The sequence below is a fragment of the Balneola sp. genome, assembly GCA_003712055.1.
Taxonomy (GTDB): Bacteria; Bacteroidota; Rhodothermia; order Balneolales; family Balneolaceae; genus RHLJ01.
This window is the reverse complement of the sequence record RHLJ01000003.1, coordinates 288,358-346,028: the sequence shown is the minus strand read 5'-3', so window position 1 is coordinate 346,028 and position 57,671 is coordinate 288,358. Positions and strand designations below refer to the sequence as shown.

The 57,671-nt window shown below is 40.4% G+C and carries 54 protein-coding genes (2 of these 54 only partly in view); 24 read left to right on the top strand and 30 right to left on the bottom strand.

The window, feature by feature from the left end; genetic code table 11:
* The 3 genes in view from ED557_08885 to ED557_08875 are tightly spaced (at most 40 nt apart) and all read left to right on the top strand, a layout consistent with a single transcriptional unit that may run on beyond the window.
* Nucleotides 1–372: the 3' portion of a 3-dehydroquinate dehydratase gene (locus ED557_08885; protein ID RNC83876.1), read on the top strand. 63 nt of this gene lie to the left of the window's left edge; only the last 372 of its 435 coding nucleotides appear in the window; its start codon lies beyond the left edge, outside the window; it ends in the stop codon at nucleotides 370–372.
* The gene (locus ED557_08880; GenBank protein ID RNC83875.1) at nucleotides 369–1,841 is read left to right on the top strand and encodes a hypothetical protein; all 1,473 of its coding nucleotides are present in this window, start codon (nucleotides 369–371) and stop codon (nucleotides 1,839–1,841) included. Before ED557_08885 ends, ED557_08880 begins: the two co-directional genes overlap by 4 nt.
* A gap of 40 nt (nucleotides 1,842–1,881) precedes the next feature.
* Nucleotides 1,882–2,688 carry an NYN domain-containing protein gene (locus ED557_08875; protein RNC83874.1) on the top strand — a complete coding sequence of 269 codons (807 nt, stop codon included), beginning with the start codon at nucleotides 1,882–1,884 and terminating at the stop codon, nucleotides 2,686–2,688.
* Here ED557_08875 and ED557_08870 read toward each other — a convergent pair.
* The 4 genes from ED557_08870 to ED557_08855 form a co-directional block, all read right to left on the bottom strand.
* Nucleotides 2,677–3,660 carry a gfo/Idh/MocA family oxidoreductase gene (locus ED557_08870; protein ID RNC83873.1) on the bottom strand — a complete coding sequence of 328 codons (984 nt, stop codon included), beginning with the start codon at nucleotides 3,658–3,660 and terminating at the stop codon, nucleotides 2,677–2,679. The genes ED557_08875 and ED557_08870 overlap by 12 nt on opposite strands.
* 86 nt (nucleotides 3,661–3,746) lie before the next feature.
* The gene (gene mdh, locus ED557_08865; protein RNC83872.1) at nucleotides 3,747–4,703 is read right to left on the bottom strand and encodes a malate dehydrogenase; all 957 of its coding nucleotides are present in this window, start codon (nucleotides 4,701–4,703) and stop codon (nucleotides 3,747–3,749) included.
* Between the two features lie 142 nt (nucleotides 4,704–4,845).
* Complete coding sequence (locus ED557_08860) at nucleotides 4,846–5,718, bottom strand: hypothetical protein (protein RNC83871.1); 873 nt, start codon at nucleotides 5,716–5,718, stop codon at nucleotides 4,846–4,848.
* 20 nt (nucleotides 5,719–5,738) lie between these two features.
* Entirely contained in the window at nucleotides 5,739–6,932 is a 1,194-nt protein-coding gene (locus tag ED557_08855) for a D-alanine--D-alanine ligase (protein ID RNC83870.1), read from the bottom strand.
* A 97-nt stretch (nucleotides 6,933–7,029) separates the two neighbouring features.
* Between ED557_08855 and ED557_08850 the strand changes: the two genes are divergently transcribed.
* The 14 genes from ED557_08850 to recQ all read left to right on the top strand — a co-directional run bounded on the left by ED557_08850 (nucleotide 7,030) and on the right by recQ (nucleotide 27,024).
* Entirely contained in the window at nucleotides 7,030–9,300 is a 2,271-nt protein-coding gene (locus ED557_08850) for a TonB-dependent receptor (GenBank protein RNC83869.1), read from the top strand.
* The gene (locus tag ED557_08845; protein ID RNC83868.1) at nucleotides 9,297–10,103 is read left to right on the top strand and encodes a hypothetical protein; all 807 of its coding nucleotides are present in this window, start codon (nucleotides 9,297–9,299) and stop codon (nucleotides 10,101–10,103) included. Before ED557_08850 ends, ED557_08845 begins: the two co-directional genes overlap by 4 nt.
* Entirely contained in the window at nucleotides 10,104–12,371 is a 2,268-nt protein-coding gene (locus ED557_08840) for a hypothetical protein (protein ID RNC83867.1), read from the top strand.
* A gap of 29 nt (nucleotides 12,372–12,400) precedes the next feature.
* Nucleotides 12,401–13,246, top strand: a complete 846-nt coding sequence (locus tag ED557_08835; protein RNC83866.1) for a hypothetical protein — start codon at nucleotides 12,401–12,403, stop codon at nucleotides 13,244–13,246.
* A 46-nt stretch (nucleotides 13,247–13,292) separates the two neighbouring features.
* Entirely contained in the window at nucleotides 13,293–14,180 is an 888-nt protein-coding gene (locus ED557_08830; protein RNC83865.1) for a hypothetical protein, read from the top strand.
* Nucleotides 14,181–14,197: 17 nt separating this feature from the next.
* Entirely contained in the window at nucleotides 14,198–15,094 is an 897-nt protein-coding gene (locus ED557_08825) for a hypothetical protein (GenBank protein RNC83864.1), read from the top strand.
* A 228-nt stretch (nucleotides 15,095–15,322) separates the two neighbouring features.
* Nucleotides 15,323–17,743: a penicillin acylase family protein gene (locus ED557_08820; protein ID RNC83863.1), complete on the top strand. Its 2,421-nt coding sequence runs from the start codon at nucleotides 15,323–15,325 to the stop codon at nucleotides 17,741–17,743.
* Nucleotides 17,744–17,810: 67 nt separating this feature from the next.
* Nucleotides 17,811–18,149: a hypothetical protein gene (locus ED557_08815; protein RNC83862.1), complete on the top strand. Its 339-nt coding sequence runs from the start codon at nucleotides 17,811–17,813 to the stop codon at nucleotides 18,147–18,149.
* The gene (locus tag ED557_08810) at nucleotides 18,146–18,829 is read left to right on the top strand and encodes a hypothetical protein (protein ID RNC83861.1); all 684 of its coding nucleotides are present in this window, start codon (nucleotides 18,146–18,148) and stop codon (nucleotides 18,827–18,829) included. The genes ED557_08815 and ED557_08810 overlap by 4 nt, the downstream gene beginning before the upstream one ends.
* 16 nt (nucleotides 18,830–18,845) lie before the next feature.
* Complete coding sequence (locus ED557_08805) at nucleotides 18,846–19,514, top strand: hypothetical protein (protein RNC83860.1); 669 nt, start codon at nucleotides 18,846–18,848, stop codon at nucleotides 19,512–19,514.
* 426 nt (nucleotides 19,515–19,940) lie between these two features.
* Nucleotides 19,941–21,062, top strand: a complete 1,122-nt coding sequence (locus ED557_08800) for a carbamoyl-phosphate synthase small subunit (protein ID RNC83859.1) — start codon at nucleotides 19,941–19,943, stop codon at nucleotides 21,060–21,062.
* A gap of 64 nt (nucleotides 21,063–21,126) precedes the next feature.
* Nucleotides 21,127–23,955 (top strand): carbamoyl-phosphate synthase large subunit, encoded by a 2,829-nt coding sequence (locus tag ED557_08795; protein RNC83858.1) that lies wholly within the window; start codon nucleotides 21,127–21,129, stop codon nucleotides 23,953–23,955.
* 448 nt (nucleotides 23,956–24,403) lie between these two features.
* Nucleotides 24,404–24,805 (top strand): GxxExxY protein, encoded by a 402-nt coding sequence (locus ED557_08790; protein RNC83857.1) that lies wholly within the window; start codon nucleotides 24,404–24,406, stop codon nucleotides 24,803–24,805.
* Nucleotides 24,806–24,849: 44 nt separating this feature from the next.
* Nucleotides 24,850–27,024 carry a DNA helicase RecQ gene (gene recQ, locus ED557_08785; GenBank protein RNC84046.1) on the top strand — a complete coding sequence of 725 codons (2,175 nt, stop codon included), beginning with the start codon at nucleotides 24,850–24,852 and terminating at the stop codon, nucleotides 27,022–27,024.
* Here recQ and ED557_08780 read toward each other — a convergent pair.
* The 5 genes from ED557_08780 to ED557_08760 all read right to left on the bottom strand — a co-directional run bounded on the left by ED557_08780 (nucleotide 27,016) and on the right by ED557_08760 (nucleotide 31,773).
* Entirely contained in the window at nucleotides 27,016–27,627 is a 612-nt protein-coding gene (locus ED557_08780) for a hypothetical protein (GenBank protein RNC83856.1), read from the bottom strand. The two genes, recQ and ED557_08780, sit on opposite strands and share 9 nt — an antisense overlap.
* Before the next feature lie 41 nt (nucleotides 27,628–27,668).
* Entirely contained in the window at nucleotides 27,669–28,319 is a 651-nt protein-coding gene (locus tag ED557_08775) for a hypothetical protein (protein RNC83855.1), read from the bottom strand.
* Nucleotides 28,320–28,506: 187 nt separating this feature from the next.
* A complete protein-coding gene (locus tag ED557_08770; GenBank protein ID RNC83854.1) occupies nucleotides 28,507–29,907 on the bottom strand; it encodes a hypothetical protein in 1,401 nt (466 codons plus the stop codon).
* 3 nt (nucleotides 29,908–29,910) lie between these two features.
* A complete protein-coding gene (locus tag ED557_08765; protein RNC83853.1) occupies nucleotides 29,911–30,408 on the bottom strand; it encodes a response regulator in 498 nt (165 codons plus the stop codon).
* A 9-nt stretch (nucleotides 30,409–30,417) separates the two neighbouring features.
* Nucleotides 30,418–31,773, bottom strand: coding sequence for a DASS family sodium-coupled anion symporter (locus tag ED557_08760; protein ID RNC84045.1), 1,356 nt, complete (start codon nucleotides 31,771–31,773; stop codon nucleotides 30,418–30,420).
* 120 nt (nucleotides 31,774–31,893) lie between these two features.
* Here ED557_08760 and ED557_08755 point away from each other — a divergent pair, with 120 nt between their 5' ends.
* Nucleotides 31,894–32,814 carry a DUF58 domain-containing protein gene (locus ED557_08755; GenBank protein RNC83852.1) on the top strand — a complete coding sequence of 307 codons (921 nt, stop codon included), beginning with the start codon at nucleotides 31,894–31,896 and terminating at the stop codon, nucleotides 32,812–32,814.
* A gap of 157 nt (nucleotides 32,815–32,971) precedes the next feature.
* Here the strand turns inward: ED557_08755 and ED557_08750 are convergent, their stop codons facing one another.
* Nucleotides 32,972–33,769: an SDR family oxidoreductase gene (locus ED557_08750; GenBank protein ID RNC83851.1), complete on the bottom strand. Its 798-nt coding sequence runs from the start codon at nucleotides 33,767–33,769 to the stop codon at nucleotides 32,972–32,974.
* A gap of 50 nt (nucleotides 33,770–33,819) precedes the next feature.
* On the opposite strand from ED557_08750, the gene ED557_08745 reads away from it, so the two are divergent.
* A complete protein-coding gene (locus ED557_08745; protein ID RNC83850.1) occupies nucleotides 33,820–34,521 on the top strand; it encodes a DNA-binding response regulator in 702 nt (233 codons plus the stop codon).
* The gene (locus tag ED557_08740; protein RNC83849.1) at nucleotides 34,518–35,927 is read left to right on the top strand and encodes a sensor histidine kinase; all 1,410 of its coding nucleotides are present in this window, start codon (nucleotides 34,518–34,520) and stop codon (nucleotides 35,925–35,927) included. The genes ED557_08745 and ED557_08740 overlap by 4 nt, the downstream gene beginning before the upstream one ends.
* Here the strand turns inward: ED557_08740 and ED557_08735 are convergent.
* Nucleotides 35,903–36,541, bottom strand: a complete 639-nt coding sequence (locus ED557_08735) for a porin (GenBank protein RNC83848.1) — start codon at nucleotides 36,539–36,541, stop codon at nucleotides 35,903–35,905. The genes ED557_08740 and ED557_08735 overlap by 25 nt on opposite strands.
* A gap of 177 nt (nucleotides 36,542–36,718) precedes the next feature.
* Between ED557_08735 and ED557_08730 the strand changes: the two genes are divergently transcribed.
* On the top strand, nucleotides 36,719–37,039 hold the full coding sequence (locus ED557_08730; protein RNC83847.1) for a prolipoprotein diacylglyceryl transferase: 321 nt from the start codon (nucleotides 36,719–36,721) through the stop codon (nucleotides 37,037–37,039).
* Here the strand turns inward: ED557_08730 and ED557_08725 are convergent.
* From ED557_08725 to ED557_08665, 13 genes are all read right to left on the bottom strand, one after another.
* Nucleotides 37,029–37,385, bottom strand: coding sequence for an MmcQ/YjbR family DNA-binding protein (locus tag ED557_08725; GenBank protein ID RNC83846.1), 357 nt, complete (start codon nucleotides 37,383–37,385; stop codon nucleotides 37,029–37,031). The two genes, ED557_08730 and ED557_08725, sit on opposite strands and share 11 nt — an antisense overlap.
* Complete coding sequence (locus ED557_08720; protein RNC83845.1) at nucleotides 37,382–37,882, bottom strand: hypothetical protein; 501 nt, start codon at nucleotides 37,880–37,882, stop codon at nucleotides 37,382–37,384. The genes ED557_08725 and ED557_08720 overlap by 4 nt, the downstream gene beginning before the upstream one ends.
* Nucleotides 37,883–38,134: 252 nt before the next feature.
* Nucleotides 38,135–38,932, bottom strand: a complete 798-nt coding sequence (locus tag ED557_08715) for a heme ABC transporter ATP-binding protein (protein ID RNC83844.1) — start codon at nucleotides 38,930–38,932, stop codon at nucleotides 38,135–38,137.
* Nucleotides 38,929–40,008, bottom strand: coding sequence for an iron ABC transporter permease (locus ED557_08710; protein ID RNC83843.1), 1,080 nt, complete (start codon nucleotides 40,006–40,008; stop codon nucleotides 38,929–38,931). Before ED557_08710 ends, ED557_08715 begins: the two co-directional genes overlap by 4 nt.
* Nucleotides 40,009–40,010: 2 nt before the next feature.
* Nucleotides 40,011–40,901 (bottom strand): hemin ABC transporter substrate-binding protein, encoded by an 891-nt coding sequence (locus tag ED557_08705; GenBank protein ID RNC83842.1) that lies wholly within the window; start codon nucleotides 40,899–40,901, stop codon nucleotides 40,011–40,013.
* Nucleotides 40,898–41,947, bottom strand: a complete 1,050-nt coding sequence (locus ED557_08700) for a hemin-degrading factor (GenBank protein ID RNC83841.1) — start codon at nucleotides 41,945–41,947, stop codon at nucleotides 40,898–40,900. The genes ED557_08705 and ED557_08700 overlap by 4 nt, the downstream gene beginning before the upstream one ends.
* 112 nt (nucleotides 41,948–42,059) lie before the next feature.
* Nucleotides 42,060–43,133, bottom strand: a complete 1,074-nt coding sequence (locus tag ED557_08695; protein RNC83840.1) for a hypothetical protein — start codon at nucleotides 43,131–43,133, stop codon at nucleotides 42,060–42,062.
* Nucleotides 43,134–43,154: 21 nt separating this feature from the next.
* Nucleotides 43,155–45,443 (bottom strand): TonB-dependent receptor, encoded by a 2,289-nt coding sequence (locus tag ED557_08690; protein ID RNC83839.1) that lies wholly within the window; start codon nucleotides 45,441–45,443, stop codon nucleotides 43,155–43,157.
* A gap of 56 nt (nucleotides 45,444–45,499) precedes the next feature.
* Nucleotides 45,500–45,820: a hypothetical protein gene (locus tag ED557_08685; protein RNC83838.1), complete on the bottom strand. Its 321-nt coding sequence runs from the start codon at nucleotides 45,818–45,820 to the stop codon at nucleotides 45,500–45,502.
* A gap of 68 nt (nucleotides 45,821–45,888) precedes the next feature.
* Entirely contained in the window at nucleotides 45,889–46,173 is a 285-nt protein-coding gene (locus ED557_08680; protein RNC83837.1) for a DUF427 domain-containing protein, read from the bottom strand.
* On the bottom strand, nucleotides 46,167–46,547 hold the full coding sequence (locus ED557_08675) for a DUF423 domain-containing protein (GenBank protein RNC83836.1): 381 nt from the start codon (nucleotides 46,545–46,547) through the stop codon (nucleotides 46,167–46,169). Before ED557_08675 ends, ED557_08680 begins: the two co-directional genes overlap by 7 nt.
* A complete protein-coding gene (locus ED557_08670) occupies nucleotides 46,547–47,197 on the bottom strand; it encodes a hypothetical protein (GenBank protein ID RNC83835.1) in 651 nt (216 codons plus the stop codon). The genes ED557_08675 and ED557_08670 overlap by 1 nt, the downstream gene beginning before the upstream one ends.
* A 6-nt stretch (nucleotides 47,198–47,203) precedes the next feature.
* Entirely contained in the window at nucleotides 47,204–47,995 is a 792-nt protein-coding gene (locus ED557_08665; protein ID RNC83834.1) for a hypothetical protein, read from the bottom strand.
* Nucleotides 47,996–48,249: 254 nt separating this feature from the next.
* On the opposite strand from ED557_08665, the gene ED557_08660 reads away from it, so the two are divergent.
* On the top strand, nucleotides 48,250–48,732 hold the full coding sequence (locus tag ED557_08660; protein RNC83833.1) for a hypothetical protein: 483 nt from the start codon (nucleotides 48,250–48,252) through the stop codon (nucleotides 48,730–48,732).
* Nucleotides 48,733–48,903: 171 nt separating this feature from the next.
* Here ED557_08660 and ED557_08655 read toward each other — a convergent pair whose 3' ends face one another.
* The 6 genes from ED557_08655 to ED557_08630 form a co-directional block, all read right to left on the bottom strand.
* Nucleotides 48,904–49,353: a copper chaperone PCu(A)C gene (locus tag ED557_08655; protein ID RNC83832.1), complete on the bottom strand. Its 450-nt coding sequence runs from the start codon at nucleotides 49,351–49,353 to the stop codon at nucleotides 48,904–48,906.
* Nucleotides 49,350–49,928, bottom strand: a complete 579-nt coding sequence (locus ED557_08650; GenBank protein RNC83831.1) for an SCO family protein — start codon at nucleotides 49,926–49,928, stop codon at nucleotides 49,350–49,352. The genes ED557_08655 and ED557_08650 overlap by 4 nt, the downstream gene beginning before the upstream one ends.
* 94 nt (nucleotides 49,929–50,022) lie before the next feature.
* The gene (locus ED557_08645) at nucleotides 50,023–51,048 is read right to left on the bottom strand and encodes a transporter (GenBank protein ID RNC83830.1); all 1,026 of its coding nucleotides are present in this window, start codon (nucleotides 51,046–51,048) and stop codon (nucleotides 50,023–50,025) included.
* 154 nt (nucleotides 51,049–51,202) lie between these two features.
* A complete protein-coding gene (locus ED557_08640) occupies nucleotides 51,203–51,382 on the bottom strand; it encodes a hypothetical protein (GenBank protein RNC83829.1) in 180 nt (59 codons plus the stop codon).
* A 274-nt stretch (nucleotides 51,383–51,656) separates the two neighbouring features.
* Entirely contained in the window at nucleotides 51,657–52,577 is a 921-nt protein-coding gene (locus tag ED557_08635; protein ID RNC83828.1) for a cation transporter, read from the bottom strand.
* 72 nt (nucleotides 52,578–52,649) lie between these two features.
* Nucleotides 52,650–53,909 carry a hypothetical protein gene (locus ED557_08630; protein RNC84044.1) on the bottom strand — a complete coding sequence of 420 codons (1,260 nt, stop codon included), beginning with the start codon at nucleotides 53,907–53,909 and terminating at the stop codon, nucleotides 52,650–52,652.
* A 148-nt stretch (nucleotides 53,910–54,057) separates the two neighbouring features.
* On the opposite strand from ED557_08630, the gene ED557_08625 reads away from it, so the two are divergent.
* Together ED557_08625 and ED557_08620 are read left to right on the top strand one after the other, a co-directional pair.
* Complete coding sequence (locus tag ED557_08625; GenBank protein ID RNC83827.1) at nucleotides 54,058–56,028, top strand: hypothetical protein; 1,971 nt, start codon at nucleotides 54,058–54,060, stop codon at nucleotides 56,026–56,028.
* Nucleotides 56,029–56,060: 32 nt separating this feature from the next.
* Nucleotides 56,061–57,671 carry the 5' end (the start) of a hypothetical protein gene (locus tag ED557_08620; GenBank protein ID RNC83826.1) on the top strand. The gene runs 2,892 nt beyond the window's last position, so only the first 1,611 of its 4,503 coding nucleotides appear in the window; its start codon is at nucleotides 56,061–56,063; its stop codon lies beyond the right edge, outside the window.

The window sequence follows — 57,671 nt, the reverse complement described above, 5'->3', positions numbered from 1 at the left end:
TATGGTTCAGGGACCCTTGAGGAGTTGAATAGGTTTTTGGAAGATGAGTTTCCTGAACATGACTTCTCCTTTTACCAAAGCAATGTTGAAGGAGAGCTCATAAACAGGCTTCAGGAAGCTATGATTGACGGGACAAGAGGGGTCGTTACAAACCTTGGTGCATATACCCATACTTCAGTAGCGCTACGTGATGCCCTGGAACCAATTACTTTTCCAAAAGTTGAAGTGCATATTTCAAACATTCATGCCAGGGAGGAATTTCGGGAGAAATCCTTAACCGGAGAAGTTATGGATGGAATAATCACAGGCTTTGGAAAACAGAGTTATGTACTTGGTATAAAAGCAATTGAACTTCTATCAACCCAGGATTGAGCAAACTTAAAGAACTTTTTTCTGATACCCTTATCTATGGTATAAGCAGTGTTTTTGCGCGTTTCATCAACTATCTGCTAGTTCCATTTTATACCGGGGTCTTTGCTCCGGAGACTTATGGAGTGGTAGGCTTGGTATATGCAGCCATCGCTTTTTTGAATGTGATTTTTACGATGGGCATGGAGTCTTCTTATCTCAGGTATGCAAAAGACCGTGATAAAGCCAGAGGCTTTTTTCGAACCCTTCAGATATTTTTAGTAGGAGTATCTCTTATAATCGGTTTGCTGGTTTGGGCTTTACAACCAGTTTTCTCTCCGTTCCTTGGCTTGGTAAGTGGTGATTCGATCTACCTTATGATGTTAGGGATACTAATTTTTGATACGCTGGCTATTATCCCATTTGCTGAGTTAAGGCTTTCCCAAAAAGCGCCCCTTTTTGCTGTGTTAAAAACAGGGAATGTAATTATCAATCTAGGATTGAATTTTTACTTAATCCTGGTGCTTGATTATGGAATAGAAGCCGTATTCATTAGCAACCTCATTGCCTCTGCTGTAACTGCTATTGTGATCTGGATTGTGACCATCAAGATGTGGAAGGCAAGCTTCAATAAAGAGCTTCTTACCAAAGCCTTATCCTTTGGACTACCCTTTATTCCTGCCGGGATCGGACATGTAATCAATGAAATGTTGGATCGGTTTTTTCTGAAAGGAATGTCTCAGGATTCCATTATCGAAATATATGGTATGGACTATAGTCCTGAGCATATTGTGGGGGTTTATAATGCATGTTATAAGCTTTCTGTATTTATGCTGTTGTTAGTTCAGATGTATCGAATGGCGTGGCAACCATTCTTTATGAGGCAGTCTGATGATCAAAAAGCTCCGGAGTTATTTGCCCAGGCGTTTAAGTATTTCAATGTATTTGCTGCGGTTCTTTTTTTAGGAGTTTCGTTATTTGTAAATGAGATAGTTGCAATCAAAGTACCAATCCTGGATACCCTTTTGATTGGCCAGGAGTATTGGATGGGGCTTTCGATTGTGCCGTTTCTATTAATAGCCTATTGGTTCCAGGGATGGTATGTAAATTTTTCAGCGGGGATTTTTATAGCTGAGAACACGAAGCAGCTGGCAAAAATTACGTTGATTGGAGCTGGAACTACCGTTGTTGTAAATCTTGTTTTAATCCCGAAGTTTGGAATGATGGGGTCAGCTATAGCCACTCTTACAAGCTATGCGTTGATGGCTCTTCTTATCTATTGGTACTCAACTAAATCATTTAAGGTACCCTACAATTTATGGCAGGGTTTTAGTGTGATAGGCTTAGCGGCCATAGCTCTATATATAAAGCCTTTTTTAACTGAACGATTTTTTTCAGACCTTTCTGTTTCAATACTATTATTTATTACCACATCGATAGCGATCAGCGTAGTAAGCTTTGGAAATCGGTTGCTTCCCCAAAAAAGCAGCTGATTTCGGCTAGTATTAATTAAGCTTATAAATTTTAAGAACGATGAACGGACAGAAAATTGGGATTTATGTAGATGCAGTTAATGTAACTATGAATGGGGGATATGGCCTCAGGTATGATACGCTCCGAAAATTTGCATGCAGGGATGGTGGGGTAGCTTCTCGGTTAAATGTGTATTTGTGCTATGATGAAGAACGGTTAAAGACAGATGCAGAATATAAAGCCAGAAATAAGCGGTTTTGTGAAATGCTTAGAGACTTTGAATATAAAGTCATAGAAAAGCCCGTACAGGTTTACACCAATCATGAAACAGGAGAAAAGGTTTCCAAATCAAACATTGATATGGAAATGGCTGTCGATATGATTGTTCAATCAGAGCACCTCGACAAAATAGTATTACTTACAAGTAATGGAAGCTATGTAAGCGTGGTAAATGCCATCCAGGACAAGGGATGTAAAGTAGAGCATATTGGTTTCGATAATGTATCGGCTGGATTAAAGAAGGCCGTAGATTGCTCTGTATCGGGATATTTGATACCAAAAATGCTACCGCTGGATTCTCCATATCAATGGGGAGAAACAGGGTCAAGGGTGAGGGGAGTGTGTTACGATTTTTCTCATCAAGATGGGTACGGGTTTATGAGGTTTCTTACAAAAATGAGTGACAAACTTTGGGTGACAGATTCAAGGGATTGCGATTCTCCTTATAAGACACTCTTTGCCCATATCTCACAATTTGCAGGAGACCTAGATTCCAGTCAGATACCAAGCAGAGATTTAATTTTCGAGTTTGATGTAGTTGAGAATGACAAAGGGCTGGTAGCTGAGAATATCGAATTAGTGAGCTGACTTTAATACCTGATCAATCACCCAATTTGCTTTACTAGCTGATTGTCCGGTACTTGGCGATTTCCCCTTTCCCATAAGTTCATCTACAATAGTTGTGATGAGGGGTTGCTGAACATGCTCGGGATATGGGAGGTTAAACTCCGTTCGCTTGTTACTGGTTTCCAGTACAATTGGAATTTTACCGTTAAAGCAGGCAAAAGTTAGCTTTCCCTGGTCGCCATAAATGACCACTTCATCCTTATAATGCTCCCAAATTGAAGTGAATGTCCATGAACCTGAACCTACTAAGCCTGACTCGAATTGAAAGCTCGCCGAGATTGAATCCTGTCCCTCATTATTTATATGATGAGTACTAAATGAGCCATTTGCTTCACGTATATCTCCAAGCAAAAAATGGAACAGGTCGAATTGGTGGGATGCCAAATCATGGAAATACCCTCCACCTGAAATTTCCGGGTTTATTCGCCAATTAGTTTCAGGGTCAGTATCCGATTGCTTAGCTGATTTGATAAGCGTAAGAGTTATTAAAGTAGGCGTTCCAATGGCTCTGGAGTCCAATAACTTTTTTACCTTTAAAAAATAGGGTAGGCGCCTCCGGTAATATGCAACAAATAAAGGCACCCCGGCATCTTTACAAACACGGATCATTTCCTCGCATTCTGCAAAAGTTCGGCCCATAGGTTTTTCTACATATACAGGCTTACCGGCTTTTGCTGCCTTTCGGACGTACTCAAGGTGTGAAGAAGGGGGCGTTGCTATATAGATGGCATTCACTTTTGCATTATGAATTAGTTCATCTGCATCGGAATACCAGATGGGAACATGATGCTTTTTAGCATAGTCCGAAGCTTTATCAGCATTCCTTCGCATTACTGCAACCAGATTGGAGTGTTCTACCTTAGAAAAAGCAGGCCCGCTCTTTACTTCACAAACCTTCCCGCAACCAATTATTCCCCAATTAATTTTATCCATATTGGAAAGTAGTTAAAAAAAATCCCCTGCATCAAAATAATGCAGGGGATCATATGCAAGTAGTGAGAACCTTGGTCCTCGTTTGTTTACTTATTCATTAATGCTTTGAATGCATCCAAAGTTCCGCGAACGGCTTTGGCTGATTCATGTAAAAGATCGGTTTCTGAATCGGTTAATTCAACCTCAATTACTTCTTTAATTCCACCTTTTCCTAGTTTAACCGGAACACCGATGTACAAGTCTTCAACTCCGTATTGTCCATCAATGTGTGCACATACTGGGAAAATTCGATTCTGATCAAGGAGAATTGCCTCTACCATCTGGGCAGCAGCAGCACCAGGAGCATACCATGCTGATGTTCCCATCAATCCAACAATTTCTCCTCCACCCTTCTTAGCGCGCTCTACAATTTCATTTAAGCGATCTTCAGAAATGAAGTGTGTGATAGGCATACCTGAAAGCGTAGTAAATCGAGGAAGAGGAACCATAGTATCACCATGACCACCCATTAACAGAGCTTGGATATCTTTTGGAGATACATTCAATTCATCAGCAATAAAGGCACGATAGCGAGCAGTATCCAGGATTCCTGCCATACCCATTACTTTTTCGTAAGGGAGTCCGGACGCATCTTTTGCTACCTGTACCATTACATCCAATGGATTTGAAACAACAATAATGATAGTATCAGGTGAGTGTTTTACAAGCTGCTCGGTAACACTTCGAACGATATTAGCATTGATTTCAAGTAAGTCGTCGCGGCTCATACCAGGACGTCTTGGAACACCGGCGGTAATCACACAAACATCCGATCCAGCAGTGTCCTCATAATTGGTAGTTCCTTTAATACGGGTATCAAAAAGGTGGATTGGAGAAGCTTCCCATTGGTCAAGGGCCCGCCCTTTAGAAGGGTAAAAAGTTTTGTCGCCATCTTTACGCTCAAGATCAACAGCTATTACTTCTTTTGCGAAATCTCTTTGGGCTACGCTAAGTGCTACGGTAGACCCAACATTACCTCCGGCTCCAACTACAGTTACTTTCATGGATTTAGTTTTTTTGTGGATTGTTAGTTTCGATTAATAATGCCCTAAAATTATGAATTTTATGTGATGATGTATATTCATTAAGCCGTTCTCGGCTCTCTTTTTTGATTAATTAACAAAGACTGATTTAAGCGTGTTCTGCTTAGTTTTTTGATCTTCGCGAATCTTGCCCCCACATAAGTTTTTTGCGAAGTGTTTCAAAGTAATTTTGACCGGGCAGCTGGATGAGATTAAAGGACAGCTTCGATTTAATGATCTCTACCTCTAGTGGCAATGACTGGTCCTCACAAATTATTCCATCGTAAGAAAAGAGAATATCACTTTGGTCGGGGTCTACAATTATTTTCAGTGGTCGGTCGGAACGCAGTACAAGGGGGCGTGAAGTAAGAGTGTGTGGATTAATTGGAGTAACTAAAACCACTCCCGATCCTGGGGCTACTATCGGCCCCCCGGAGGACAAATTGTAGGCCGTAGATCCTGTGGATGAAGAGACAATAAGCCCATCTGCCCAGTAGGTGTTAATAAAACTTCCGTCATATTCAGCGCTAATATTAACCATAGAAGAGTTTTTTCTGCTGAACAAAAACTCATTTAGCGCAAAATATTCATTTCCCTGATTATCGGTAGCCTTAAGATAGTGCCTCTTATCGAGAGTATAGTTTCCTACCTTGATATGATTAAGTGCTTCTTCGAGTTCTTCAGCTTGCACATTAGTCATAAAACCCAGCCTACCACTATTAACACCAAGGATTGGCTTGCCTGAAGCTTTTGAGATTCTTGCAGTATAAAGGATGGTCCCATCCCCTCCCATAACCAAAACCACATCGCATTGGTCGATAGATTCATTATCCGAATCAGTGATGGAGAGTGTTTCGGAAGCTTCAACACCGAGTAACTGGCAAACTTCACGGCAGAGAAAAAGATGGGAGTCAGATTCTTTCGACCATTCTATGGTAGAATGAATGACATCCTTAACTTCGTATTTTCCGGGATTAGCAACTACTGCGAGTTTCATAATGGTGAAAAGTAATGAACTTAGCCTTTAGTTCCTTTTAGGCCTTTGATCCCTGTCGCAGCCTTTTCGCTAAGCAGATTAGTTTCATAGCTTCTAATCCTTCCATTTTTAGCCTGGTGCTTTTTGAGGGCAATCTGAATCAGTTCTTCTACTAGCTGAGTAAACGAAAGATCAGATTTTTCCCATAAGTAGAAAGAAAAGGAACCCGGAATTGTATTTATCTCATTGAAATAAACTTCTTCCGTTTCAGCATTCACGAGGAAATCCAATCGGGCTACGCCTCCGGCATCAAAAGTTTTGAAAATCTTTACAGACAGACTTCTAATGGTATTCGTTAATTCTGAAGAGATGTCGGCCGGAATTATCCGATCAGCTGAGGCCATTCCTTTTTCAGCACTCCCTCCGCTCTGATATTTATCTTCGAATGAAAGAGTTTCAGTAATACCCAACGGACGTTCGCACACGCTGGCTCTACAATTCTCTGCAGAACCCAATACCGAACAATTGATTTCCATTAAAGGATGGATGGCTTCTTCAACTAATAAGTGGGAGTCGTAACGAAAAGCTGTTTCGATCGCTTCGACTGCCTCATTTTCATCATCCACTTTTTTAACCCCAATACTACTTCCAAGGGTAGCAGGTTTTACAACGAGTGGATATCCAAGAAGCCCTGCTTCTTTCAAGATAGTCGCCTGATCCGATTCCCAGTCACTCTCAAAAAAATCAAGACTATTTGTAACCGGGATCCCATTTGCCTCACATAATTGTTTAGCCTTGGGCTTATCCATTCCAACTGAAGAGCCAAGTACACCACTACCGGTGTAAGGGATGTTAAACGTCTCACAAATTCCCTGGAAAGCACCATTTTCACCTTCACTTCCATGAAAAGCACATACTACAGCATAAACAGCCCATTCTTTTGATTTCGAAAAAAGCCCGGCTTTGCTTTGTTCTTTTAGCAGAGTTCTCCCAATTTCATCTTTAACAAAAGCACATGAAATGGCATCTTGTTCCAACTGCTTCAGATCTTTAAATGAAGATAAATCCAAAAGCGAATCTCCGGTAAACCAGCGCCCTGATTTAGTGATATATAGAGGGATAAGGGTATATGAGCTATCCTGTAAAGAAGCGATGACCTGGTGCGCTGTTAGCACCGATACCTCATGTTCAGGGGAGGCTCCACCAAAGGCAACAACAAGATTTTTCTGGGACATTAAAGTAGTTAGCTGATTTTAAATTTCTTAAAGATTAGATTAAACCAAATTCCTCAACAATTTTTCACTGTTTTACAGGTTCTGCTATTGGTCGTCTATGTTTAATCAAAAAGGTATACAAATTTTAAAGCTTTTAGTGCTTTTTTTTGTTCCTGTGATATTGGAGCACGACCTTTTTGCGCAAACTAATTCCACTCTTCGTGTTGTAGTAACTGATGAAGGCGGGGATCCATTAACCGGAGCCAATGTATTACTCTACCTTGAAGGAGAAACAGAACTAGAAGAGTATTGCGTCACATCGGTAAATGGCTTCTGTGAATTCAACCGTCTACGCCCCCGTACCTATAAAATGCGTATTTCCTTTCTGGGTTTCAAAACCTTCGAAAAACTGTTAATACTTCGTGAAGATGACATTCGAGTGGAACGCATTGAGCTACTAGTCGATGTTGAGCAGCTTGGTGAAATTGTAGTAGAAGAAGAAAGAGGCTTTACTACAGGCGGGTTAGGTATAACTCGGGTGGAAGCGGAAGACCTTGGTCGTGTACCATCGGTAAGTCTTGATGGTGATTTAATGGCTTATATCCGTACGGTACCGGGTGTAGTAAGTATAGGTGATTCCGGAGGGGATTTATACATTCGGGGCGGGACTCCGGCCCAAAATATAGTGTTGGTTGATGACCTGCCCATTATCAAGCCTTTTCATATTTCAAATTTATTTTCGGCGTTTCCGGAACCCGTAGTTAATAATATTGATGTATTAGCTGGAGGATTTGACGCTCGTTATATGAGCTCAACATCTGCTGTGATTGATGTAAATTTAAAAAGTGGAGACATGAGCAGGTATTCGGGAAGCGGTAGTTTAAGCCCCTACATTTCTTCTATTTTTTTAGAAGGTCCGGTAGAAGAAAAGAAATCTTCCTTTTTAGTAAGCGGAAGGGCTTCGACGGTTAAGTCTTTTTCCGGGTATTTAGGTACAGAAGCAAGAGATATCGAATTCTATGATCTGGTGGGCAGGTACTCCATAAATGGAGATGATTTTATGTGCAATGCTACTGCTTTAATAACTGATGACCAGGGAAGGATTAGCGAGGTAAGTGAAGCGTATTTAAGTTGGACAAATACAGGGATAGGGATGAGATGTTTTGGTTTCGGAGGTGCTTTTGCCCTTCCTTTTGAAGCATCGATAGGCCATACTACTTTTGAAAACAGGGAGGTTAGTAGCGAAGGAACTAATAACCGGTCGAGTGTAAAGCAGACTTTTATGCGTCTTGATTTCCAGGATAACTGGTTAGGTCATAAGTTTGATTTTGGATTGCAAATACTGGTACACACCGTCGAGACGAAGATAGATCAGCGTTTTGCAGTACTGGATATTGTTGGTAGGGAACGACGTTATCCAATGTATCAGCTATATATCAAAAGTGATTTTAATGTATCAGAGAGGGTTAAGGTAATAACCAGCTTAGGATCACAGGCAAATGTACATTTTTCACCCACAGTTGAGCCACGAGTCAGGATTATAACCAAACCCTTTGCTTCACAGAATTCAGAATTAAGCTTTGCTTTTGGTAGGTATTTTCAGGCTATTGATGGTTTTAGCGACCAAAGAGACGCAGGCACTTCGTTCACAATATACAGGGCAAGCGACTCAGTAGGCAGACTGTTTGAATCTATACATCGGATAGCTGGATTGAAGCATAAATTTGGATCACGCTTCACTGTAAATGTGGAGGGCTATTATATGAACCATACAGGTGTTCCTGTGGCAAGGTGGACTCCCGTAGCTCAGGTATTTGTAGAGCCAGTGCGTGCTAACTCGAAAAGCTATGGGTTTAACACCAGTTTAGAATACCAGTTAAAGCCTCTTTTTATATCTGTGAACTATGGCTATTCTGATGTTACCTATGAATCCAGAAGTGAATCTCTTGGTGCTTGGATTGATCAGGAAGTATTCACGTATTCTCCTCCGCATGATCAGACTCACCAGCTCAACACCCTGTTTAGCGCAGAAATTGAAAAATTTAAATTTAACCTCATTTGGGAGCTTGGTACCGGAAAACCTTATACCCAGGTTTTCGGCTTTGATTTAGATGTGAACGTACCCAATGTATCCCCTACCGAAAACCCAGGAGTAGCACGAACTCTTTACAGCGAACCCTTTGGATCAAGACTGCCCTATTATCATCGTTTGGATGTGTCGATACAGCGAAGTTTTGACATTTCGGAAGGCATTACTTTTGAAACGGAACTGGGATGCCTGAATGCCTATGACCGTAACAATGTTTTTTATGTGGATTTAAATACTCTTGAGCGTGTCGATCAGACAGCTATATTGCCATATTTAGCAGCTAAAATCTCTTTTAAATGAAAAAGAAGTTTTTAAATATCGCTTTACTAAGCATTACCTGTTTCATCGTATCGGGTGTTATTAGCTGCGATAATACAGTGGATGCTCTCGACAAAAGAGGAGCAGCATTTTCTGTATTTGGAGTAATAAATATGAGCGATCCGGCGCCTCACTTTTTCAGAGTAGACGATCTTACCAAAACACTATTCGAAGAGGATACACCTGAAATAGATGCCCGTGTGTATCTAAAAAATATAACCGACGATTGGGAAAGGGAGCTTTCAGATAGTGTAGTTATATATGACGGGGTATACACCCATAACTTCTTTAGCTACGATATTGAATACGGCAAACAATATGAAATGAACGTGGAGCGAATCTCTACAGGCGAAAGGATTACGGGAACCTGGAATACACCAAGCAGAGCTAATATGGAAATTATTCTTCCCGAACCTGAGCGCAGAACGTGCTACTCAACCATTGATGTTTCTTTTTACCCGATTTTAACGGCTAATGAAATCGATCTTCGAATTACACTTCCGGAGGGGAAAATAGGATATTACACTTCTGATGAATACACTCTGAGTGGAGATACATTAACACACTCCATCCAATTGATAAATGTGTTAAGATTTGGATATCGACTTTTTTCAGATCCATGTATGGAGTTTGAAATGAGCGCCAGCACTATGGAGTTCGATGTATTTCACTATGGTTCGAACTTTTTTATCGATAAAAATGATTGGCAACAAGAAGGGTATATTTCCATAGGAGAATTTGGGGCGTTTTATACCGACCAGCAGGTAATCCAATATTTCGAATAAATGAATATTAAAAGGAAAGTTCAGATCGCAACTTTTTTCGCTCTTTTATTTGTATGGTGTTCTCCGGGTCAGAATGTATTTGCTCAGTCTGGTTCTGCAATAAGAATTGTGATTACCGATGAAGGTGGAGATCCGCTAACTGGCGCCAATGTATTACTCTATGTTAATGGAGAAACCGAATTAGAGGCATATTGTGTGACCAACGTTGATGGGTTTTGCGAATTTAAGCGATTACGTCCTGGGTCTTATCAGCTTCAGATTTCATTTCTCGGTTTTGAAACCCACGAGCAAATTATAACTCTTGAGCCGTCAGAAATATGGGTCGAGCGTATTGAATTAAACCCTGTTATAGGTGAGTTAGGTGAAGTAATTGTTGAAGAAGAACGAGGGTTTACTACCGGTGGCCTGGGTATTACAAGAGTTGACGCCGAAGATCTGAGTAGGGTTCCCTCTATGAGCCTTGATGGGGACTTGATGGCCTATATTCGTAATGTACCGGGTGTGGTGAGTATAGGAGATACAGGTGGTGATTTATATATCCGGGGTGGAACTCCAGCTCAAAACATAGTATTAGTTGATGACCTGCCCATTATCAAGCCGTTTCATATTTCAAATCTGTTTTCGGCGTTTCCAGAACCTGTGGTAAGTAGTATCGATGTACTCGCCGGAGGCTTTGATACCCGTTATATGAGTTCTACCTCTGCTGTGATTGATGTGAATTTGAAAACCGGGAATATGACACGGTACAGCGGGAGCGGTAGTATAAGCCCATATATTTCTTCATTATTTATTGAAGGACCAATTCACGAGAAAAAGTCCTCTTTTTTTGCAAGCGGAAGAGTATCCACAATCAAGTCATTTTCAGGATATTTAGGCACCCGGGAGCAGGATATGGAGTTTCATGATCTAATGGGTCGTTATTCCGTTCATGGAGATGGTTTTATGTGTAATGCCACAGGGCTGCTCACTAACGACAGAGGCAGGATCAGTGAGTTAACCGACAAATACCTGAGCTGGAGTAATACGGGGTTTGGAATTAGATGCTTTGGATTCGATGAGAGCTTTGTATTGCCTTTCGAAGTTTCCATAGGACATACTGCCTTTGAGAATGAAGAAGTAAGTGATACAGGAACAAATAACAGTTCTATTGTTAGACAAACCTATATGAGGTTAGATTTTCAAGACTATTGGTTTGGGCAGAAATTCGATTTTGGGATACAAATCCTATCAAACACTTTTCAGGCAACAGTAGACGAACGGTTTTTATTTGCAGAACAGACATCTACAAAGCGCCTGCCTATGGCGCAACTGCATATTAAAAGTGAGTATGATATCACAAAAGACATAAGAATAATACCCAGTTTAGGTACTCAGGGTACCTTTGAGTCAAGGTTAACTTTTGAACCGCGCCTCAGGGTAATTACAAAACCATTTGGAAGTTCTGCATCGGAAGTAAGTTTAGCCGTGGGTAAATATCATCAGGTAATCGACGGCTTTAGCGATCAGCGGGACGCAGGTACCGCCTTTACCATTTACCGTTCAAACTCAAATCTGGCGGATCTCTTCAGCTCCATACACCGAATTGTTGGTTGGAAGCAACGACTTGGCTCGAACTTTAAAACAAACGTTGAAGGTTTTTATATGACCTACGAAGGCTTGCCCGTTGCCAAATGGACAACACTTGCCCAGGTTTCAGTAACTCCTGCGCTGGCTGATGCAAAAAGCTATGGAGCTAATGCACGTGTAGAATATGAAACAAGAAGCTTGTATATACAACTTGGATATGCATGGAGTAAAGTAACTTATGAAGCCCGAACCGATGACCTGGGAGCCTGGTTAGATCAACAGGTTTTCAGCTATTCCCCGCCTCATGATCAAAGGCATCAAATAACGTCTATATTTAATGCTACACTGGGAAAGTTAAAGTTCAGTACGGTTTGGAATCTTGGCTCCGGAAAACCCTATACCAAAGTTTTTGGTTTTGATTTAATACCGGATGTGACACTTGGAACAACGGACGAGAACCCAGGTGTTCCACGTACTTTCTACAGTCAGCCTTATAATGATCGGTTGCCGTATTATCATCGCTTAGATGTATCTATTCAACGGAGTTTTACTATTTCTAAGAACATGGTATTCGATACTGAGATTGGGTGTATAAACACATATGACCGAAGCAATGTGTTCTACGTAGATTTAAATGCGCTTGAGCGGGTAGATCAGACTCCGATTCTTCCTTATGCAGCAGCTAAAATTTCCTTCAAATGAAAAAGACAATAGTACAAATACGTCCTTATTTGTTGATCGTCCTTGGTTTTTTCATTGTACAAGGGTGCGAAAATTCGATCGACTTTCAGGAGGAAAGAGAAGAAGGAATCTATTCCATATATGGACTCTTATTAGTTTCTGATATTAATAGCTTTATAAGAGTACACGATAACCGTGTTCCTATAGACGCAGTAACTGAAGATAACCTGAATGTTAATGTAACTCTTAGAAATACAAATACCGGAGAGACGGAGTTACTAGAGCGTCAGATTATCACTTTTGAAGGTGCTGTTACGCATAACTTTATGACCAATGATCCACTTGATTTTGGAACGGAATACGTGATAACACTTGAAGATGAGACAGGTTACAGGGATTCTGTTAGAGCAATAACCCCAAAGGAAACAAGCTACTTTCTCAATGAAAGAGATTTTACTGATTGTGCAAATACAAGAATAACTATCGATATATTTTCACCTAATATAGCCTTAGGAGAATTCCTTCAGTACTTCATAGAGTTTGAGTGGAATAGTAGGTTGTATAGAGCAAGAGGTACAGTCTTTGAAAGCGATACAGTGGATCCTGAATTTGATAACGATGGTCAGGTAGTGACGCTAGCTTTTAATCTTGAGGGTTTACTTAGAGAGGGTTTAGGAACAGATGAGTTTAGTTGTTTTAATGTCCCGGTCACTGATTATCGATTTGAGTATACCCATTATGGCATAGAGCTAGAGGAAGGTATACAGTTAGTAAATGAAGATGGTAGTATAGAATTACCCTTTTTTGGGAAAAAAGTATTGGGAGCCTATACCGGTGGGTTTGAGTTTTCGGTTTCAGATACATTATTTGATTATGATTATTGGTTCCCGGAATAAAAATAGATAGGCACTGATTTTTTCAGAACAGAAGAAAGTTTCTCAAATGAAAGTAAAAGCAACACGAATACATCCAGTTTTTTTAATAGCTGTTTCACTCTGCTTTGTACTTAGTTGCGACAATACGGTAGATTTTCAGGAGGAAAGAGAGACGGATTATTATTCCATTTATGGCTTATTATCGATTACAGATCCAAATAGCTTTATTAGGGTACATGATAACCGTATTCCTATAGACGCAGTAACAGAAGATAATCTGAATGTTAATGTAACTCTTAGAAATACAAATACCGGAGAGACTGAGTTATTAGAGCGTCAGATTACCACTTTTGAAGGTGCTGTTACTCATAATTTCATGACCAGTGATTCAATTAAATTTGATACGGAGTACGTGATTGCACTAAAGGATGAAACAGGTTATAGAGATTCAGTAAGGGTTTTAACTCCAAGGAAAACATATACGTATTTTTTCGAATATGACCTTACTGATTGTACAAATATATTGCTGCATATCACTGTTGGTCCAGTAGCAAAAAGCAGAGGAGAATACCTGGATTATTTTGTAGAATTTGATTGGAAAGGAAGAACATTTCAAGCAAGGGATGTGGTATTTCCTGAGGCAGAAGCGACAGATCCGGATAGACAAGAGTACCAGATAATAGATATTTATTATAATATTCAGAGTTTGCTTAGAGAAGGCTTAGGTACGGATGAGTTTAGCTGTTTTGATGTACCAGTTATTGATTATCGGTTTGAGTATACCCATTATGGCCGGGAACCGGAGGAAGGCATACAGTTAGTGAATGAAGATGGTAGTATAGAATTACCCTTTTTTGGGAAAAGAGTATTGGGAGCCTATACCGGTGGGTTTGAGTTTTCGGTTTCAGATACGGCATTTGATTACGATTATTGGTTCCCACCGCAAAAGAAATAGAACAGGATAGGAGATACGTGAATAAGGTTATCACCCGGTTAAATGAACTGGATTTTTCATTGACAGATTTAGAACCAATGCCAGCTCCAGGAAAGGTATTAGTAGTAAATCCTTCAGAATTTGAAGTGAAATATGTGATCAATCCTCATATGGAGGGTCATATTGGAGATATAGATAAAGATGCAGCTTTAAGAGAATGGACGGCATTGAGAAATGGATACAAAGAGCTCGGACTTTATGTACACGAAATAGATGGAGCAACAGGTTATCCTGACATGGTTTTCTGTGCAAACCAAAGTCTGCCGAATATCACTAAGGATGGGAAAAAGGAAGTGGTGATGAGCGTGATGCATGCTCCTCAACGAAAAGGAGAAGTGCCACATATCCAGGAAGTGTATGAAGAGAGCAGCTACGAAATCGTATATCTGGATGAAGAAAAATTCACTGACTTTGAAGGAATGGGAGATGCCATCTGGCATTTTAAAAAGCGACTAATTTGGGGAGGTTATGGATATCGTTCCACCAAAGATGTATATGCTCATATTTCAGAAACCTTTAAAACTCCCGTAGTTGCTCTCGAATTGGTAGATGAAAAGTTCTATCACCTCGATACCTGCTTATGTGTACTAAACGAAGAAACGGTACTTATTTATCCGAGAGCATTCAGTGAAGAAGGCTTAGAACTGATTCGAACGTTGGTTCCAAACGTGATTGAAGCCAATACCTATGAAGCAGAAGAGCTCTTCGCCTGTAACGCTACTTGTCCCGATGGAAAAAATGTGTTTATACAATCGGGATGTAAGGAAGCTAACCAGGCAATGGAGGAAGCTGGCTTTGTTGTTCATGAATATGATACGAATGAGTACCTGAAAAGCGGTGGTAGCGTATTTTGTATGAAGATGATGCTCTGGTAAAAAGAGATAAGAAATATTTAGGAACCCTGGTCCTGCTTTTTAGTCATTCCCGCGAAGGCGGGAATCTAGATTTAGCTTTTAAATGTTGAATTAGATTTGGATTCCGGCTTTCGGTATGGAATGACCTAATTCAACATTTAAAAGATGAATCTTATCTCTCCATAAAATAGCTTTTGATTACATGGTTAAGATTTCTCACTTTCATCGGAAATGACTAAATCATCATTCATGAAGCTCTTTAAACCCGTACTCTCCTTAATTATCCTTGCAGCTCTCATTGTTTCCCTTAATACCAAATTTGGTACAATTCCCCCGTTAGGAAAGTTTTTTGATCCAAACGCTGGTTTTTGGGCAAATGCTGAAACAAGCGAACCCACTACAGCTTCACTGGAATTGCCAGGTATAAAAGAGAATGTGTCGGTTTTTTTTGATAAACGAAGAGTACCCCACATTTTTGCAAGTAACGAGCATGACCTCTATTACGCCCAGGGTTATATCACTGCGCGAGACCGCTTATTCCAGATGGAAGTACAAACCTATGATGCAGCAGGTCGGTTGTCAGAACACCTGGGAGCACGTACATTAAGCAGGGACAGAAGTACCAGAAGGTTGGGGATGCCTTATGGAGCGGAAAAAGCAGCTGAGTTTATAAAAGAAAACGATCCGGATATCTATGCTCATTTAGAAGCATATGCTGCTGGAGTAAATGCCTATATCTCTTCACTATCTCCCGATGAATACCCGGTTGAATATAAGATCCTTGATTTTACGCCCGAAGAATGGGCGCCTATTAAAACGGCGTATCTTCTTAAAAATATGACCAGGACCTTAGCTGGTAATAGTAATGATGATCGAACCAGTAATACCATTGCTTATTTCGGACAGGATTTCGTGGATAAGTTTTTCACCATCAAACCTGAGCTGAATGATCCCATCATTCCGGAAACAAGAGTTTGGGATTTTGAATCTATTCCGGTGCAGGCTCCGGATACGCTATTCAAGCCTGCTTCTGCTGTTGAACTTGAATCTTTTGAACGACCAGAAGGCATTGGGAGCAATAACTGGGCAGTTAATGGAGATAAAACGGTATCCGGTTTTCCTATTCTTTCCAACGATCCTCATTTAGGATTGACGCTGCCATCTATTTGGTACGAAGTACAGCTTCATGCGCCCGGACTAAATGTCTATGGAGTCTCATTGCAAGGTTCTCCAGGGGTAATCATTGGATTTAATGAGGATGCAGCATGGGGTACTACTAATACAGGATCAGATGTGATGGACTGGTATGAAATAGAGTTCAAGGATGATGCTATGAATGAATACTGGCATGATGGAGAGTGGAAAGCTACCACAAAACGTATCGAGGAAATCAAAGTAAGAGGTCAGGAAACAGTTATTGATACCATCGTTTATACCCATCACGGCCCGGTAACTAAAGTGGAGTCGGATATTGATGAAGAACGAGCTCCTGCTTACCACGCACTGAGATGGATTGCTCATGAGCCATCTAATGATTTAAATACCTTTTTCGGTTTTAATAAAATGAAAACCTTCGAGGATTTTAAGGAAGCAGTGAGTCATTACGTTGCACCTGCACAGAATTTCATCTTTGCAAATAGTGAGGGTGATATAGCAACCTGGATTAGCGGAAAATTCCCGAATAAGTGGAAGTTCCAGGGCAGAACAGTAAGTGACGGCTCTGATCCACTCTATGATTGGCAAGGCTGGATTCCTACAGAGCATAACCCACATATTTTAAATCCCGAGCGAGATTTTGTGAGTTCGGCCAACCAGGAATCAGCAGCCCTTGATTACCCTTATTACCTGGAAGATGAATATGCTCCATTTGAACGCGGAAGGCGAATTAACGACCTACTTGCAGAGATGGATAACATAACTAAAGATGATTTTCAAAAGATGCACATGGATGATTACAGCTACCATGCGGCAACTATACTTCCTGAAATGCTTGAATGGTTGGATGAAAAGGTACTAAATGAAGAAGAACTAGAAGTACTTGAAGAACTCAAAAATTGGGATTTACATAACGACTCAGAAAGCCTCGCTCCTGGAATTTTCCGACAATTCTGGAGTAACATGTACAGAGCTATTTTTAATGATGAGTATGGTTCTACAAAAGCGCCTCTGAGATGGCCGTCCAGAGATCGGGTAAATGAAGTACTAAAGAATGAGCCTGAGTTCGTATTTATTGACAACGTAAATACTGAGGAAGTAGAAACAATGGAGGGAATTGTAACCTCCGCTTTCAGGAAAACAATAGAAGAGCTTACAGAATGGCACGGTAAATTCGGTGACGGCTGGAAATGGGGCATACTCATTAATAATGATTTCGATCACATAGCATTCATTCCCGGATTCGGAAAAGAAAATGTGTATTCCAGTGGAAATGGGGAATCCATCAATGCTACCCGGGCTAGTTGGGGGCCATCCTGGAGAATGGTGGTTGAACTAGGCCCTGAAGTAAAAGGCTGGGGGGTATATCCGGGAGGGGCTTCCGGAAATCCCGGTTCTCAAAATTACGATTCCACTTTAGAAACCTGGCGAACAGGTGAGCTTTATGAACTCAATTTTTATAAAGAACCACCAAGTGGATACCTCTACTCAATAACAATCAACCCAAACAACTAATTTTAGATTTTGAATCATGAACTACCCGATTAGGCATTCATAATTCAAAATCCATAATTCCCCAATCATGCTACTAGCACTTTTAATAATCATACTGGCTTTTATTCTTAACCTCTTCCTTCCGTGGTGGAGTATTGCTATTCCGGGAATTTTGTTTGGATACATCTTCAAGAAAAAAGCATTGGCTTCTTTTGGCTGGGGGTTTTTGGCTTTATTTATTTTATGGTCAGGACAGGCGCTCTTCATCCACTTTATGAATGATGGAATTCTTTCTACTAGAATTGCGAATATGTTAGGTGTGGGCTCTCCTTACCTGGTAATTTTAATTACCGGAGTATTAGGAGGATTGGTAAGCGGATTTGCTACTCTGACAGGAACACTATTTTACATGAAGAAAAGCGAATGAGGCTCACGTTTTTTACACTAATCCTATTTCTTACTGGGTGTGCTATGCATTCACCAATGAGTGAAATGGTTATGTTTGCTGAAAAAAAAGTTCAGGCATCGATACAAGATTCAAGTACAGTGAACTATAATTCACTGTTCGCCTTTTCAGGGGGGTTAGACAAAAGTTTTTATGAGTTTTCAACTGTTGAGAGAATTGCAGAATCCAGATATCAAACCTCTGACGGTGTTTCGGTTGCAAATTCTTTGTTGGCAACTGCTAATCTATCTGTTCTGGGAAGTGAATATTTCGCTATTAATATTGCAGTATCGGGAGGTATGGGGGTTGATGCAACATTTAAAGCGATGGAAGATATTTATTTAACGGTGGGGTATACACTATATGGAGGGCAGCAGGCTATCATTCAGAAGAGATTACGCTACACAGGTAGAAGTGGACTTGCCTTTGGAATCTTTTATGATCGCGTTTTTTTAGGGTTGGAAGAGAGCTTTGATTGTGGATTTTGTGGTTTCGGCCCTGAGGATGAAGCTTACTTGCATGTTGTAGGTATTCGAGGATTAATCCTTGACCATAACGGGCAGAAGAATAGAAGCTTTTTAAAAGTGTATGGGAAAACTGGATATATGATTGATTATAATATCCCATATGTAACGGTAGGTGCCTCAATTGGCATTTTTTGATTAAAAAAGAGAAAAAATGAAGCTTATACACTTCACAATCCTCATAATTTTTACCAGCTGTGCAGCACATGCACCAATGAGCGAGCTTGTAATGTTCGAGAAAAATATTGAATCAGACTCTTTAGATACAAATAGAAGAACTAAAGGGGTCTCTGTGATGTATTTTGAGCCAGGAATTTCTGGGAATGACTTCGAAGAATTCCGACCAGGGGATTACGCTTCTTATACCGATGGCGAAGTCCCAAGCATTACATTACAATCTTATAGCTCAACTGGCTATGGTAAAGCAAGATCGTTCTCCATTGGAAGGGGTCTTGGTGTAGATTGGACAAATAAATTGTATTCAGATTATTACGGAACATTAGCATTATCATTCCCACACTCAGCTAAACTTACAGTCCAACGGCCAATAATAAATCGTTCAGGGCTCGCAATCTCGACAGGATTATTTTCGGGAATTGATTCAAGGAGATACTATAGTCTTTCTGATGAAGAGAATGATGGTTTTGTTTGGTTTCCTGATCAATCAGTATTTCTATTCAACTCAGGAATTAAGACTCGTATTTTAATTCGTAACCCTCAAAAATCTAGTATTGGTTTAACAGGTGCGCTGGAAACCGGGTATATTTGGGCCGCAGGACATCCATTTATTGGAGTTAATTTTTCAGTGATTACATTTTATTAATTGTTTTCTGAAAGGAGAGGCAAAAAATAAATACAATTTGAACCACAGATTTAAAATCCCCAATTGTATCAAAAGCTCTCACTCCTTATCTTAGCGAAACTTTAACAAAGCTTTCGAATCAATACTTTTGTTAGCACACCATAGCTTTGAAACATCAACTACGAAGAAAAGGGAAACAACGTAGATTGATGACTATTTTCAGATCAACATATTTTTCAGAAATCCGACGCGGTATCCGTTGTCGGATTTTTTTTGATCAGAATTTATCTCACATTTGCGAGAACATCAGTGAGCAGTGCGAACATGTACGAAGCAATCTCAGGATTTTTGGAGCCTACTGTAGAGATTGCTTCGGATTAAGCTATCGCTATAATCCTCACAAATGGACTTTTCATCTCACTTCAACAAAAAAAACACTCTTTTAGCATGTCACTTCAACCTAGAAAAAAAGCTATCCTTGCTCTAAGTGATGGAACGGTAGCGCACGGCTGGGCGATTGGCCACGACGGGATTACCGGAGGGGAACTCTGTTTCAATACAAGTATGACGGGTTATCAGGAAATCTTCACAGATCCAAGCTACTATGGTCAGTTAATGATGATGACCTATCCCCATATTGGAAATTATGGTACTATGGCTCGTGATGATGAGCATCGAAAGGTAATGGTAGCGGGCGTTATTGTAAGAGCTTTCTCGTGGGAATTCAGCAATCCGATGGCCGATCGTAGCTTACACGAGTACCTGGATGACAATGAAATTGTAGGGATTTCAGGAGTAGACACCCGGGCATTGGTTCGTCACATCAGAGAAAAGGGAGTGATGAATGCAGTGATTTCCTCTACAGAACTGGATGAGGAAAAGCTTATCCAAATGGCCAAAGACTGGGATGATATGGAAGGTCTGGAGTTAGCTTCGAGGGTTACTCGTACCGAAGCACAAACCTACCAAGCTCAAGGAGACGCAGAGTTCAGAGTTGCTGCGTTTGACTATGGTATTAAGCAGAACATCATTAACAGCCTGGTAGCCAGAGGTTGTACACTCAGAGTTTTTCCGGCGCAGGCAACACTGGAAGAAGTTCAAGCCTGGGACGCAGATGGCTTCTTTTTCTCAAATGGACCAGGAGATCCAAATCCAACCGGTGAATATGCGCTCGATATTGTTAACTATGCGAAATCAACAGGAAAGCCATTATTCGGAATTTGTTTAGGGCATCAGTTGATGGCTATGAGCGAAGGGATTGAAGTTGGAAAGATGTTTGTGGGTCACCGTGGAGCAAACCACCCGGTTAAAAATCTGGAAAGTGGATTAGTAGAGATTTCTACTCAAAACCACGGCTTTGCAGTGGTTGAAGAAAGTGTAAAAGAGGAAATTGCTTCTATCACCCACATAAATCTAAATGACAATACTGTGGAAGGACTCAGATTTAAAAACTTCCCAGGCTTTTCGGTACAATACCACCCTGAAGCTTCTCCAGGACCACATGATTCAGCCTACCTCTTTGATCAATTCATTGATCTGATGAAAGAACAAAAAACTGTAACAGCATAAAACCCACCCCTAAATCCCCTCCCAAGAGGAGACTTTTAAGAACCAAATCATAAAATAGAGCTCAATGCCAAGACGCGACGATATACACAAAATTCTCATTATCGGATCAGGACCCATTGTAATTGGTCAGGCCTGCGAATTTGACTATTCAGGTTCACAAGCATGTAGATCACTCCAGGAAGAGGGTTATGAAATAGTTTTGATCAACTCGAATCCTGCGACCATCATGACGGATCCAATCATGGCAGATGCTATTTATATGCTGCCCATGACAACGGATTCTATCAGAGAGATTGTAGAGAAAGAAAAACCAGATGCAGTGTTGCCAACGATGGGTGGTCAAACAGGATTAAACCTTTGTCGAGATCTTGAAAAACAAGGTTTCTGGGACGAAAAAGGCATTAAGATCATCGGGGTTGATATTGACGCGGTAGAACTGACGGAAGACCGCCAGCTATTCCGTGATAAAATGGAAGAAATTGGAATCCTGCAATGCCGTAGCCGTCAGGCAGAGTCACTTCTCGATGCCAAAGAGATTAAAGAAGAGCTAGGGGGGCTTCCAATAGTAATTCGACCTTCGTTCACCATGGGTGGAGCTGGAGGTGGAATCGTTTGGCATGAAGATGAATTCGATCAAAAAGTACTACGCGGTTTGGAGATGAGCCCTGTCCATTCTGTGCTTATCGAAGAATGTATTTTTGGCTGGAAAGAATACGAGCTGGAACTTCTTCGCGATGCTAACGACAACGTGGTTATTATTTGTTCCATCGAAAATATGGATCCGATGGGAGTACACACTGGAGATTCGGTGACCGTAGCTCCTACCCAAACACTTACTGACAAACAACTCCAGGTGCTAAGGGATGCTGCTATCAAAATGATGCGTTCGATAGGTACCTTTGCAGGTGGATGTAACGTGCAGTTTGCGATGGAACCAGGAACGGATCGTTTTGTGGCTATCGAAATCAACCCAAGGGTAAGTCGTTCATCGGCATTAGCTTCAAAAGCAACGGGATACCCGATTGCGAAAGTAGCGACCAAGCTTGCTGTTGGATACACATTAGACGAACTGAAAAACCAGATTACCGGAACAACTTCGGCTTGTTTTGAGCCTTCTATTGATTACGTGGTTTGTAAAGTACCACGCTTCAACTTCGATAAATTCCCAGGTGTAGATGAGGAGCTTTCTACCCAAATGAAGGCAGTTGGTGAAGTAATGAGTATTGGAAGGAACTTCCCGGAAGCACTCAATAAAGCATGGCAAAGTATGGAGGTAGGTCGTGATGGTCTGGGAGCTGATGGCTACGAAGAAATTAATAGAAAAGAAGTACGTGAGCGCTTAATGAAGCCTTATTGGGACCGTTCAATGCAGATTAGGAACGCCTTCAAATTGGGCACTTCTGTGGAGGAGATAGCAGACATAACCAAAGTAGATCCATGGTTCCTTCAACAAATCCGGTACATGGTTTCCCTTGAAAACAGAACGGAAGGCCAGACTCTTGAGGAGATCACTAAAGACGAATTTTATGAATTGAAGCAGGCTGGATTCTCAGATGCTCAGATTGCATGGTTATTAAGTCAAAGTGGAGCCGATATTTCCGAAAATCAGGTTCGAGAAAAAAGATTGAGTCTGGGTCTGAAACCAGTCTTCAAGCTCGTAGATACTTGTGCTGCAGAATTCCCTGCGCAAACGCCTTACTACTATTCTTCTTATGAAGGAGAAAATGAAAGCGAGGTAACAGATCGGAAGAAAGTGATCATTTTGGGTAGCGGCCCTAATCGGATTGGACAGGGAATCGAGTTCGACTACTCCTGTGTGCATGCGGTACTGGCGACCAAGGAAATGGGCTATGAAGCCATCATGATTAATTGTAATCCCGAAACGGTTTCTACAGATTTTGACATCGCGGATAAGCTGTATTTCGAGCCCGTGTATTGGGAGCGAGTGCTGGATATTTATGAGCACGAAAAAGCGGAAGGTGTCATTATCCAGGTAGGTGGGCAAACCGCACTTAAACTCGGAAAAAGATTTGTTGAAGCTGGAATCAAGATTTTTGGCACCGACTTCGAGCGGATCGATTTCGCTGAAGATCGTGGTGAGTTCTCTGATCTGCTAACCCGACTTGAAATCCCTTTCCCTGAATATGGTACAGCTATGAATGTAGAAGATGCATTGACTATAGCAGACCGAATTGGATATCCGGTACTGATTCGTCCAAGTTATGTATTGGGTGGACAAGGAATGAGAATCGCGGTAAAAGCCGAAGAGTTAGAACGATATGTAGCTCGAATTCTAAAAACGCACCCCGAAAACGCCTTCTTAATCGACAAGTACCTGGAACATGCCATCGAGGTGGATGTGGATTCAGTGTATGATGGAGATCAACTCCATATATCAGGGATGATGCAGCACATTGAGCCTGCCGGGGTACATTCCGGGGATTCTACTGCTGTTATTCCTCCTTATTCATTAAGTCAGGAAGTACAGGATACTATCAGGGAATACCAGGAGCGTATTGCTAAAGCAATGGAGATTCAAGGCTTCCTTAATGTTCAATATGCAGTAAAGGATGAAAGGGTGTATGTGCTGGAAGCAAATCCTCGGACTACCCGAACGATTCCATTCCTGGCTAAAGCCAATCAGGTTCCAGAAGCGGCGATTGGCGTAAAAGTGATGCTGGGTGCAAAGCTGACGGAATTCGATTTGGAATCAAAGTTGACAAACTGGGCGATTAAAGAGCCAGTGTTTCCATTCGATAAATTCCCCGGGGTGAAAAAAGAGCTTGGCCCGGAGATGAAGTCTACTGGTGAGAGTATTTATTTCGCCGATAGCTTCGAAGATGAGCACTTCAAAAAACCGTACGAGTTTAAGAGCCTGTATTTAAGTAAGTAGAAGATCAGGTTATTGATCACTGATGTGTAGATTGTTTTGATTTTCGCTGATTTTTCCTTGAGGTCAAAATTAATTTGTAAGGATTTCGATTGGGTTTAGTCTAACAAAGCAAGTGAAAGGTTCTACGAGCGATCAGCGCAAATCAATTAAGACTTTTCATTAGCGATCAAAAGTAAACTCAATCAACAAAATCAGTGATGATGAGCACGTTAAGAAACCGTTCGAGTTTAAGAGCGTGTATTTGAGTGAGTAGAAGATCGGGTTATTGATCACTGATGTGTAGATTGTTTTGATTTTCGCTGATTTTTCCTTGAGGTCAAAATTAATTTGTAAGGATTTCGATTGGGTTTAGTCTAACAAAGCAAGTGAAAGGTTTTACGAGCGATCAGCGCAAATCAATTAAGACTTTTCATTAGCGATCAAAAAGTAAACTCAATCAACAAAATCAGTGATCAAAGAAGAATATAGATTTAGTAAAGAAACAGGGATTATCATTGGTTGTGCGATGCGTGTTCATTCAGCACTAGGTAATGGGTTTCCAGAAGTTATTTATCAAAGGGCGCTGGCTGATGAAATGAATAAGTATGACCTCTCCTTTGGACGGGAAGTGGATTTTCCAGTTTATTATGATGGAAACCAAGTAGGTTCGAGACGTGCAGATTTTGTAGTTTTGGATAAAATTTTAATTGAGCTTAAGGCAATTAAAGAACTCGAGCAGAGGCATTTTTCACAAATCTTAAATTATCTAAAGGCATATAAACTGGAAGTAGGTTTATTGATCAATTTTGGGGAATCTAAATTAACATGGAAAAGAGTGATTAACTCTAAATTGCCAGCACAAATCAATTAAATCATTTCATCATCGATCAAAAAGTAAAAAATTAAGTGACACCAATTATTCATCAGGCAAAGAGTATTCTCAAAACTACGTTTGGGTACGACGAGTTTAGGCTGCAACAAGAGGCAGCCATCACACAGGTTCTAAATAAAAAAGATGCGCTGGTTATAATGCCCACTGGTGGTGGGAAATCGCTATGCTATCAGATTCCAGCTATGATTTTTGAAGGGATGACCATTGTGGTGTCTCCTCTTATTTCATTAATGAAAGACCAGGTAGAACAGCTTAGGGAATATGATATCCCTGCAGTTTACCTAAACAGTTCGTTACGGCCTGAAGAGTATGAGTATAATGTGAAACGAGTGCTAAGTGGAGGTATCAAATTGCTCTATTTAGCTCCGGAGACATTGATGATGGATAAAACCAGAGAGATGCTCAATGGCTTGAGAATTGATTGTTTTACAATTGATGAAGCGCACTGTATTTCTGAATGGGGTCATGATTTTCGTCCTGAATACCGACAATTGGCTCGGATTCGAAAGGATTTTCCTGAAGCTGTTTGTATAGCCCTTACCGCAACTGCTACTCCAAGAGTACAGGAAGATATCAAAAGGAGCTTGAACCTGACCGATTCAGAAGCCTTTATTTCCAGCTTTGATAGGCAAAATCTGTTTCTGAAAATTGCTGATAAAAAGGACCCGGAGAATCAGCTTCTCGATTTCTTATACACTCGAAAAAACCAATCGGGGATTATTTATTGTTTTTCCAGAAGGCAGGTTGATGATTTAACCTATTTGCTTGAACAAGAAGGATATGACGTTAAGCCCTATCATGCTGGTTTAAGTGCTAGAGATCGTTCGATCAATCAACGAGCTTTTATCAGGGATGATGCCCGTATTATAGTAGCCACAATTGCTTTTGGGATGGGGATCAATAAACCGAATGTTCGCTATGTGGTTCATTTCGATATGCCTCAGAATATTGAATCCTACTATCAACAGATTGGTCGTGCAGGAAGGGATGGTTTACGTTCAGACTGTATTCTTCTTTTTGGATATGCAGATACCCAGAAGATCAAATACTTCATCAACCAAAAGCAGGGAAACGAAAAAGAAGTAGCAGAAGGACATCTCAATGACCTGATTAAATTTCTAGAAGCCACTACCTGCCGTCGTCAGCCCTTACTTAGTTACTTCGGAGAAGAGTATGTGAAGGAAGAATGTGGAATGTGTGATAACTGCCTTTCCGTTGACGATGATGTGGAAGACATGACCATTCAGGCTCAAAAATTCATGTCCTGTATGATCCGAAGTGGAGAGCAATTTGGAGCAGGACATGTTATTGATGTGTTGAGAGGATCTAAAGCGCAAAAGGTATTGGAGCATGAGCATGATCAACTTCCTACTTATGGAATTGGGAATGAATGGTCGAAAGATCAGTGGACGCAGTTATCACGAATGCTCATCAGGCAGAATTATATTTCCAAAGGAGAGTACGGAAGTTTACAGGTTGAGGAGCGGGGCCATTCCGTGTTAAGAGGGGATGAAAATGTATTCGGAATTCTAGATCGAACCAGTACAGCCATTGATGGGGAAACCGTAATTCGTACTTCCAGTGATGTAGAAAACAATTACAATGAAGAGTTGTTTGAGCTACTTCGCATCAAGCGAAAAGAGCTAGCCGACGCTGATGATGTACCTCCATATGCCATTTTCCCGGACACCACCCTCATTGAAATGTCCTACTACTACCCTCAGAACAAAGATGCTCTTGAAGCTCTGTACGGAGTAGGATCAGTTAAAAAAGAGAAGTTTGGGGATGCCTTTATTGGGGTAATTAAGACCTTTACCGCTGAACATGATATCATGGAAAGGCAAAAGACCTTACTCAAAAAAGTGAGGAAAACGGTTAGTACTCAAAAGCATGAACAGGTTGGAGAAGCCTTTAACGAAGGACAATCCATAAAGCTATTAGCCGAAGAACACGGAGTAAAAGAGGTTACCATTCTTACCCATTTGAAAAAGTATCTGGATGAAGACAATATCTTACGCTTAGATGGTTTGCTGGAGGCTTGTAATTTATCCGACCGACAAAGAGATCAAATTATTAAAGCGATGGATAAGAAAGGACCGTTAATGCTTCGTCCGGTTTATGAGGAACTAAATAAGCAGATTGGCTATGATCAGCTAAGGATAATGCAGTTGTATTATTTAGCTAATGCTTCAAAATGAGGTGCCAATCTGGATTCCAAAAGAATGGGTTCTTTCATCCTCTATTTTATGCCCTTCAACTTCATTTAGTATAAAATCTTTACCGATACTAAAATAAGGTCGTACGAAAAACTGATCTGTCATTTGGATGGTATATCCCAATCCGATAGTAGGGTTCAAGGATCGGGCAGTTCTATTATTTGAAAAGCCTAAATCCACATAGTTAACATCAAAAAAAGTAGAGAAATACTCCGGAATCAGCGTTTTCGTATTTCTTATAGAATAATTCAGTCGGGCATCTAAAACCAGGTTCTTGATAATAAAACCGGATCTAAACACTCCGACACCTAATCCATATCCACTAGTTCTCTCCGGTGTTCTTATTTCCATATAGCCACGACTTCTACGGTAAGGACTACTATCCGGTCCGTACCAACGATCATTATTGAAATAATAGCTCCCATTTGCCGATACACTCCACTTTTGTGAGAGCTCAAATTCGAACTGAATGCCAGGGATGTATTCTGAATTATGAAGGGTGGAGCTAAAGCCAATACGATGTTGTGCTAAAGTAGAATTAGCAATGAAAAGACAAAGTGGAAGGAGTAACAGATATTTTCTCATGACTTAAGCGTTAGTTACCAGACATGTATAAGAAAATGATCCTATTGTTTATATCCAAGTTTGAAGCCTAACAACAATATCGCTCCCTCTCCCACGGCCTCTCCTTTTGTTTCCATATTTATCTCATATCCGAAAGACAGAGTAGGCATAATCAGGAGATTTTCCCTTGGTGAAAGACCGTAGCCCAACCCAATAGTAGGTTGTATTACTGTTACCTCAGTAGTTCCGGGGTTTTGAATAATCTCTCCTCTGCCACAGCTACTTGAACTTGATGGGCATGGTTCTTCATTTATCCAATCAATGTCCATGAACCATATATCAGAACGTAGAATGAGAGACAAGTTCTCATTAATAAATCCCTTTTTTTCAATTTTGAAAGAAAACCCTGGGCCACCCCCTTCTTCATTATCATGCTCGCCCCAATCTCTTCGGTTTGTGAAATTATATCCTACTCCTGTAGTAAGTGTTAGATTGGATGATAAGTCTACATCCAGGTAGGCATCAGTTATAATTCCCGCAGGATAGGCTTGTACATTTAAGCCCGTTCCAACTTGAGCCTGACTAAGAGCGGGTAGGAACAGCAGAACAAAGAGTAAAAAAAGCTTTTTCATAGTTAGTGTGAATTCGAATATAAAATATCTATAAAAGCCCTTATTCGGGTCATTTTCCGTCCAGAATTTTTTAAAAGTCATCCTGAGGACACTTCCGAAGGATCTTATCGGGTATCCATTCAGATCCTTCACCTCGCCTGTTCTTCGTATCCCGCGTGCCTTCCGAAGTCACGTACGGAGGACAGGCTTTAGGACTAGCTATCGCTACGTCCTTCACAAAGGCGATTTTTTTTCTTTGTGAGACCTGTCCAAGCTCGAGTTCGGGAAATCAATAGTTTGTTATAGGCAACAGTACTCTAAACTCCGCTCCTTCTTCACTGCCATTTCTTGCTGCAATAGTTCCACCATGTTCTTGAATGATTTCCTTAGAGATAGCTAAGCCCAGCCCCAGCCCAAAATTCGCTCCCTGATTCTTTGTAGTAAAGTTGGGTTCAAAGATTTTGTTTAATGCCTGCTCTGGTATTCCCGGGCCTGAATCTGAAATAATGACTTCGATTTTTTTGTCGTCAACTTGTTGTGCCAAAATACTCAATCGTTCACCATGCTCAAGTACATCGCAGGCATTTACTATGATATTTGTCCAAACCTGATTTAAAGCACCCGGCTTAGCATACACTTTAGGAATGGGCTTTAACTCTAGTTGAAGCTCCAGGAACTTTAACCTGTTAGTGAGTAACAGTATGGTATCATTGATGCCTTCTCTCACATCGGTATACTCAAACTCATTCCCCTCCTGGCGACTATAGCTTTTCAGGCTTTTAACCAGATTAGCTATCCGTTTGCTCGCCACTTCAATATTGTGAATGAATTTTCCTGCTTCAAACTGCTGGATCAATTCCCCAATCTTGGAATTATCCTTTGTAGATTCGATAACATTTAACGCCTCTTCAGGCATTTGAGATAACTTTCTCTGAGTAGCACGGTCAGTGATTTGAGGGAATCGTTGTACGATCTCTTTCAAACGGTCTCTTACTTCGGGGCTGCTCATTGGGTTATGATTTAGCCCCAGTAGAAATAGTTGAGCACTAGTATCATCTTTTGATTGATCGCTGAAGGTTTTAATCAGGTATTCAGAGGAGCGAAGTAGTGCAGACGCAGGATTGTTTACTTCATGAGCAAAACCGGCTACCAACTCTCCAAGTGTTGCCATCTTCTCCTGATGAATCAGTTTTTGATAAGCTATTTTAAGTTGCTCACCTTCTTCACCAAGTTTTTTATTCAGTGCCCGTAATTCCGATTCAAGAACGAGGTTTTTTGTGAACCGATCTGCAAGGTTGCCTAGCATTAGTTGCTGCAAAGGATGAGCAAGTCGGGGATTATCACTCATGTATTGCTCAAACTCGGCCTGATTGATTTTAAGCGCCTTACATGTAGAGTTACTACTACCCGTGGTAAGAGAGTGCTTACCTGTAGTAAAAGCCATAATTCCAATAAAATGGCCGGGTTCCAGAGTGATTAGATCATTAGATATACCGGAATCATTTTTCCTTTTTAGGGTTACCGTTCCTTCCAGCAATAAATAGAGGAATTCAAGTTTATCTCCCTGTTTGAAAAGAATATCTCCTCGTTCAAAAGTCACCACCTGATCATTCAGCCTGTCTGAATCAGTGATAGCCCGTTTTATGAACTTCAGTATGACTTCCCTGTTATTTAAAAACCCTTTTTGCATACACTAATGATCGGTGGGTTGATTACCTCTAAGATGCTCAGACAAACGCTCAGTGTCTAAAAGAGACATGTATTTAAGAGGATTATAACCTTGCTGGATCACGAAGTCAGTAAGTTGTTTTACCACTGTTTCACTAAGGCCCTTTTTCGTCCAGGGTTTGGCAATGTAATGATTAAGACTGGCCTTGTTAATTGCCTGGATGGTGTCCTCAAGTCCTGCCTGCCCGGTAACCAGAACCTTTTTTGATTTGCGGTAGACATCATGAGCCTGGAGTTCAATGAGTAAATCAACCCCATTTTCGCCGGGAAGTATGTGATCACATAAAATCAGGCCAATAACATTTCCTGAATCATAAATTTCAGATATAACCTCACGGGCTTCTCTGGTAGTATTAGCCGTTTCAAGAGGAAATACTTCTTCAAACTCTTCAAGATCCAGTACTAAAGCATCCAGTACTTCCAATTCGTCTTCAATAACAAGTATGTAGATTTGTTGACTCATGATTTCCTCTCAATTTATAATTAATGGCCAGTAGAACAAGGCATAAAGTAAAACCAGAAGTACTCCAAAGATGCCGATGCTAATTCCGGTTTTAGTCATGCTTTTCGTTTCGATAATTCCGGTACTCATTGCAATAGCATTAGGCGGAGTAGATATAGGGAGCATCATTGCCATACTGCAACTTACTCCGATTACTAAACTCACGATGATCAGGTTAAATCTTTCTCCAGCCAACCCGGAAGTAGCCAGGCTGATCGCGAGCGGTATAAGTAAAGTCGCTGTTACTGTATTGGATAAGAAGTTGGACATCAATACGGCAACAATGCTAAAAACCAATAACAGTACTATGCTTCCTAGTGAACCCCATTGTACCATTCCTACAATCCATTCTGCCAGCCCGGTGGATTTCATTGAAATACCCAGCGAAATACCTCCAGCAACAAGCCATAAAACTTCCCAGGGTAGCTTCCTTATATCTTCTTTACTTATAACCCCTGTTAGTGATAGAAATACTATGGGTACAAGGGCTACAATTGCACTTTTAACTCCATGAAAGCTCTCTGTAATCCAGAAAATGACGGTTAAACCAAATGCCACATATAGCATAATGGCTTTTTTTGAAGTATTGAAAGTACCTGTCATATCAATCTGAATAGAAGAGGCCTCCGGTTTAAACATTTTCAGGAGTAGAACCCAGGTAAAGATGAGTGCAACTACTACCAGGGGAGACGCTAAAATCATCCACTCTCCGAAAGGGATGCTAATTCCTTGTTGGGATAGAGCTCCGATGACAACAGCATTAGGAGGGGTGCCGATTGGGGTTGCAATACCTCCGATATTAGCAGCAAAGGGGATGCTAAGTGCAAGGCCGATTCGGAGGGGATCCGTTTTTCCTACACGAGCGATAATAGGAATGATCACAGTCATCATCATTGCGGTTGTTGCGGTATTGCTCATAAAGGCAGAGAGTAGTGCGGTAATTACCATCAGACCTAACAGAATTGAACCGGGTTTTTGTCCAAATGGACCCAGCAAAATGCGGGTTAGGTTTCGGTCTAAATCATATTTAACAGCAGCGTCAGCAAGAACAAAACCACCCAGAAATAAGATGATGATCGGGCTTCCAAGAGTTCCAATGAAAGAAGTATAGCTATCAGGTATGTAGTGTATATCGGCTTCCTGGAAAATAAATCCCTCTTTACTTAGTAATAGTACCTGTAATAGGATTACAAAAACAGAGGTTGCATAAATAGGAACTGGTTCAAACAACCAGAAGACAGCCGCCAGAAAAAAAATACCAAGTGCTACGTGCCCCGCAAAAGAAAGTCCCTCAATCTGAATAAAGAAAGAAAGGATCAACCCCAAAAATCCAATAAGAATACCAAAAGCTTCTTTTTTTGGTAATTTCATATAAAAGTTTTCTTCAATAATAAGTGATGAATAAGAAGTTTATATAAATTCCTTCCATTCAAAAAAGATTATCCAGTGTTATTAACTCCCGAAATTTTATCGAAATTTTCCTCCATTGAGCTCAGGGCAAAAAGAATTGTGGAGGGCTTTATTTCCGGGTTGCACAGGAGTCCCTATCATGGCTTTAGTGTCGAGTTTGCAGAACATCGACCTTATAATCCAGGAGATGATTTCAAGCATATTGACTGGAAGGCGTATGCAAAAAAAGAACGCTTTTATGTGAAGCAATACGAGGAGGAAACCAACCTGCGATGCCATGTCGTACTCGATACTAGTACTTCAATGCATTTCAAACATTTCAGTGAATGGACGAAATTGAGATATGGGATTCATTTCGCTGCTTCATTAATGTACTTGATGCATAGACAGCGGGATGCATGCGGGCTTATTCCCTTCAATTCAAAAGTGGAAAGTTTTATTCCTGCTAAAAGCACCTATGCTCATCTACGACAGATTTATGTGGAATTGGAGAAACAACTTTTACTGGAAGAAAGAAGCGATGAAGAAAGAAAAACTACAGCTTCTGCAGCTGCTCTACATGAAATAGCCGAGCGATTGAATCAAAGAAGCCTTGTCGTCATCATTACCGATCTGTTTGAGAATATTTCCGGACACGAAGCATTAATTTCGGCACTAAAACACTTGCGCCATCGAAAGCACGAAGTGTTACTGTTCAATGTGATGGAAAGCAGAAGTGAACGTGAGCTAGGTTTTACGGATGGTCGCTTCGTATTTGAGGATCTGGAAACGGGATCAGAAATTGAAGTTTTACCTACTCAGGTCAGAAAAGACTACATAGAAAAAGTATCTGAGTATACTCATGCATTTATGCTGGCCTGTAGTGAGTTTGAAATCGATTTTGAGGAAATTGATACCGAGGGACAATTCGATAATGCGTTAATGACCTACCTGAACAAGAGAAGGAGATTGGGTTAAACTATCTTGGCATACATTTAATGTATCAGTTTTAATTACCCACCCCCCTCCCAAGAGGGGAACCCTTTGATTTCTGAAATAATCCTTAACAACGAGCGTCCCCTCCACTGGAGGGGAATGAGGGGTGGGTTAGGTCTTGATCGGTAAAGAGCTCTGCTCAGGTAACTTTACTATTCTTGAGTACAATATTTAGTAGTCTTGGAGAAACGCGTTTGAGTATTAAGGCAAGCATCTCTAAAGGGCCGGAAATATAAATCTCTTCTTTCCTCTTTTTAATTCGTCTCCAGATTCTTGTGACCATTTCATCAGCATCCATGGCTTTATCATGGAGATTCCCCATTTCTCCAAAAGAACTCCCATCGGCAGTAAGTGAATTAATGGTAATATTCGTTTTAATCGGGCCTGGGCAAACCATGGTTACCGCTACATTATATTCGTACATCTCTTGACGGATGCTATCAAACATACCATGAAGCGCATGTTTACTGGCCGCATATCCTGACCTGAACTTAGTGCCGAATTTACCTGCAAGGCTACTTATTACAATAATTTGCCCGCTCTTGCGCTCCATCATAGATGGAAGTATTGCTCTTGTTAGTTCGGTAGACCCAAAGAAATTCACTTCCATTAACCGGCGGATGGTACTCATGTCCGATTCTGCAAAAATGGATCGTTGACTGATTCCCCCATTATTCAGCAATACATCTATTCCACCAAATAAGCTGAGGGCTTCTTCGGCTTTGCCCGGTAATGAGGTGGAATCTGAGAGGTCTAAAGGAAGAATTTTGCAGTTACTTTCATCAGCACCTAAAGAATCCCGAACCTCAATAAGAGCTTCTTCTCTTCGCGAAGAGAGGATCAATTTTGCACCCTCTTTAAAAAATGCTTTGGCAAATGCTTCCCCAATTCCCGATGATGCGCCTGTAATCCAGACAACTTTGTTTTTGTAGGTCATAATGCGAACTTTGTGTCCAACTTAAGCAATTCCAAATTTTCATAGAAACCATGAATTATAAGCATAGCTTACTGTTAGTAGAGGACGAGATTGAATCCGGAGAAATGCTCCAAAATTTTTTAGAACTAAACGATTATAATGTTTTTTGGGCGAAAGACGGGAAGGAAGCATTTAGCATTATTGAAAATCATGCTAACGAAATCGAGCTGGCTGTTCTCGATATCATGGTTCCCTATTACGATGGAAAAGAGATATGCAGTCATATTCGCAAGCATCCGGTGATAAATGATATTCCGGTTCTGTTTCTAACAGCCAGAGATGAGGAAAAAGATGAAATCGAAGGCCTCGAATTAGGTGCAGATGATTATATCAAAAAACCAGCAGGTCTGAAATTGATTAAGGCTCATATTGAAAGTCAGTTAAGGAGAAAAAGTCCGGAGAGAAGTAACTGGTTAAAGTATGATCATGTATATCTGGATACAGAAACGAATGAGATGTATATCAGTGAGGAAAAAATTGATCTTACACATACAGAATATATCATTGCAGAGTTGTTCTTTCAGCACCCAAAAAGGGTATATAGCCGACAAGAGATCCTTGAACATATCAGCGATGAAGAAAAATATATATTCGATCGCACGGTGGATGTACATATCAAGAACCTAAGGCTCAAAATGAAAGACGAAGGGAAACTCATTAAAACTTATAGAGGAGTTGGTTACGGGTTTAACCGTGAGTTTTTGACCTTATGAACATTCAAACTAAACTAGCGGCAGTTTATATCGTTCTCCTGTCTATAGGGGTAGTGGTGATTAGCTCCTATGCCATTCTCAGTATTCGCTCTTTTCTGCTGGAAGAAACCATACAGAAGTTTGAAAGCGATGCCAATACACTCGCTCAATCCCTTGAAAGCAAGCCAAGTATTAGCGAGGTAGTTGTACAGGTTAATTTTATGTCGGAGTTGACGGGTTATGAGATCGCATTATTCGACTCATTGGGAACCGTACTGGTTAGTGCTTCTAACAACGTATCCGGCTTTACAGACTCAAGAGAGTTTTTGACCGACTCTCTTAAAAGTATTCTTGATGAAACAGAAGACCAGGTAATCATTAATGAAGAAGAACTGGAGAACTTAATCTCCTTCCATAGTTTTGCAGAGAATGATTTTGAAGCCAGGTATTTAAGGATTAGCCAGAATAAAGACGACCTTTATGCCGCAGAAGCCAGTATCAGGCATTTGATTTACGGAGCAATGATTGGTTCGATCCTTGTTGTATTTTTTGTGAGTCTGCTTTTTGCAAGATATCTCGCAAAGCCCATTAAACAGCTCAACGACGCAGCGCTGGATATTGCAGCCGGGGATTTAGACAGAGAGTTACACCTTGAACGTGAGGACGAATTTGGTATGCTTGCTGATTCGCTCAACCAAATGGCTGGAACTCTTAAGGCAGACAATGAAAAACTGAAATTGCTAAATGAGAAGCAGAACCAATTCTTTGCGGATATTACCCACGAGGTTAGGAATCCATTGCATACGATTTCAGGGGCGCTCGAAATGTTACAAATGCCTTCGCTTGATGAACCTAAAAAGAATCAATATTTAGGAACCGCGCAAAAACAAGTTGAACGGGTAGTTCGCCTTTTCGAAGACATTAAATCATTACAGCGATACGATTATGATGAAAGCTATATCCAAAAATCGGTGTTTAATATAAACCAACTCATCAAAGAGGTATCTAAAACCTATTCATTGATAGCTAAAGAAAAGGGTATCGAATTATCTACAAAAATGGATACAGGTATTTCAGTACTGGCTGATCGGGATAAGATTGAACAAGTACTGGATAATTTGGTTTCAAACGCAGTGAAGTATACAAACGAAGGTGAGATCACAATCGAATTGGTCAAATTAAATAATGAGCTTGGCAAGATATCGGTTAAGGATACTGGAATAGGAATTGACCAAAAGCATCTGGATAGGTTATTCGACAGGTTTTACAGAACTGATAAAGCACGATCCAGAGATAAAGGAGGTACAGGCTTAGGATTGGCTGTCGTAAAAGGAATTCTTAATGCTCACCAAAAGGATATCTTTGTGGATAGCACATCAGGTGAAGGGTCTACCTTCTATTTCTATCTTGATGTAACAGAAGAGTAGTCGTTGTTGATATACTGATGGAATAAGGCGGCCAGGGTAGCGCCAGCTATTGGGCTAACGAGATAAAGCGGAATAAATTCATAAGAAGCTCCTCTGATTGCCAGGAAATCGATGGCCGAAAGACCTATAGATATAGCAGGATTTAGCACTGCTCCTGATATTGAATCACCAAGCATAATCAAGCCTGAAAGTACAAGACCTATCGCAAGTCCATAGGCTTTATTTGATGCCAGCACTTTGTCAGTAGCAACACTCAGGTAAGTAAGTGCTAATACAAATGTAAGAAGGAGCTCCATACCAGCTTGTTGGTACAAGTCGGTGGAAGCAGGGGGTTCAACATAGAAAACCTCATTCGAAAAAAAGAGGATAAGTCCACCTGCTGCAAAAACGCCCAAACATTGGCTCACAAAGTAACTGCTAAAAGTACCGAAGGAGATTCTTTTTTTGAGCAGATAAGCAAAAGAAATTGCTGGGTTAAAATGAGCGCCAGAGACATGCATACCGCCATAAATAAGCCCCGCTAGTAGTAGGCCTATGGCTAATGGATTAGTAGTAAGACCCATTGATAAGGCCAGAAAGAATGTACCGACTGCTTCAACTAAGTACTTGCGCATTCCTAACCCGCTAGTTCTATTTTTAAAATGTCCTCCAAAATTGGAGTGAAGCTACTCCCACCAAGCAGGAATTGCAACATATTTTTGTTTATTACCCCTGTGCGTAAAGGAGAAACTTTATAACTATTTGACTTCATTAAAGCTATTATTCTGCTATTTTCAAAGTTTTAAATTTATATGAAGAAACTTTTCGAAAAACTTAAGCTTCGATGGAATATTGAAAGCAACTGGCAAATCGTTGTAATCCTTGTTGTATTTTCCTGTACCGGTTTTAGTGCTGTTTTTGCAAAAAAGTTCGTTTTCGAAATGCTAGGAATTACAAGTGATATGCCATTCTGGTTTAGAGCGCTTGTTTGGCTGCTAACCATATTGCCTATTTATAATTTCCTGCTCATCATATATGGGACCATATTTGGTCAAAGAAGATTCTTCTGGTGGTTCCTCAAAAAATCATTCAGTCGCTTTATTCCTAAAAAACAGGAAAAAGTTACTTCATAGCTTCTAGTTTTTCTTTCTCTTTTTTAGGAAGCTTGGCAACAATGAGATTGTAGGATTCGGTAATAAGCTGCCGGATGAATTGATCATCCAGACTTCCAGTCACACTAACGGTATTCCAGTGCACTTTATTCATATGATACCCAGGTTTAATTTCCTCAAACTCTTCCCGAAGCATTACAGCTCGTTCGGGTTCGCATTTTAAGTTAATACCCTCAAATTCTTCAATATCTGTAAGGGCGAACATCTTTCCCATTACCTTAAACACCAATACTTTTTCATCAAATGGGAAACCCTCTGTAACTCCATCAAAGGAGAGGCAGAACTCTCTGTACTCTTCTATATTCATAAATTAACCTCTTCAAATGCATCCTTAAACAGTGATGAAAGTGCAACCGCTTCTTCAACAATAATAGGAATCATATTCTCTGAGACTAAACCCACCTGTCCTTTATTCCATGTTATCGCCATTGTTTTGAGGTCTCTGTTTAGCACTAACTTAACTGGTTGGTAGAAGTTTAACTCAATGGAGAAGGGAAGGGTTAGATTAGAAGCTCTCATAATATTTACATGAACATGCAAAATCGGAAATTCATCCGACTGCTTAAGTATCTTATCATCCAGGATTCTTACCGGTAAGTCTTCAAAACTTTCTACAATCTGTTGCCTTACCCATGTGACATCCAAAGAAGGATTAACCAATCCAATAGGCTTCTCAATATTCACTACCACGCCCATTTCCTTAATACCCGTTAGAGAGCTGCGTTCTCTTGCAATTTCATTTTGAGCATAACTTAATTGGACAGAAAAAAATAAAAGAAAGACAATGGCTGAGAAGCATTTCATAATACTGGCAGTTCGTTCTTAAATAATGCGAATTCGGGATAGAAACTTTAAATAAAGTACCTAATAGCTTTTTAGTCATTCCTGCGAAGGCAGGAATCTAGATTTTGCTTTTAAAAACAGAACCTTGGTTCTAATCTATTTTCAGATTCTGGCTTTCGCCGCGGAATGACCCTCTTTAGTATTTAGATCTCATTTGCTATCCCGAATTCATACTAAATAATAACGGGTAATCTTTGCTTTACTTCAACAGTACTAATCAATTAATCCACTGGCTACGATAAGCGGACAGTCAATTTTAGGGTGAGGAATAATGCTAACCGGGAAATCAAAAGCGGAACCAATAATCTCTTCGTTAAATACTTCTTTGGCGGTTCCTTCAGCCACTGTTTTTCCGTCTTTAAGAATGATGATATAATCGGAGTATTGTGCGGCCAGATTCAAATCATGAATAATGATAAAAACTCCCACATTGGAGGCACATAATTGCTTTAACACATGCATCATCTCATGCTGATGCGCCACATCCAGGCTGGCTAGAGGTTCGTCAAGCAATAAGTAAGAAGGAGAATTAGATTCAATAGCATCCCATATCTGGGCCAAAGACCGCGCAAATTGCACCCGTTGCTGCTCTCCTCCAGAAAGTGTGGTATAGGTCCTCTCCATAAGATGGGTCGCATCCACTTTTTGAAGGCACTCTTCGACAATTTCAAAGTCTTTGCCAGATAAAAAAGTGCCTCCATAGGGAGATCTTCCAAGCCCTACTACATCCTGGACAGAAAACGAAAATTGCAGGGAGGATTTCTGATGAACGACAGCACGTTTGCGGGCTAACTCTTGGATCGGGACTTTTTGAATGGGTGTTTCTTCGAGGTAGATAGTTCCTGATTGATGGGCGATATCTCCGGTAATAGCCTTTAAAGAAGTAGATTTTCCAGCTCCATTCTTTCCGATAACGGCAGTAAGAACACCAGGCTGAATTTTAACAGAAAATTCTTCTACCAGTTTCTTCTTACCAGATACTACAACATTAATATGTTCAGCAACAATCATAGATAGGAACTCAATGTACGATTACGCATTAGTAGCCATAAAAAGAAAGGAGCTCCAATTGCTGAGGTAACGATACCAATAGGTAACTCAGCTGGAATTACCACCATTCGTGCAAAAAGGTCTGAAGCAAGCATCAAAAGTGCTCCCAATAAAATGGAAGCAGGCATTAAGAAACGGTGGTCAGGCCCAATAATAAGACGAAGCAAATGGGGTACTACCAACCCTACAAATCCAATAATTCCACTTACAGCCACTGCAGAGCCTATACCCAAAGCAGAAAGGGTAATGACTACTTTCTTAATTCTTTCCGTTCGTATTCCAAGATGCCGGGCTTCACTTTCTCCCAACAACAAAATATTCATAGCTTTTGAAAGGAGCGGCAATCCAATAATCGCAATCATCATAAAAGGGACAGCTCGATACACGTTATTCCATACTGAACTTCCCAGACTTCCTAGTGTCCAAAAGGTTAAATCCCGGATTTGTAAATCATCAGCTGTAAAAATTAGGAATCCTATGCCAGCAGCAGCTAAGGCATTAATGGCTATTCCTGCGAGTAACATAGTAGCCACGTTCGTTTTCCCCGCCTTGGTAGAAATAAGATATACTAGCCAGGTGGCTGCCAGACCACCAAAAAAAGCAGCGATAGGAAGTAATGCTGAATATATAAATGCCGGTAGTATAGCTACTAAACCGCCACCTAGAATTATGACTGCAGCAGCAGCAAAGGCAGATCCACTGGAAACTCCAATAAGCGTTGGGTCGGCAAGAGGATTTCGAAAAAGGCCTTGTAAAGCAGCCCCTGAGATAGCTAGCGTAGCACCAACTGCAATGGCCATAATTACTCGTGGAACTCTAATGCCGAGAATAATAGCCGAATATTGGAGTTTTGATTCATCTGGGTCAAGGATACCCATCCCATCTAACAGAATTAAGACTACATCTTTTACTCCAATGGATACTGGTCCAATCCCGATAGATAGCAAGCTTACAAAGATGAGGGCAAGAAATAGTACAAAAAGAGTAGAAACCTGCTTTTTGTATGAATTAAACCAGTGATACGAAAAAGAACTCAAAATCAGAGGTCAGATTCTTCAGGATGTAAGAGCGATATTAATTCTAATATTGCTGAACCAAATCGAGGGCCAAATCCAAGTAGCTTATTTCCATCCATTCCAACAATCTGATTTTTTTGAGAAGCAGTAATTAGGTTTATACCGTCAGTATTTTTTACTGCATTGGTAACTTCTTCAAGACGGGATTCCATTACCAGAATATAATCGGGATTAGCTGCTAAGATGGCTTCATTAGATACAGGTTTGTATCCCTGAAACGATTCCATTGCATTTTTACCGCCAGCCAGAGCGATTATTTTCTCAGCTCCAGTATTAGTTCCTGCTGCCATAAAAGTGCTCCCGTTGTTCACACTTAAGACAAATAATACGCTAGGTTCTGAAGTAAGCTCTTTCCTGTATTCAGCAGCTTTATCATAGAGTTCCTGGTTTTCACGAATAAGCTCCTGAGCTTCATCAGTTTTACCAAGTACTTCGCCAATGATCTTAATTTTGTGTATCACTCCTTCCATCGACTCTTCCTCTTTAATAAGAAGAAGGTCTGTTCCAGCAGAACGTATTTGGTCTACTGCTGCCTGTGGGCTTGCATCATCACTTGCCAATATCAAGGTTGGACCAAGTGAAAGGATACCCTCAGAGGTCAGGTTTCTTACATAAGGCACTCGAGGCATACGAAAAACTTCAGGAGGGAAAGTGGTAGATTCATCTGTTGCAATTACTTGCGGTCCTCCGCCAAGCGCCCAAACAGTTTCCGAAATAGATCCCCCAACCGTAATAATCCTGGATAAATTGTCTATTTCAACATTTACCCCATCTGCTCCCTCAATAGTGGTTTGAGTTTGAGCTGTGAATGATACTCCAAAAAGAAGCAGTAAACTTACAATCAGTTTTTTCACGCCAGTACCCCTTCTTCCCTAATTTCAGCAATGAGGCTTCTCCATGTTTCCAACTCAGGTTTACCTGGTTTACGAGCACCGAAGAAAGTGGCGATGTTGTTTCGGTCTTCGTCAAAGATTTCCAGGGAGGTAACGATTCCATCTTCTGTTGGTTTTTCAACCACCCATGAATGTGCGATATGATCTTCACGAAGATGCAGGTTGAACTCCGAGTCGAGTACATTTAGCCAGTTATCCATTTTCTTGATCTTTTCTACCTCACCCGTGTGGATTTGAATAACAGGACCACTGCTTACAAACACCATAATAGAAACCTGCTCTTCGGATGCTTTATTCAGCATCATTTCGGTAGCTGAATTATCTACTTTGAGTGTAAATCTACCTTCTGCTACTTCAAGCGCTTTTGTACGTTCCACCTTATGCTTCATGAGCAATGGGTAAAAGTCATGAGTGTCCTTTAATTCAGACCAGTCAGACAGAAAAGCTTCCGCATTAAATTCATGTTCTACGTTTCCGTTAGCTTGAGGAGGGCGACCCGCAGAGTTGGAAAATTCCAATTCAGATTCCTGGTCAGGATGAGCAAAGCTTTGAACTAAAGCATCATAATCTGAAATATGTTCTTCATTCATAAGATAAATCTTATGGGCAGCAACGCCTTTTTTATCAAAGAACTGGATACTGCGTAATGTACCTCTGGGGCTTTCAACAGGTACAGCAAACACAAAGCCAAAACGGTTCTGGAAAATTCTTAGATCAATGTTTGGATCGAGCACCAGTCCAACATGACCTTCAAAGCTGATATTATGGTATTCCCCTTTTCGTTCATGGACTACTGATTTATTACGGGTGAGTGCCATTACATAGCCCAGAGTCTCTACCGCTTTAAAAATACCTTCCCAGTCTTCAGTAAGGCGGGTTGCCTTTTCATTGGTAGAAACGAGTTCCGCTTCGCTAACTCCTAATTGTTCCGCAAGATTTACTGCTCTAAGTTTTGGTTGTTCTTTTTTAAGCTCAGCAGCTTTTGTCCGAAGTTCATTTTTAGTCATAAGAATGGAGAAACAGGATTATGTTAATTTAGACTGTTTCTAAATTAAGAACTTTTGGGCATAAAAAAAGCCGAGTTTTCATGCTCGGCTTTTTGATGTTATCTGAAATTAATTATTCAAAAAGCGTTGACCCATCAGTTTGGATACCAAAGTTAAAGGTATAGTATCTTGCTGCAGGCCGAGTAAATAAGTTGATGAAAGCTTCTGAGCTAACATCAGGATTGCCTTGGTAGTAGCTCAGAATTTGAACTTTAGCATATTTTCCTTCCGGAGTAAGTACTACCAATGTTTGCCCATCATTAGGCAAAATAGCATGGGTGGGCCCAGTAGGGGCTTCACCTGTATAAGTATACCACGCTGAAGTAGTTCCAGTATATCCACTTGTTGGAGCTTCATCAAGATTAGTGTACTCAATGTTAAGAAGCTGCAAGCCACCATTTTGTTCACTATTGGCCATAATGGTAGTTCCGCTAAAAGCTATATCCCATTGAGAAGAAGCTTCATCTTCTACGATTTCATTTTCATCCAGGTCATAATAAGTGAATGTATCCTCGTGATATAACTGTGTACTTCCATCATTCTGGATGGTGTAGTTAAACGTGAAGTATCGGCCTGCTGGGCGAGTAAAAAAGCTCGCAAATTCTTCCGTGCTGGTATCGGGATTTCCTTCGTAATAGCTAACTATCTGCACTTTAGCATAACGGTTATCTGCAGTTCTTACTACCAATGTCTTGTCTTCAAGTGGAAGAATAGCATGAGGAGGTAGGTTTGGTATTTCAGCAGTGTATAAGTACCAAGATGCATTGTCATTAGCATAACCAGCTTCAGGAGCAGTTTGGGTAGAAGCGTAATCTGCATCTACAAGTTGGATACCACCACCATTAGCGCTATTGGCAAGTATGGTAGTTCCTCCAAATGCTATATCCCAAGCGGAGGAAGCTGCATCAGCTACAGTTGAGCCGGTATCAAGATCGTAATACACATAGGTTTCTGTTTCTGCAGTATCACCTGCAACATCAGTAGCAGGGCCTGATGGAGAAAAAATTGTTACTACATTAGCAGCAAGGTCATTTACTGTTATTGCATTAACATCTGCTGGACCATCATTTCCAGATGATTTACAAGCTACAAAAGTGGTAGCCATAAGGATTAGAAGCAATGGAGTTTTTTGTGATAAGTACTTCATGGTTAATTATGAGGATTATTTTTAGTATAGGTTAATATTCAGTTGTACAAAGAAAGTGGTACCCGGATCAGAGGGTAGGTAAAGCGGATGATTGTAATCGAGGAGGTTGTTAGCACCAACCATTAGCTCATATCGATCTTTAAAGGTTTTTGCAATAGTGGCATTTACAATAGCATGCGCCTCTGCATATTCGTTATCGTCCAAAAGCTGATTGCTGTTGAAATCTGCGAATCCATATTCTCCCCTGTACCTCAATCGCAAGCTTGTCTCTACGTCCCAAGGTTGGATTCGGTAAAAAGTCTTGAAGTTCCAGGTATGCTTTGACCGATTGAACATAGAGACATACTCTTGCTCGGTAATGGTTACTACCTCTCCATTAACTACATCATCAAAAGTACGGGTAATTTTTCGGCGTGCATCCAGATATTGATACCCCATGCTAAAGGTAAATGCTTCAAGAAAGCTAGGTGTATAGGTAATTTGGAATTCAGACCCTTGAGTATAAATTCTATTCAGATTGATATAAGAGAAAACGGATTGACCGTTTGTTTTTAAAGCGATTCTTTCTGTTTCAATCAGATCACGTACGTTATTCCTGAATGCGTTAATGGTCATTTTCAAGCCAACAGCTGGCTTAATATCAAAACCGGTATTGAAAGAAAAAGAACGCTCAGGAGTTATATCAGTAAATTCTACAGGGTCGTAGAACAGCTCCTGTATTTCTCCCCTTGTTTGAAGATCTTCCACGCCCTCGATAACTGTAGAGGTGCCAAATACACTGTATCCTACCGTTGAGTTGGTAAAATTTAGAAACAATTGACGGAATGCAGGAGCTTTAAAACCACCCCCCAATGATGCTTTCACACTAACAATATCACTTGCCTTATATAAGGCGGAGAATTTTGGCGTAAGCTGTGAACTATACTCGCTGTGTGAGTCAAAACGAAAACCTCCAACAAGTGATATTTCCGTGATAGGTTTCCACTCATGTTGCCCGAATAGGAAATAGCTATCGAAAAAGGGGACATCCGCATAAATTTCTGCTACAAGATCTTCCCGGTTCATTCCTAATCCGAATACAGATACATTTTTAGGATTCCAAAACGCCGAGTTTTTTAATTCAAACCTATTCAAGGTTTGGTCGAAAGTAGATAATGAAAAATTGTCTCCGCTTTCATCTTCATCTAAAACTGTTTCGCTTTCAAAACGACTTAAAAATGCATTCGCCTCAATAAGAAATCGCTCTCCGATATTTGCAGAAATACCTGGAGAAAAACTGTAATCCTTTTGGCTTTCATCTCCATTTAAAAGAAGGTTATCAACTTCAGTTTGATAACTCTGCGATTCTTCATAAAAACGAGCATCTATTCCAAGATTGAACGTCTCATTGAGGCGGTAATCGACTCCTCCCATCAATGTAATGTTATCGTACTGAGGAATGGTTGGTGTAACAGTAGTATTGTCTAAGTCAAAACCAGAAGATCGGGTATAATTACCAAATAGATTCCCGCTTAACTTTTCGCTTTTAAATTTGATGTTTCCTGATCCATCATAAGATTCATTTGATCCATAACGCGAGGTTAATTCCGCCGATAAAGGAGCATTTCCTTTTTCTGTTATGATATTGATTACTCCGGCTAGTGCATCGCTTCCCCAGAGTGCAGATGAAGGGCCCTTTACAATTTCAATTTGTTCAACATTACCAATTGCCAATCTGGTTAAATCGAGGGTACCAGCAGTTCTACCAATAACCGGCTGATTATCAATCATGATTAGGGTGTAATCCGGATCAAATCCCTGCACCTGGATTCCGGTACCATGATCATTAACAATACTCATCCCAATCTGTTCGTCAAGAATATCACTTAAGCGAATGCTACCAGTTCTTTCTATTTCTTCTTTTCCAATCACTGTTACCGGAACAGTGACATCAGCTAATGATTTTTCGGTGCGAGTAGCCGTTATTACAGCTACATCACTTTTATAAACTTTAGGTACCAGTAAGATTCTTAGTGGTTTAATTCCAGGGGCTTCAATGGTGGTGTTATAATCTTCGAAACCTATGCTTGAGACATTAACAGTGTAAGTACCCGGTTCTAAGTTCACGAACTCAAACTCTCCTTTTAAATCGGATATAGTGCCCTTATCGATAGATAAAGTTATGTTTGCATTGGGAATAGGTGCTCGATCATCTTTTGAAAGTATAACCCCTTCAATAGATGAATCTTGGCCTAAAACAGGAATGGAGATGAGTAGAAAAAGAAAATTTCTTAGGAAGAAATTTTTGTAAAACTTCACGATTCGAATCAAAGCTATTTAGAATTGATCCAAATAAACCGGAGAAATGTGAAGATTTTGTGAAGACACTATGAATTGATAATTGTTTTGGCCCTTAAAACTATTATAGCCTCAGTTAGAATCTGTTTAAAAGCAGTGTACTCTTCTTCATTAAAGCAAAGTTGAATACAATGAGCAGGCGTATTCATTATCAATCTAGTAACATTGTCTGGGAACAGGATTGAATGTCTCTCGAATCTAATTTTCTGATAAGACTCAACAAATTTTTCGTATTCGATTTGGGTAAAGCTGAGGAGTGTATTGTTACATCTGACCCCAACACGACCACATGATTTGAATTGTATGATTTGGAAGCAATCTGCTTCAGCTAATAAGATTGAGTTTTCCATTACTTTATTTAGAATTATTCTAAATAAAGAGTCGGATTATGAAGAAAGTGTGAAGATAAGCTTAAGTATTATTTAATGAATTCTACACCTCTCCAAAAGGCAATACGCCCTTCAATTCCCTTAGCAGCGCTTGAGGGTTCAGGGTAATACCAGGCTGCATCAGGATTGGTCTTTCCGTCAACCTCGATGGTATAATAACTAGCTACTCCTTTCCAGGGACATGTAGTGTTCATATCACTATTCGTAAAGAATTTCTCGTTTATAGATTCCGGTGGGAAGTAATGATTGTTTTCAATAGTAATAATGTCGTCACTTTCGGCCAGGACCTGGCCATTCCAAATAGCTTTCATGATTCTGATGTATTAATAAATAATTTCCATGCAAAAAGTCCCCAGGCAATAATCATAAGAAGTCCACCAATGGGGGTAATGGCTCCAAAAATTCCAATATTAGTAAGGCAGAGGGTGTACAGGCTTCCTGAGAAGATGACAATTCCGAAGATTAATGAAAGCCCCATAGCTTTGGTATCAACCATAAAGTGTTTTCCTACCAACACCATGGCAATAATGCCCAGGGAATTCCAAACCTGATAGCGAACGGCTATTTGCCAGGTATCTAGTCTTTCTAGTGTTAGGCGCCCCTCAAGTGCATGAGCACCAAATGCCCCAAGTGCGATAGCAAGCATCATAAGAAAACCAGCTAAAGCTATAGTTCTGCTCGGGCTCATCAGCCTTCAAACCCTATAACTTTATGAGCTCCGTCGCAGAAAGGTTTATTTCTGGAAGCTCCACAGCGGCAGAAACTCATTTTCTTCTTCGTATTAATCGTCTGTTCTTCTCCCTGGAGTGAATAGGTGCCCTCAATAACAAATGGAGCATTCGGAAGAACTCTGATTGATAATTCTCCTCCTGTTTCCTCGGTTTCTTCAAGCTTCAATCGTTCATCACTAAAAGAAGTATCAGCTTTGAATTCCGCCTTTATGTGTGAGTTATCGCAATAAGGTTTGTTCTGGGATTGTCCGCAACGGCAAAAAGCAGCCCTTGTTTCTGTGAAGGTAGTGCCATCCACTCCTTCAATTTTCATAGCGCCGTGAATATATAATGGACCATCCCCCTCAATTTTCAGCGAATTTTTTTCGGGAGCCAACTCACTTTGCCCACCATCTTTACGTTCAAACTGTAAAGCCCCGGTAGGACAACGCATAACTGTTTCTGCAACAGAATCTGTGCTGGATTTACCAGGTTGTATCCAAGGTTTTTGTTCTATATCAAACACCTCTGGTAAGCCATGTACACATTCTTTGGCATGAATGCATCGTTTCTTGTCCCAGGTTACTTTGATTTCTTCATTTTCATAAGAATAGATGTTCGATTCCATAGCGAATTATTGTTGGGTTATAGTGATACTAAACTGAGAATTTATCTCGGTAGCTATATTTAATCCTTGAGCCACTAATGTTCCTTCCAGACTATTGCTTGTTACAATGGAAATAGGAAGACCATTTTGGGGATTTAATGTAATAGTAGAATTTTGTTGTCCAGAAATATCCATATCCATATCAAAACCATTAAAATTCCCAATACCTTCAATCACCACATTACTTTGAGCGAGAATTTGAGTCTCCTCTAAAAGAGAGTAATCGGTTTCAATTTGGGCAGGCATATTATTAAAGCTCCCGTTACGACTTATTGACCATTGATCGGTTTCTTCCTGTGGATAAAACAGAAACATGTTTTCAAGTAAGGTTTTTATGCTTTCCTGTGAGTACATCTTAATAGCTTCCTCCGTTGCTGTCTCATAAATAGTTCCTTTAAGCTTTTCAGTAACTGTACTTTTTATTTCTTCTAACCCTGTAATTTCACCTAAATTTCCTTTCTTGTCTATTGTAAAAATGAATGAGTTTCCCATTTGAGATGATAGAATTATGTCAGTAGGATCGCCTCTTTCAGAATCTAATTTCACAGAAGCCATAGGGCTCTCAGTATCAGAGGTAGTTTTTAGGTAAGTCATTTTGATTGTATATAGATCACTGGAAGCATTAAGAACTTCATATTTCTCCGAGCTAGTAATCTTTTGAATGGTTTTAATTTCCTGACCCATCATAAGTTGATCTGCTATTATCTCGGCGTCTGTGTTCATTATGAAAGTATCGCCAACTTCAAAATTAAATCTCAACGTAGAATCGTCCTTTTGAGCTTTTTTTAATACAGAACAAGAAGCGGAGAAAAGAAAGATGATGTATAAAAAGAGTGAGTATTTTTTCAAGATTACGATGTTAAATTTTTACATTGAATTAGATCCTTAGTCTATAAGTATATACTACAAATGCATCTTCTAAAGCAACTATTAACTAGTTGAAAAAAAATGGAAGGTTTGAAGGCTTTTGATTGTTATCTTTCAAATTCCAAACCAAAGAGAATTCTAATCCCATGTCAAATTCAAAAATATTATTGGGTGGTACTTTGTTTACCATCGTGTTTGCTATCGTGCTTTTTATGCCTAAAAACGAGGCAACTGAAATCAGCGTTGAACCCGAAAAGCTTGAAGTTGTGATGTACAAAAATGAAGGGTGTATGTGCTGTACAAAATGGGCTGATAAAATGAACGAACAGGAATTTGCCGTAATTGAAAAGCCAGTTCCGAATCTCTATGAGATCAAGGAAGAAAATGGAATTACCAGAGAGTTAGCTTCTTGCCATACTGCTTTTGTAGATGGCTATATTGTTGAAGGTCATGTTCCTATCGAAGATGTACAACGATTATTGAAGGAGCGCCCTGATGCTATTGGATTGACTGTTCCCGGAATGCCTATTGGTTCACCAGGTATGGAAGTTCCTGGTCGCGAAGCAGACAATTATGATGTGCTATTGATTGCAAAAGATGGAACAACAACTATTTACGCTTCTCATTAATTAGTCTAAGACTACTACCTGATACTATCTCAAAGATTATTAGTCATTCCTGCGAAGGCAGGAATCTTAATTAAGCTTTTAATATCAATACAGATTCCGGCCTCCACCGCGGAATGACCTTCATATAGTATTTAGAGAATGCTTCTTATTTAAGCTCATACTCAAAAACTCCTAGTTTGGCTGGCTCCCAATTGGAAGCCTGGCTTCTAATTCCAGACCCGAAGAAAAACTCAATGTAATGGAGAGGCTGTCTCCTTCTATCAAGTCCACTTTTGGTTGGATAATCATGATATGTAATCCACCTTGTTTAAATGAAGTTGTGGACTCTTTGGCTAAGGCAACAGAAGGCTGTTGTCGCATTCCCATAAGGCCATCTTCCGTTTCATAGGTCTCATGAACTTGAACATTGTCAGAGACAGAACTTTGAGCAGAAATCAAAGTGTCTGTTAAGTTGGTGGTATTAACCAGGTCAAAATAAGCAGCGCTCATTAATCCTTGGGCAGTAGGCCGGGCCCATCCTTGTTCAATAGTTATAGAACCAGTTTCGGTAACAGTTTCTTTTTCTCGTTCTGAACATGAAAAAAGGAATAGTGCGGTAGATAAAATCAAAAGTTTCTTCATCGAAGTGCCTTAAAGTCCTCCACGATTAGAGTCGGAACGGAAGGCATACTCCCACCATACTCAATAATGATCCTCGATTTTTTATCCAAGACCATAATCTTATCCGAGTGGTTTAAGAAGTAAAGCTCGCGTCCATCTTCGGTAGTAGTTGACATAGAAACCTGGGAACGAACCCTCACACTATCCATTAACTCGGAGACTACTTCAGGATTCCCCGTTAGGAAGTCGAAGTTTTTATCCAGATTGAATACTTCTTTATACCTGGATAGCACCGATGGAGTATCTCGCTCTGGGTCAAAGCTTACTCCCAGAAAATGTACGTTTTCCGGGTAGCCAAGATCCTTCTGGATCTTAATTAGGTTCTGAGTAATTAGAGGACAGATATCCGGGCAATTAGTATATACAAATCCCATTACTACATATTTGTCCTGAAAATCATCAGGAAATGTGACTAAAACACTATCCTGGTTAAGAAGCTGGAAGGATTTATCGCCTAGATCATCGATAATTTCCGGGCCCGGGTTACAGGCTGAAGCAAGGACAAGAATGAGAGTGAAGTAAATGAACTGTTTCATAGTTATTTAAACAGTCATCCTGAGCATACCTGCGAAGGATCTAATCGAATACCCAATTAGATTCTTCGCTCTCGCTCAGAATGACTTTCCTTTTTTAATCTAAAGCGTATTGCAACCCTAAGGTAAGGATTCCTGCATTCCACATTTGGGGTCCATCCAAGTTTTGGTAAACAGGGAGCTCATACATAGCTCCAAAACGTAAGTCATGTAAATCTCCAGGCCCCTGGATATTCAAACCAATCCCTAAATCCAGACGGGTTCCCGCCTTTAAGTCGGGATCAACAGTGTGTACAACCACATCTGAATTAGCCATGGCCAAGTCAGGACTTTCGCCACTAATGTCACCCCAGGTAGAAAGGTTGAGGCTTAATTGTGGGCTAAAAATATCTGAGAGTTTATATCCTATCCAATTCACAAAGCTCAACCGGTCTCCAAACGTGTAATCTTGGTCATTCTCGCCAAGCCTGATCACTCCTTTGAGTTGAGAACCAAAAGAAAATTGATCGGTTTGAGCAAGGTAGGTTATAGCCGGAAGAAGATCGAAGGTACCTGATCCAATTTGCATAGGATAAGGTAGTGTGACATCTTCACCGTCGCTCATTGGGTTTTCATCTTTATTATCTATGGTACCTGTTGGAAAACTAACGCCTAGCTGTACATGTGATTTAGATCTGCCACCTGCATAGATATTGTACATCCCTGAAAGCTTGATATCTCCGAGACCAGAAGATTCCGTAACGAATTCCCCTCCCATTGCAGTAATGTGATCCATTTCCATGCTTTGGTATGGAAGCATCAGCATTAGTGTGAGGTCATCTGTTACAGCATACATGGCACCAAGCATGTGCATTTGCATAGGCATAGTAACCGGAGCAACCATATAGGCTCCGCCGTTTGGACGGAGTAAGCCGGAGTTTGAAACTTCGTCAGTTCCATCACCATTACCATCCATATTCATCCACATAAATCGGTATGAGAACATGATCTCCCCTTTTTTGTGGGTATGATCTCCCATCACATTGATAGGTGCATGACCATCAGGTCTTCCGGAGCTCCATTGAGCGCTTACAAGGGTGGTAAAAGAAAGTACCGTTACCACCAATAGAGTTAATTTTTTCATTGGGTTAACTTTGAATTAGAATTTCTTTGTTTGAAAAATCGGAAAGGCCTATGAATAAATAGGAATCTTCCCTTGTCATCTAAAGCAATTACAAGGCATACATCGATAATGCCCAATGGCATATAGATGAACTATTAATAAATCTAAGGCAGAGTTAACCTTGGGGAGGTGGTGAGAGTATATCCGGATAAATTTGATCGGGCAAGCGATCATCATGACGTGCTTTAAGATCCTTTTCCGAAGCTAATATTCCATTTGAATAAACAGGATGAATTTCCGGTAAGTACAGGTAAGGCACTTTAGGCACATAAACTGCCGCACCATGATCATCCATGTCGTGATGATGGTGATGCTCTTCAATCTCTTTTTTCAAGAAACAGAAGCCATCACAGTCGTTAAACTCGGGTTGTGTAAGAGATCGGCACAAATGCGTTTTGATATACTCATGGTTAACATAGAAACTTAGTACGGGTACTAAGGTGTGTACCATCGAAAATATATAAAGGGAAAGTAATAATATGGATCCTGCTCTCTTCACATTGCGAAGGTACTTTACTTCTCATAAAAAATCTCTGACATGTTTTCTCTGAAAGAATGATTTACAGCTTTTAATGCGAGTGCCCAGCTTCGTGATAATGAGCGGTACAAGGTTCAAATTCAAACTCCATGGTTGAATGGGAAATATTGAAAGAGTCGTGCAGAAGTTTTTTTAACGAAGACTTGATCTCTTCCATATGCTTCAGATCTTCTTTCTCTATTACAACATGACATTCCAGCATCACCTGGCTTTCGTCCAGGCTCCAAACATGAAGATGGTGTACATCACAAACCCCTTTAACCTGAAGCATTTCTGAACTAAGTTTTTCCAAATCCAGCTCACCGGGCTTGGCCTGCATCAAAATTTCAATAGTCTCCCGAAGCATGTGATAGGAGTGGAATAAAATATAGGCTCCAATAGCTACAGTAAGGATGGTATCTACAATGTACCAGTTGTAGGTGTAGATGAGCCATCCACCAATAATTACCCCGACGGATGAAAGCCCATCAGAAAGAATATGGATGTAAGCACTCTTAAGATTGAGGTTTTCTTTCGATTCCTTGAATAGAAGAGCCGCGGTTACAAAGTTGCCAATCAATCCTATAATGGCTACCCAAAACATAGTGAAGCCATCGATAGGCTGAGGATAAAAAAATCGTTCAAGGCCTTCCTTAATCAAAAATAGAGCGACTATCAACAGGGTGATAAGATTAATAAAGGCTCCAATGATCTCGGCTCTTTTATACCCAAAGGTTTTGCTTTGATTAACCCCTTTTTTTGAAATCTTACGAGCTACAAGACTAATAACCAGAGACAAGGTATCATTTAAATTATGGACAGCATCGGAAAGTAAAGCCAGGCTGTTTGATAGTATGCCACCGATAAATTGAGCGATTGTTATTACCAGATTCAGGAATATGGAAACCCACAATTTCCATATAGACGAATCATTAAAATGGTGATGATGATGGTGTTTATGATCGTGAGCCATAACGAAAGAAAGGTACAGCCACTTTTAAGAAAATACTAGAAATCGATGCTCAGATAGCTATATACAGCGCTATTATTTGGTATTTTCCAACTCTTTCAGAAGCAAGGTCATTAACGATTGTGCAGATTGAACACCAAGTAAATGAATTTGTCCCTGGTCTAGTTCATCTTCTACTTCAAAAGTCACTGCATCGGCTCCAAAACTATGGTAAATCCAGTTTTTAGCAATTGGAGAATTGGTGTCAAATTCCTCAGTTCTGAAATAGAGATCGGGATGTTCCTCTTTAATGATTGAAGCCCAGCGCTGAGTAAAATTATCCGGAGTGGTAACAACTTCCTCCAAAATGGGATAAAGTATATTCTCGTTGGTGGAGTGAAAATCTATTCCATAAAACACCCGGTATTCCGATTCAGAAACGAGGCTCACTAATGCATCTCTGATAGCCTTAGTTTCGGGTTGATTGAAATTTTCCCAATCCCGATTTAGATCAACTCCTTTGAAATTATGACGCCAGTGTCCGTTTACTACTCCATCAGGGTTTACCATGGGGTAGGCTTTAATAGTAACATGATTCCTGAAGGATTTAGCTAGCTCCGAATCAGAAATTAACTCCCTCCAAAGTGACTGAAAAGCACGATAACCAGCAACTTCAGGAGGATGTTGTCGGCTTAGTAAAACCAATACAGGATTAGCCCCTAAACCAGGCTCAGGAGCATCAGAAGTATATTCAAGGATAGGGAAGCCCATATGCGAAAAACCTACGGTATCAACCGTTACAAAATCAGGGAGTGATTGATGGCTCTTTTGAAGGTCAGAAAATAATATCCCATTCATGAAATGAGCCGACACCGTTTTCTTAGCAGAGTCGACATGCAAAGCGAAAGTTACACTCCCGTCGGTAGTATCGTACTCTATCTGTTCAATAATATGTGTGTAGGTAACGCCTTGAGTTTTCCCAGTAATTTTAGGCTTGTAACGGTGCTTTCCGGATTTGTAAAGTAATTTGAGATTTATTGCTCTTGAAGAGTCACTCCATATTGAAAAAGCAAACCATGGGCTGTTATTTATGGGTGCATTTTCAGGGTAAATCGTAACCTGGTAGGTATCTTCATTTAGCTGCACAAAATCATTTGCTCTGGCGCCTTCAAATTCATTGCCTACCCAAACTTTCGGAGTTCCAACACCAATAACACGCTTAGCTTGCTGTTTGGTTGTAACACCTGTGGTGTTGGTTACCCCAGGAGGATCGTAAGAAAAGCCGGTAAAATTTTCCGATGACTTACAACCCAATGCAATAATAGGAACAATCGTAAGTATGAGTAATTTATTCATAGAATATGTGCCCCGTAGTAGTTGCATGAATAGTAATGAATAGCCACAAACTTTTTCATCAATTTTAAATAATAAAACTTCGGGTTATACTTTGTCACTCTAAGATTACGGAAGGTCTATCATTTACAAGGCTATACATATCATTTTTTTGGGGTTGATTATTTGGTCGATCCCAGGTGAGGAGGCGTTACTGCTAGCCCAAGAATCCAATGAGAAACCAGATCGGGTTTGGAGAGTTAGCATAGATGGAAATAAAAGATTCGAAGATATAGTACTAAAACGATATATCGCCAATAAGCAGCCCTCTGCATGGAAAAAGCTCACTTTTTTTCGGCAAAAAGGGTTTGAGGTTTCTGAGACTGAAGTTCGAAGAGACGCCATTAGAATTCAAAGATTCTATCAAAGAAGAGGGTTTAATGATGTGGAAGTTGAGTATAGAATTGAAACTCTGAACAGGAGCTGGAAAAAGCATCTTATTTTTTCTGTAACAGAAAACTTACCCATCCGCACTGATTCGATTGAGATTCAATTAGTATCAAGTAAAAAAGATAGTGTGCTTATTTCAGAAGACGGGAGTTTCGCGAGGGCTGTTCGAAGGCTTCCTTACAGAAAGGGCAGAATTTATGAACCTATAAGAGAGCCTGCAGTAATTGCGAGCATTGAACAAGGTCTTCGTGAGTTAGGATTTCCATATTCTGAAACTAGAGTTCAGGCATATATTGATACAACAGCTAAAGCTGCTGACCTGGTGGTAGCTACTCAAACAGGCCCAAGAGCACGAATTGATACGATTCACGTTGAAGGAGAAACAACGCTTGCTGAAGAATATATTATTCGGGAGAGTGGGTTAGAGTCAGGCAATTTTTTTAGCGAACGGAGTTTGAGAGAGGCGCAAAGAGAAGTGTTTAAACATCATCTCTTTCGGCTTGCCTTAGTATCTATTCCGGAACAGCCAATGGATACCACCATTAATTTATTACTTAGAGTAAAAGAGCTCCCATTGCGCTCACTACAGTTTCGATTCGGAGCCGGTGATTTTGATCGGTTAGATGAACGCTTAGCATTGGATAACTTCTATAAGCTGTTTAGAACGCAGGCCAGCTGGACGTACAGAAATGTTCGAGGAAAAGGGGAAAAGTTTACAATATCAGGAAGGTATTCTCATTACAATCGAAGGATAAGCGGGGAATATGTTTTCCCGTATATATACAATACAAAAAGTAGTGTGATTATAAACCCATTCTATCAATTCAGAGACGAGCGGAGTTATGACATCTTATCGGCTGGTATCATTAATACTTTTGGCTACGAATACAGTCGGAATTTGACCGGCACATTCTCTTATGAATACGCCATTAATGATGAATCCAATGTGAGAAGCGCCAGCGAGTTTACAGAACTTGAAGTACAAACGGATAGTCTTCTTTCTTATAATATTTCTTCTATTACCGGAAGTTTGTTCTACACAAATCACGTGAGGAGAGATAGAGAAGGTGTAGTGGTACAACCATTTTTGGAGTTATCAGGCGTATTCGGGGAATCTACATTCAGTTTCCAAAAAACTTCGATAGACGTTAGAAAGTATACGGAACTCAATCCTACACTTGTGTTAGCTGCTCGCGCCAGAGGAGGAGCCATTTATTATGCTAAACAGGATTCTTTACCGAGTGATATCAGGTTTTATGCAGGGGGAACAAACTCAGTAAGAGGTTGGGGAACTCAGCAATTGGGTCCGAAGAGGGTGGTATCAACTACCGATACTTCTCAAACTTCTCCGGTAACGGGGCTTTCTTATGTCCCTGAAGGTGGAAGGGCTGTATTTAACTTTAATGTGGAACTTCGGCAGGATTTAAACGGGATTCTAAAAGGCTTTGGAATGGCGGCATTTCTTGATGGAGGACAAGTCTGGTCAGAATTGGGAGATATAGATTTTTCCGGTCTCCAATTTGGAGTTGGAGGAGGGCTCAGGTATCAATCCCCAATTGGACCAATAAGGATAGATGTAGGATATAAGATAAATCCGAGTCGGGCTGATTTAAATCGGTTTGATGGGGGTATTGATGAAGGTAACTGGACAGATCGATGGGCTATCCATTTTAGCATAGGACAGGCTTTTTGAGCGGTGAAGACAAACATATAATCCGAAGACTCTTGATTTCAGTAGGGGTGCTCTTTGCAATACTTCTGCTTGGCCGCTTTATGCTTACTACTCAGTTAGCCCATGAATTCGTTAAGAATAAGATTTATTCGATAGCAAGTGAGCAGCTGCATGGTACTCTTACAATAGAAGATGTTGAAGGAGACTTGTGGAAAGAAATTGAACTTTCTGGCATCATGATCATGGATACGGATACCATATTTAGTTCACAAACAGTGTATGCAAGCTATAATATCTGGAGCTTTTTGGGTGATGTTTACGAGATCAAAAGCATCAAGAGTGAGGGTTCTTTTTTAAATATGTATGAACATGCAGATTCTGTATTTAATGTACAGAAGCTCGCAAAGGAAAATCAGTCAAGTGAAGGCAGAAAAGGAGAAGAAAAAAGCACAAAGTTCGAAATTCAAAGTATTGAATTGTCTTCATTTGATATTAATGTGCATTCGGCTACCTATTTACCCGATACCGTATTATCAATAAGAGCGTTGAACCTTATGGCTTCTTATAAAAGCACGGACACGTTCAGTGCTTCTTTGTCTTCACTCGATTTTTACATTAACCAGGGAAGGCTTCCGGAACCTGTAAGAGTGAAGGCCTCCGCCTCTGCCGAAGAGGAACAGATTTCTCTGGAGAGTCTGGTCATAGAAACCGGAAAGTCAGTACTAACAGCACAAGCAGGAGTTGATACAAAAGATTCTACGATGACAGCAAGCGCATCGAGCAGTCCTCTGGCTTTAGTGGATCTGGGAGATATATTGGATGCCCAACTCATTGATGAAGATCTATCTATGAACCTGGAAGTGTCCGGGGCACTGGATAGCTTAGAAATAGTGATGCTGCTTGATCATCAGTATGTTCCAAACTTCGAGTTGAGGACAAACCTGAATGCCTCAAATGAATTAACTATCCATAGATTTGGCATAGCAGGTGACGGAATAAATATCGCCATGCTTACCCGGGATTCAATTAAAGCTAAGTTGGGAGAATTTAGGATGAGTTTTTCCGGTGAAATGCTTCCTGATTTAGTTCAATCAGATGTGATTTGGGGATTTACATTCACCGAGGTATGGATAGAGGATTATTACCTTGATCGCATTATTGCCAGCGGAACCTATAAAGATGATGATCTAATCGCTCATTTCGGGATTAATACACATCAGGCTGAGCGTCTTAATGCGAGCCCTTATATTTATGATGTGACAAGCGATACCGCCAGTTGGAGAGTGGGGTTTTTGATTGAGCAATTAAACGCAGGGTACTGGACAAACAATCAATACCTTGATACAGAATTATTTTTGAGTGGATCATTTGAAGGAAGGGGATATAAGCTATCGGATAGCCCAATAGATTTTAGAATTAATACTCCAAAGGCGCCTCCAACGTCATCAGAATTCAGAAAGATGGTCGAAGAAGCAAAAAAGAGCGGGAACCAAGTATTTAATTGGGATCTAAAGCCCTGGTATAGCAAGGTTAATGGTCAGGAAGTAGTATTTAATCTCGAAGGAGGTATTACTGAAGATGAAGTAACAATCGAAGGCTCTGTAGAGATAGAAGAAAGTAAAGTTGAGCTTAGTAGTACACTTACTGATTTCGTTACTGAACAA

What these genes read in the sequence shown, in the direction of transcription:
- ED557_08715 (RNC83844.1), bottom strand. Translation starts at nt 38,932, where the DNA reads ATGATTGTTGCTGAACATATTAATGTTGTAGTATCTGGTAAGAAGAAA.
- ED557_08800 (RNC83859.1), top strand. Translation starts at nt 19,941, where the DNA reads ATGTCACTTCAACCTAGAAAAAAAGCTATCCTTGCTCTAAGTGATGGA.
- ED557_08860 (RNC83871.1), bottom strand. Translation starts at nt 5,718, where the DNA reads ATGAAACTCGCAGTAGTTGCTAATCCCGGAAAATACGAAGTTAAGGAT.
- ED557_08795 (RNC83858.1), top strand. Translation starts at nt 21,127, where the DNA reads ATGCCAAGACGCGACGATATACACAAAATTCTCATTATCGGATCAGGA.
- ED557_08635 (RNC83828.1), bottom strand. Translation starts at nt 52,577, where the DNA reads ATGGCTCACGATCATAAACACCATCATCATCACCATTTTAATGATTCG.
- ED557_08820 (RNC83863.1), top strand. Translation starts at nt 15,323, where the DNA reads ATGAAGCTCTTTAAACCCGTACTCTCCTTAATTATCCTTGCAGCTCTC.
- ED557_08745 (RNC83850.1), top strand. Translation starts at nt 33,820, where the DNA reads ATGAATTATAAGCATAGCTTACTGTTAGTAGAGGACGAGATTGAATCC.
- ED557_08700 (RNC83841.1), bottom strand. Translation starts at nt 41,947, where the DNA reads ATGACTAAAAATGAACTTCGGACAAAAGCTGCTGAGCTTAAAAAAGAA.
- ED557_08765 (RNC83853.1), bottom strand. Translation starts at nt 30,408, where the DNA reads ATGAGTCAACAAATCTACATACTTGTTATTGAAGACGAATTGGAAGTA.
- ED557_08670 (RNC83835.1), bottom strand. Translation starts at nt 47,197, where the DNA reads ATGGAATCGAACATCTATTCTTATGAAAATGAAGAAATCAAAGTAACC.
- mdh (RNC83872.1), bottom strand. Translation starts at nt 4,703, where the DNA reads ATGAAAGTAACTGTAGTTGGAGCCGGAGGTAATGTTGGGTCTACCGTA.
- ED557_08780 (RNC83856.1), bottom strand. Translation starts at nt 27,627, where the DNA reads ATGAGAAAATATCTGTTACTCCTTCCACTTTGTCTTTTCATTGCTAAT.
- ED557_08685 (RNC83838.1), bottom strand. Translation starts at nt 45,820, where the DNA reads ATGGAAAACTCAATCTTATTAGCTGAAGCAGATTGCTTCCAAATCATA.
- ED557_08645 (RNC83830.1), bottom strand. Translation starts at nt 51,048, where the DNA reads ATGAAAAAATTAACTCTATTGGTGGTAACGGTACTTTCTTTTACCACC.
- ED557_08875 (RNC83874.1), top strand. Translation starts at nt 1,882, where the DNA reads ATGAACGGACAGAAAATTGGGATTTATGTAGATGCAGTTAATGTAACT.
- ED557_08630 (RNC84044.1), bottom strand. Translation starts at nt 53,909, where the DNA reads ATGAATAAATTACTCATACTTACGATTGTTCCTATTATTGCATTGGGT.
- ED557_08735 (RNC83848.1), bottom strand. Translation starts at nt 36,541, where the DNA reads ATGCGCAAGTACTTAGTTGAAGCAGTCGGTACATTCTTTCTGGCCTTA.
- ED557_08845 (RNC83868.1), top strand. Translation starts at nt 9,297, where the DNA reads ATGAAAAAGAAGTTTTTAAATATCGCTTTACTAAGCATTACCTGTTTC.
- ED557_08740 (RNC83849.1), top strand. Translation starts at nt 34,518, where the DNA reads ATGAACATTCAAACTAAACTAGCGGCAGTTTATATCGTTCTCCTGTCT.
- ED557_08675 (RNC83836.1), bottom strand. Translation starts at nt 46,547, where the DNA reads ATGAGCCCGAGCAGAACTATAGCTTTAGCTGGTTTTCTTATGATGCTT.
- ED557_08695 (RNC83840.1), bottom strand. Translation starts at nt 43,133, where the DNA reads ATGAAGTACTTATCACAAAAAACTCCATTGCTTCTAATCCTTATGGCT.
- ED557_08830 (RNC83865.1), top strand. Translation starts at nt 13,293, where the DNA reads ATGAAAGTAAAAGCAACACGAATACATCCAGTTTTTTTAATAGCTGTT.
- ED557_08815 (RNC83862.1), top strand. Translation starts at nt 17,811, where the DNA reads ATGCTACTAGCACTTTTAATAATCATACTGGCTTTTATTCTTAACCTC.
- ED557_08805 (RNC83860.1), top strand. Translation starts at nt 18,846, where the DNA reads ATGAAGCTTATACACTTCACAATCCTCATAATTTTTACCAGCTGTGCA.
- ED557_08770 (RNC83854.1), bottom strand. Translation starts at nt 29,907, where the DNA reads ATGCAAAAAGGGTTTTTAAATAACAGGGAAGTCATACTGAAGTTCATA.
- ED557_08660 (RNC83833.1), top strand. Translation starts at nt 48,250, where the DNA reads ATGTCAAATTCAAAAATATTATTGGGTGGTACTTTGTTTACCATCGTG.
- ED557_08725 (RNC83846.1), bottom strand. Translation starts at nt 37,385, where the DNA reads ATGAATATAGAAGAGTACAGAGAGTTCTGCCTCTCCTTTGATGGAGTT.
- ED557_08720 (RNC83845.1), bottom strand. Translation starts at nt 37,882, where the DNA reads ATGAAATGCTTCTCAGCCATTGTCTTTCTTTTATTTTTTTCTGTCCAA.
- ED557_08840 (RNC83867.1), top strand. Translation starts at nt 10,104, where the DNA reads ATGAATATTAAAAGGAAAGTTCAGATCGCAACTTTTTTCGCTCTTTTA.
- ED557_08855 (RNC83870.1), bottom strand. Translation starts at nt 6,932, where the DNA reads ATGTCCCAGAAAAATCTTGTTGTTGCCTTTGGTGGAGCCTCCCCTGAA.
- ED557_08850 (RNC83869.1), top strand. Translation starts at nt 7,030, where the DNA reads ATGTTTAATCAAAAAGGTATACAAATTTTAAAGCTTTTAGTGCTTTTT.
- ED557_08750 (RNC83851.1), bottom strand. Translation starts at nt 33,769, where the DNA reads ATGACCTACAAAAACAAAGTTGTCTGGATTACAGGCGCATCATCGGGA.
- ED557_08730 (RNC83847.1), top strand. Translation starts at nt 36,719, where the DNA reads ATGAAGAAACTTTTCGAAAAACTTAAGCTTCGATGGAATATTGAAAGC.
- ED557_08775 (RNC83855.1), bottom strand. Translation starts at nt 28,319, where the DNA reads ATGACTTTTAAAAAATTCTGGACGGAAAATGACCCGAATAAGGGCTTT.
- ED557_08870 (RNC83873.1), bottom strand. Translation starts at nt 3,660, where the DNA reads ATGGATAAAATTAATTGGGGAATAATTGGTTGCGGGAAGGTTTGTGAA.
- ED557_08650 (RNC83831.1), bottom strand. Translation starts at nt 49,928, where the DNA reads ATGAAACAGTTCATTTACTTCACTCTCATTCTTGTCCTTGCTTCAGCC.
- ED557_08655 (RNC83832.1), bottom strand. Translation starts at nt 49,353, where the DNA reads ATGAAGAAACTTTTGATTTTATCTACCGCACTATTCCTTTTTTCATGT.
- ED557_08640 (RNC83829.1), bottom strand. Translation starts at nt 51,382, where the DNA reads ATGGATGATCATGGTGCGGCAGTTTATGTGCCTAAAGTGCCTTACCTG.
- ED557_08810 (RNC83861.1), top strand. Translation starts at nt 18,146, where the DNA reads ATGAGGCTCACGTTTTTTACACTAATCCTATTTCTTACTGGGTGTGCT.